At 72.5% G+C, this 55,936-nt stretch carries 54 protein-coding genes and 1 pseudogene (1 of these 55 cut by a window edge); 18 read left to right on the top strand and 37 right to left on the bottom strand.

Going from position 1 to position 55,936, the window contains the following annotated elements; translation table 11 throughout:
• The 3 genes in view from H958_RS0107215 to H958_RS0107205 are tightly spaced (at most 54 nt apart) and all read right to left on the bottom strand, a layout consistent with a single transcriptional unit that may run on beyond the window.
• Positions 1–65, bottom strand: partial view of a hypothetical protein gene (locus tag H958_RS0107215; RefSeq protein WP_156027763.1) — the start only. The gene continues 115 nt to the left of window position 1, outside the view; only the first 65 of its 180 coding nucleotides appear in the window; its start codon is at positions 63–65; its stop codon lies off the left edge, out of view.
• Positions 66–119: 54 nt separating this feature from the next.
• Positions 120–794, bottom strand: coding sequence for a hypothetical protein (locus tag H958_RS0107210; protein WP_028058160.1), 675 nt, complete (start codon positions 792–794; stop codon positions 120–122).
• A 5-nt stretch (positions 795–799) separates the two neighbouring features.
• On the bottom strand, positions 800–1,024 hold the full coding sequence (locus H958_RS0107205) for a hypothetical protein (RefSeq protein WP_156027762.1): 225 nt from the start codon (positions 1,022–1,024) through the stop codon (positions 800–802).
• A gap of 95 nt (positions 1,025–1,119) precedes the next feature.
• On the opposite strand from H958_RS0107205, the gene H958_RS42940 reads away from it, so the two are divergent.
• Positions 1,120–3,630: a putative bifunctional diguanylate cyclase/phosphodiesterase gene (locus H958_RS42940; protein WP_051323956.1), complete on the top strand. Its 2,511-nt coding sequence runs from the start codon at positions 1,120–1,122 to the stop codon at positions 3,628–3,630.
• 4 nt (positions 3,631–3,634) lie between these two features.
• Here H958_RS42940 and H958_RS0107195 read toward each other — a convergent pair whose 3' ends face one another.
• Positions 3,635–3,871 (bottom strand): hypothetical protein, encoded by a 237-nt coding sequence (locus H958_RS0107195; protein WP_028058158.1) that lies wholly within the window; start codon positions 3,869–3,871, stop codon positions 3,635–3,637.
• 96 nt (positions 3,872–3,967) lie between these two features.
• Here H958_RS0107195 and rpsD point away from each other — a divergent pair, with 96 nt between their 5' ends.
• Positions 3,968–4,600, top strand: coding sequence for a 30S ribosomal protein S4 (gene rpsD, locus H958_RS0107190; RefSeq protein WP_028058157.1), 633 nt, complete (start codon positions 3,968–3,970; stop codon positions 4,598–4,600).
• On the opposite strand, the gene gatB is transcribed toward rpsD, so the two are convergent.
• The 5 genes from gatB to folD are packed head-to-tail and all read right to left on the bottom strand — an operon-like array spanning position 4,601 to position 9,041.
• Positions 4,601–5,995 carry an Asp-tRNA(Asn)/Glu-tRNA(Gln) amidotransferase subunit GatB gene (gatB, locus tag H958_RS0107185; protein WP_028058156.1) on the bottom strand — a complete coding sequence of 465 codons (1,395 nt, stop codon included), beginning with the start codon at positions 5,993–5,995 and terminating at the stop codon, positions 4,601–4,603.
• The gene (gene gatA, locus H958_RS0107180; protein WP_028058155.1) at positions 5,992–7,398 is read right to left on the bottom strand and encodes an Asp-tRNA(Asn)/Glu-tRNA(Gln) amidotransferase subunit GatA; all 1,407 of its coding nucleotides are present in this window, start codon (positions 7,396–7,398) and stop codon (positions 5,992–5,994) included. The genes gatB and gatA overlap by 4 nt, the downstream gene beginning before the upstream one ends.
• Positions 7,395–7,685, bottom strand: coding sequence for an Asp-tRNA(Asn)/Glu-tRNA(Gln) amidotransferase subunit GatC (gene gatC / locus H958_RS0107175; RefSeq protein WP_028058154.1), 291 nt, complete (start codon positions 7,683–7,685; stop codon positions 7,395–7,397). The genes gatA and gatC overlap by 4 nt, the downstream gene beginning before the upstream one ends.
• A gap of 13 nt (positions 7,686–7,698) precedes the next feature.
• Positions 7,699–8,196 (bottom strand): hypothetical protein, encoded by a 498-nt coding sequence (locus H958_RS0107170; protein ID WP_028058153.1) that lies wholly within the window; start codon positions 8,194–8,196, stop codon positions 7,699–7,701.
• Positions 8,193–9,041: a bifunctional methylenetetrahydrofolate dehydrogenase/methenyltetrahydrofolate cyclohydrolase FolD gene (folD, locus tag H958_RS0107165; protein WP_028058152.1), complete on the bottom strand. Its 849-nt coding sequence runs from the start codon at positions 9,039–9,041 to the stop codon at positions 8,193–8,195. The genes H958_RS0107170 and folD overlap by 4 nt, the downstream gene beginning before the upstream one ends.
• A gap of 26 nt (positions 9,042–9,067) precedes the next feature.
• On the opposite strand from folD, the gene H958_RS0107160 reads away from it, so the two are divergent.
• On the top strand, positions 9,068–10,765 hold the full coding sequence (locus tag H958_RS0107160) for a gamma-glutamyltransferase family protein (RefSeq protein ID WP_028058151.1): 1,698 nt from the start codon (positions 9,068–9,070) through the stop codon (positions 10,763–10,765).
• On the opposite strand, the gene H958_RS0107155 is transcribed toward H958_RS0107160, so the two are convergent.
• The 3 genes from H958_RS0107155 to H958_RS0107145 all read right to left on the bottom strand — a co-directional run bounded on the left by H958_RS0107155 (position 10,747) and on the right by H958_RS0107145 (position 14,952).
• The gene (locus tag H958_RS0107155; protein WP_028058150.1) at positions 10,747–11,538 is read right to left on the bottom strand and encodes a class I SAM-dependent methyltransferase; all 792 of its coding nucleotides are present in this window, start codon (positions 11,536–11,538) and stop codon (positions 10,747–10,749) included. The two genes, H958_RS0107160 and H958_RS0107155, sit on opposite strands and share 19 nt — an antisense overlap.
• Positions 11,535–12,677 carry an MFS transporter gene (locus tag H958_RS0107150; RefSeq protein WP_028058149.1) on the bottom strand — a complete coding sequence of 381 codons (1,143 nt, stop codon included), beginning with the start codon at positions 12,675–12,677 and terminating at the stop codon, positions 11,535–11,537. Before H958_RS0107150 ends, H958_RS0107155 begins: the two co-directional genes overlap by 4 nt.
• Positions 12,678–12,753: 76 nt before the next feature.
• Positions 12,754–14,952 (bottom strand): ATP-dependent helicase, encoded by a 2,199-nt coding sequence (locus tag H958_RS0107145; RefSeq protein ID WP_028058148.1) that lies wholly within the window; start codon positions 14,950–14,952, stop codon positions 12,754–12,756.
• Between the two features lie 43 nt (positions 14,953–14,995).
• Here H958_RS0107145 and H958_RS0107140 point away from each other — a divergent pair, with 43 nt between their 5' ends.
• Positions 14,996–15,883: a queuosine salvage family protein gene (locus H958_RS0107140; RefSeq protein WP_196807262.1), complete on the top strand. Its 888-nt coding sequence runs from the start codon at positions 14,996–14,998 to the stop codon at positions 15,881–15,883.
• A gap of 181 nt (positions 15,884–16,064) precedes the next feature.
• On the opposite strand, the gene H958_RS0107135 is transcribed toward H958_RS0107140, so the two are convergent.
• The 3 genes from H958_RS0107135 to H958_RS0107125 all read right to left on the bottom strand — a co-directional run bounded on the left by H958_RS0107135 (position 16,065) and on the right by H958_RS0107125 (position 18,824).
• Entirely contained in the window at positions 16,065–16,643 is a 579-nt protein-coding gene (locus H958_RS0107135; RefSeq protein WP_028058146.1) for a LutC/YkgG family protein, read from the bottom strand.
• Entirely contained in the window at positions 16,640–18,076 is a 1,437-nt protein-coding gene (locus tag H958_RS35675) for a lactate utilization protein B (protein ID WP_081685690.1), read from the bottom strand. The genes H958_RS0107135 and H958_RS35675 overlap by 4 nt, the downstream gene beginning before the upstream one ends.
• Before the next feature lie 67 nt (positions 18,077–18,143).
• Positions 18,144–18,824, bottom strand: a complete 681-nt coding sequence (locus tag H958_RS0107125; RefSeq protein WP_028058145.1) for a (Fe-S)-binding protein — start codon at positions 18,822–18,824, stop codon at positions 18,144–18,146.
• 55 nt (positions 18,825–18,879) lie between these two features.
• On the opposite strand from H958_RS0107125, the gene H958_RS0107120 reads away from it, so the two are divergent.
• The 5 genes from H958_RS0107120 to aceB are packed head-to-tail and all read left to right on the top strand — an operon-like array spanning position 18,880 to position 25,913.
• The gene (locus H958_RS0107120) at positions 18,880–20,547 is read left to right on the top strand and encodes an L-lactate permease (RefSeq protein WP_028058144.1); all 1,668 of its coding nucleotides are present in this window, start codon (positions 18,880–18,882) and stop codon (positions 20,545–20,547) included.
• Positions 20,532–22,052, top strand: a complete 1,521-nt coding sequence (locus H958_RS0107115) for an FAD-linked oxidase C-terminal domain-containing protein (protein ID WP_081685689.1) — start codon at positions 20,532–20,534, stop codon at positions 22,050–22,052. Before H958_RS0107120 ends, H958_RS0107115 begins: the two co-directional genes overlap by 16 nt.
• Positions 22,049–23,125, top strand: coding sequence for an FAD-binding oxidoreductase (locus tag H958_RS35670; RefSeq protein WP_051323955.1), 1,077 nt, complete (start codon positions 22,049–22,051; stop codon positions 23,123–23,125). Before H958_RS0107115 ends, H958_RS35670 begins: the two co-directional genes overlap by 4 nt.
• Positions 23,125–24,369, top strand: a complete 1,245-nt coding sequence (locus H958_RS0107105) for a (Fe-S)-binding protein (RefSeq protein ID WP_028058142.1) — start codon at positions 23,125–23,127, stop codon at positions 24,367–24,369. The genes H958_RS35670 and H958_RS0107105 overlap by 1 nt, the downstream gene beginning before the upstream one ends.
• Positions 24,366–25,913: a malate synthase A gene (gene aceB / locus H958_RS46015; protein ID WP_051323954.1), complete on the top strand. Its 1,548-nt coding sequence runs from the start codon at positions 24,366–24,368 to the stop codon at positions 25,911–25,913. Before H958_RS0107105 ends, aceB begins: the two co-directional genes overlap by 4 nt.
• On the opposite strand, the gene H958_RS0107095 is transcribed toward aceB, so the two are convergent.
• Genes H958_RS0107095 through H958_RS44890 form a run of 5 tightly spaced genes read right to left on the bottom strand, consistent with a single transcriptional unit; the run spans position 25,910 to position 29,344 of the window.
• A complete protein-coding gene (locus H958_RS0107095) occupies positions 25,910–27,091 on the bottom strand; it encodes a hypothetical protein (RefSeq protein ID WP_051323953.1) in 1,182 nt (393 codons plus the stop codon). The two genes, aceB and H958_RS0107095, sit on opposite strands and share 4 nt — an antisense overlap.
• Before the next feature lie 9 nt (positions 27,092–27,100).
• A complete protein-coding gene (locus tag H958_RS0107090; RefSeq protein ID WP_028058139.1) occupies positions 27,101–27,532 on the bottom strand; it encodes an SRPBCC family protein in 432 nt (143 codons plus the stop codon).
• Between the two features lie 11 nt (positions 27,533–27,543).
• The gene (gene cysE, locus H958_RS0107085; protein WP_028058138.1) at positions 27,544–28,272 is read right to left on the bottom strand and encodes a serine O-acetyltransferase; all 729 of its coding nucleotides are present in this window, start codon (positions 28,270–28,272) and stop codon (positions 27,544–27,546) included.
• A gap of 14 nt (positions 28,273–28,286) precedes the next feature.
• Positions 28,287–29,141 carry a HesA/MoeB/ThiF family protein gene (locus tag H958_RS0107080; RefSeq protein ID WP_051323952.1) on the bottom strand — a complete coding sequence of 285 codons (855 nt, stop codon included), beginning with the start codon at positions 29,139–29,141 and terminating at the stop codon, positions 28,287–28,289.
• A complete protein-coding gene (locus H958_RS44890; protein ID WP_037409667.1) occupies positions 29,138–29,344 on the bottom strand; it encodes a sulfurtransferase TusA family protein in 207 nt (68 codons plus the stop codon). Before H958_RS44890 ends, H958_RS0107080 begins: the two co-directional genes overlap by 4 nt.
• Positions 29,345–29,365: 21 nt before the next feature.
• Here H958_RS44890 and H958_RS0107070 point away from each other — a divergent pair, with 21 nt between their 5' ends.
• Positions 29,366–29,935 (top strand): RBBP9/YdeN family alpha/beta hydrolase, encoded by a 570-nt coding sequence (locus tag H958_RS0107070; RefSeq protein ID WP_028058136.1) that lies wholly within the window; start codon positions 29,366–29,368, stop codon positions 29,933–29,935.
• Here H958_RS0107070 and H958_RS0107065 read toward each other — a convergent pair.
• The 7 genes from H958_RS0107065 to H958_RS0107035 form a co-directional block, all read right to left on the bottom strand.
• A complete protein-coding gene (locus tag H958_RS0107065; RefSeq protein WP_081685685.1) occupies positions 29,925–30,977 on the bottom strand; it encodes an alpha/beta hydrolase in 1,053 nt (350 codons plus the stop codon). The genes H958_RS0107070 and H958_RS0107065 overlap by 11 nt on opposite strands.
• A 40-nt stretch (positions 30,978–31,017) precedes the next feature.
• Positions 31,018–31,968 carry a cysteine synthase A gene (cysK, locus tag H958_RS0107060; protein WP_028058134.1) on the bottom strand — a complete coding sequence of 317 codons (951 nt, stop codon included), beginning with the start codon at positions 31,966–31,968 and terminating at the stop codon, positions 31,018–31,020.
• Between the two features lie 12 nt (positions 31,969–31,980).
• Positions 31,981–32,856 (bottom strand): GNAT family N-acetyltransferase, encoded by an 876-nt coding sequence (locus H958_RS0107055; RefSeq protein WP_028058133.1) that lies wholly within the window; start codon positions 32,854–32,856, stop codon positions 31,981–31,983.
• Positions 32,856–33,602, bottom strand: a complete 747-nt coding sequence (locus tag H958_RS42935) for an ABC transporter permease (protein ID WP_051323951.1) — start codon at positions 33,600–33,602, stop codon at positions 32,856–32,858. Before H958_RS42935 ends, H958_RS0107055 begins: the two co-directional genes overlap by 1 nt.
• The gene (locus tag H958_RS35655) at positions 33,599–34,495 is read right to left on the bottom strand and encodes an ABC transporter ATP-binding protein (RefSeq protein ID WP_037409665.1); all 897 of its coding nucleotides are present in this window, start codon (positions 34,493–34,495) and stop codon (positions 33,599–33,601) included. Before H958_RS35655 ends, H958_RS42935 begins: the two co-directional genes overlap by 4 nt.
• Before the next feature lie 43 nt (positions 34,496–34,538).
• A complete protein-coding gene (locus tag H958_RS0107040) occupies positions 34,539–35,480 on the bottom strand; it encodes a hypothetical protein (RefSeq protein ID WP_028058132.1) in 942 nt (313 codons plus the stop codon).
• A 61-nt stretch (positions 35,481–35,541) separates the two neighbouring features.
• On the bottom strand, positions 35,542–36,288 hold the full coding sequence (locus H958_RS0107035) for a dienelactone hydrolase family protein (RefSeq protein ID WP_028058131.1): 747 nt from the start codon (positions 36,286–36,288) through the stop codon (positions 35,542–35,544).
• 237 nt (positions 36,289–36,525) lie between these two features.
• On the opposite strand from H958_RS0107035, the gene H958_RS42930 reads away from it, so the two are divergent.
• Positions 36,526–37,338 (top strand): SCO family protein, encoded by an 813-nt coding sequence (locus H958_RS42930; protein WP_051323950.1) that lies wholly within the window; start codon positions 36,526–36,528, stop codon positions 37,336–37,338.
• 16 nt (positions 37,339–37,354) lie between these two features.
• On the opposite strand, the gene H958_RS0107025 is transcribed toward H958_RS42930, so the two are convergent.
• The 4 genes from H958_RS0107025 to gltX form a co-directional block, all read right to left on the bottom strand.
• Entirely contained in the window at positions 37,355–37,747 is a 393-nt protein-coding gene (locus tag H958_RS0107025) for an RrF2 family transcriptional regulator (RefSeq protein ID WP_028058130.1), read from the bottom strand.
• Between the two features lie 325 nt (positions 37,748–38,072).
• The gene (locus H958_RS47415) at positions 38,073–38,348 is read right to left on the bottom strand and encodes a hypothetical protein (RefSeq protein ID WP_051323949.1); all 276 of its coding nucleotides are present in this window, start codon (positions 38,346–38,348) and stop codon (positions 38,073–38,075) included.
• Between the two features lie 60 nt (positions 38,349–38,408).
• Complete coding sequence (locus H958_RS0107010) at positions 38,409–39,506, bottom strand: HDOD domain-containing protein (protein ID WP_081685683.1); 1,098 nt, start codon at positions 39,504–39,506, stop codon at positions 38,409–38,411.
• Positions 39,507–39,627: 121 nt separating this feature from the next.
• Positions 39,628–40,968 (bottom strand): glutamate--tRNA ligase, encoded by a 1,341-nt coding sequence (gltX, locus tag H958_RS0107005; RefSeq protein ID WP_037409763.1) that lies wholly within the window; start codon positions 40,966–40,968, stop codon positions 39,628–39,630.
• Between the two features lie 39 nt (positions 40,969–41,007).
• Here gltX and H958_RS0107000 point away from each other — a divergent pair, with 39 nt between their 5' ends.
• A complete protein-coding gene (locus tag H958_RS0107000; RefSeq protein ID WP_028058127.1) occupies positions 41,008–41,877 on the top strand; it encodes a deoxyribonuclease IV in 870 nt (289 codons plus the stop codon).
• A gap of 33 nt (positions 41,878–41,910) precedes the next feature.
• Here H958_RS0107000 and dnaE read toward each other — a convergent pair whose 3' ends face one another.
• Positions 41,911–45,432, bottom strand: a complete 3,522-nt coding sequence (gene dnaE, locus H958_RS35640; protein WP_037409664.1) for a DNA polymerase III subunit alpha — start codon at positions 45,430–45,432, stop codon at positions 41,911–41,913.
• A 156-nt stretch (positions 45,433–45,588) separates the two neighbouring features.
• Here dnaE and H958_RS47410 point away from each other — a divergent pair, with 156 nt between their 5' ends.
• The 4 genes from H958_RS47410 (at position 45,589) to H958_RS35630 (ending at position 49,139) form a co-directional block, all read left to right on the top strand.
• Positions 45,589–46,644, top strand: coding sequence for a hypothetical protein (locus H958_RS47410; RefSeq protein ID WP_028058126.1), 1,056 nt, complete (start codon positions 45,589–45,591; stop codon positions 46,642–46,644).
• Positions 46,645–46,652: 8 nt separating this feature from the next.
• The gene (locus tag H958_RS35635) at positions 46,653–47,291 is read left to right on the top strand and encodes a GntR family transcriptional regulator (protein WP_196807261.1); all 639 of its coding nucleotides are present in this window, start codon (positions 46,653–46,655) and stop codon (positions 47,289–47,291) included.
• Positions 47,288–48,232 carry an ornithine cyclodeaminase family protein gene (locus H958_RS0106980; protein WP_028058125.1) on the top strand — a complete coding sequence of 315 codons (945 nt, stop codon included), beginning with the start codon at positions 47,288–47,290 and terminating at the stop codon, positions 48,230–48,232. Before H958_RS35635 ends, H958_RS0106980 begins: the two co-directional genes overlap by 4 nt.
• Before the next feature lie 250 nt (positions 48,233–48,482).
• Positions 48,483–49,139, top strand: coding sequence for a GntR family transcriptional regulator (locus tag H958_RS35630; protein ID WP_051323947.1), 657 nt, complete (start codon positions 48,483–48,485; stop codon positions 49,137–49,139).
• 10 nt (positions 49,140–49,149) lie between these two features.
• On the opposite strand, the gene H958_RS0106970 is transcribed toward H958_RS35630, so the two are convergent.
• The 5 genes from H958_RS0106970 to H958_RS48665 all read right to left on the bottom strand — a co-directional run bounded on the left by H958_RS0106970 (position 49,150) and on the right by H958_RS48665 (position 54,986).
• Entirely contained in the window at positions 49,150–51,366 is a 2,217-nt protein-coding gene (locus H958_RS0106970; protein WP_156027760.1) for a hypothetical protein, read from the bottom strand.
• 48 nt (positions 51,367–51,414) lie between these two features.
• Positions 51,415–51,558: a hypothetical protein gene (locus H958_RS46005; RefSeq protein WP_156027759.1), complete on the bottom strand. Its 144-nt coding sequence runs from the start codon at positions 51,556–51,558 to the stop codon at positions 51,415–51,417.
• 187 nt (positions 51,559–51,745) lie between these two features.
• Positions 51,746–53,047: an argininosuccinate synthase gene (locus H958_RS0106960; RefSeq protein WP_081685681.1), complete on the bottom strand. Its 1,302-nt coding sequence runs from the start codon at positions 53,045–53,047 to the stop codon at positions 51,746–51,748.
• Positions 53,048–53,065: 18 nt separating this feature from the next.
• Positions 53,066–53,584, bottom strand: a complete 519-nt coding sequence (locus tag H958_RS35625; protein ID WP_037409663.1) for a hypothetical protein — start codon at positions 53,582–53,584, stop codon at positions 53,066–53,068.
• A 316-nt stretch (positions 53,585–53,900) separates the two neighbouring features.
• On the bottom strand, positions 53,901–54,986 hold the full coding sequence (locus H958_RS48665) for a sigma factor-like helix-turn-helix DNA-binding protein (RefSeq protein ID WP_156027758.1): 1,086 nt from the start codon (positions 54,984–54,986) through the stop codon (positions 53,901–53,903).
• A gap of 117 nt (positions 54,987–55,103) precedes the next feature.
• On the opposite strand from H958_RS48665, the gene H958_RS0106940 reads away from it, so the two are divergent.
• Both H958_RS0106940 and H958_RS35620 read left to right on the top strand, forming a co-directional pair.
• Positions 55,104–55,550, top strand: a complete 447-nt coding sequence (locus H958_RS0106940) for a hypothetical protein (protein WP_156027757.1) — start codon at positions 55,104–55,106, stop codon at positions 55,548–55,550.
• 141 nt (positions 55,551–55,691) lie between these two features.
• Positions 55,692–55,936 (top strand): annotated as a pseudogene (locus H958_RS35620) (ISNCY family transposase); the annotation flags it as partial.

Below are 55,936 nucleotides of genomic sequence, written 5' to 3'. Positions count from 1 at the left end.
GTGGGCACGAGCACGAGCCGCCGGATCGGCGCCTTCGTGCTGCGGGAAGCGGGGAGGGCGGTCATGACCATCATGGTCGGCCATCCGGGACGGCGTTCCCTTGGCCCGCGAGCCGAATTTCACACACCGGGTCTGTCCAGACGGTCGAGGGGCCGCCCGGCCGGGCGGCCGAGCCGGACCGCGGCCTCGAGCGCGGGCCGCTGCGCGCCCGGCAGCCTGCGCCGCACGCGCCAGCGCGCGCCCGAGAACGCGTGGTTGGCGACGGTCGCGAAGCCCTGCTCGTCCTCGCGGAGGGCGAGCAGGAGATGGGCGATGCGGTCGCTCGAGGGAAGGTCCGGATCCTGCACCCGCACGCACCAGCAGTGCACGCGCCGCGCTCCCGGCCGCACCAGCAGCGCGCCGGCCTCCCCCACGAGCCAGATCCCCAGCGCCCCACGCTCGGGCATGAGGCCGGTCCGCGCGTGGACCTCGCGCGCCTCGTGGCCGACGAGATCGCCCAGCAGGCCGAGCGCGGTCGCCTCCGCCTCGTCGCCGTGCCGGCGCCGCGGCTTGACGACCTTCGCGCCGCGATTGGCGTACAGCTCCGGAATCGCCCATGCGTGCGCGAGCAGGATCAGGCCGACCGGCGCGGTGAGCGGCTCGAGCGCGAACAGCCCGATCGCGGCGACCACGAGCGGGAGCGTGTGCGCCACCGTCGTCAGCGTCCACGCGCGCGCGTACACGCGCAGGCGCCGGGCGTCCATCGGCCGGCGCCAGTGGACCGACGCGCGCTCGGGAAGCGACGCGGCGGCCATGCGGCTCAGCCGCCGGCGATCGGCCGCCGCAGGATCACGAGGTCCGCGTCCACGGGCAGCGTCTGCACCTGCGAGGCGCGGCCCTCGCCTTCGCTGACCACCGCGTAGTAGCCGGCGTCGAGCTCCCGCCGCAGCGCCGCGACCGCGGCCTCGACCGACGCCGGATCGGCCTTCGTCCACTCCGCGAGCGTGGTGTGGCCGGTCTGATCCATGCGTATGAGGCGTGCCATACCCAAATGCTACGCCCTGTTCTTGGACGGAATTCGGTTAAGGAACTCATCAATTCGGCCGATGTCCCCTAGCGATGGCCGTCCCCTCCCGGCGTTTGCCCGTTCCGCCAGGCGAGATCATCGTCTGGGCATACGTCGCCGCCGTCGGCATCCTCGCGGGCGCCGCCTGGCTCTTGATGACCCACGGCACCCAGCCGCACAGCACGCCATGGCTGCCCTGGTGGGCGGTCGCCGTGGGCTTCGCGTGCGCCGAGATCTGCGTCGTGCACGTCCGCTTCCGGCGCAGCGCGCACTCCTTCTCGCTCGCCGACCTGCCGTTCGTCTTCGGGCTCGTGTTCGCCACCGGCGACGCGTTCGTGCTCGGCGCGCTGCTCGGCACGGGCGTCGTCTGGGGCATCGTCCGCCGGCTCGCGATCGTCAAGCTCGCCTTCAACCTCGCTCAGCTGGCGCTCGCCGCGAGCGTCGCGGCCGGCATCCTGCACCTCGTCGCCGGCGACGGCACCGCGCTGGAGCCGCGAACCTGGGTCGGCCTCTACGCCGCCACGCTGACCGGCGGCGCGCTCACGATCCTGCTGCTCGGCGGCGCGATCGCGATCGCCGAGGGGAGCCTGAAGCCGTCGATGCTGGTCCAGATGTTCGCCACCGACGCGCTGGTGACCCTGATCAACGCGAGCATCGCGATCGCCGCCGCGCTGATCGTCGCCACCGACCCCCGCGCCGTGCCGGTCCTGCTGGTTCCGGCGCTGACCGTCTTCGCCGTCTACCGCGCCTACATCTCCGAGCGCCAGCGCCATGAGCGGCTCGAGTTCCTCTACGACGCCAATCGCACCCTCTCGCGCTCGCCGGAGGTCGCCGAGGCGCTGGAGGCGCTGCTCGCCCGCTCGCTCGAGGCGTTCCGCGCCGACGTCGCCGAGGTCCTGCTGACCGCCGGCGACGGCGCGCCGCTGCGCACGACGCACGGCCCGGGCGACCTGCGCGTCACGATGGAGCCGGCCGACAGGGCGATCGCCGACGAGCTCGCCGCGCTGGTCGACTCCGAGACGCCCGTCGTCAGCCTCACGCCGCCGTTCGGCAGCCCGCACCTGCGCGCGCACCTGCAGCAGCGCGGGATCCGGCACGCGATGATCGCGATGCTGCCGGGCGAGGAGCGCACGATCGGCACGATCATGCTCGCCAACCGCGTCGGCCTCGAGCGCTCGTTCGGCGCCGACGACCTGCGCCTGCTGGAGGCGCTCGCCAACAACGCGTCGGTCGCGCTGCAGTACGACCGGCTCGAGCAGGCCGTCACCAAGCTGCGCACGCTGCAGGAGCAGCTGCACCATCAGGCCTACCACGACCCGCTCACCGACCTCCCGAACCGCACGCTGTTCATGGAGCGCGTGCGGGACGAGCTCGAGAACGGCGGCGCGCAGATCGCCGTCCTGTTCGTCGACGTCGACGACTTCAAGACCGTCAACGACTCGCTCGGTCACGCCGTCGGCGACGCGCTGCTCGTGAGCGTCGCCGAGCGCCTGCAGCGCTGCGTGCGGCCCGGCGACACCGTCGCGCGCCTCGGCGGCGACGAGTTCGCGGTCATGATCCCGGGCGTCGACGACCCTCTGCACGACGGCCGCGCCGTCGCGACGCGCATCCTGCGCGAGTTCGAGCTGCCCGTCCAGGCCGGCGCGGAGCTCGTCAGCGTCCACCTCAGCCTCGGCATCGCCGACAGCCGCCAGAGCGGCGACGACTCCGACGCGCTGATCCGCAACGCCGACGTGGCGATGTACCAGGCCAAGTCCAAGGGCAAGGCGCGCTTCGAGCTCTTCGAGCCGCAGATGGCGGCCGCGATCCTGCGCCGGCACGACTTCAAGGAGGAGCTGGCGAAGGCGATCGAGCGCGAGCAGATGATCGTCCAGTACCAGCCGATCGTCGCGCTCGACAGCGGCCGGATCGTCGCCGCCGAGGCGCTCGTGCGCTGGGAGCACCCCGCGCGCGGGCTCGTCCCGCCCGTCGAGTTCGTCCCGCTGGCCGAGGAGACCGGGCTGATCGTGCCCTTGGGCCGCCACGTGCTCCGCGAGGCCTGCCGCCAGGCGCGCCGCTGGCAGGACGCCGAGCTGGACGGCGAGCCGCTGCGCATGCACGTGAACCTGTCGGTGGCGGAGCTGCGCGACCCGGGCCTGGTCGACAACGTGCTGGGCGCGGTCCGCGACGCCGGCATCGATCCCGGCCAGCTCGTGATCGAGATCACCGAGTCCCAGCTGCTGGCCGCCGCGTCCGTCGACCGCTTCCACGAGCTGCGCCGGCTCGGCGTCAAGATCGCGCTCGACGACTTCGGCACCGGCTACTCGTCGCTGAGCTACCTCCATTCGCTCCCGCTCGACACGCTCAAGATCGCCAAGCCGTTCGTCGACGGGCTCACGTCAGGACGCCGCGAGAGCTCCTTCGTGGGCATGATCGTCGACCTCGCGCGCACGCTCGAGCTCGAGGTGATCGCCGAGGGGATCGAGACGAGCGAGCAGCTCGCCGCGCTGCGCGAGCTGCGCGCCGGCCTCGGCCAGGGGTACTTCCTCGGCCGGCCTTCGGCCGCTCCGCCGCGCTTGCGCGCCGGCAGCCGCGGCGGGCGTTAGTCGGTCAGAGCCGGGCGTAGGCGGCGCGCGTCGCCGCCCAGACCGCCGGCAACAGGCCGACGCAGACGAGCGCCGCGAGCGGCTGGGCCGTGAAGGCGAACCCGAAGCCGAACATGAGCAGCATCGGCCCGGCGATGAAGAAGCCGAGCACGTAGACGATCGCGCAGAAGGCGTTCAGCGCGGCGGCCAGGCGCTCCTGCGAGTGCCGCTGCGGCTTCGGGAACGAGATGACCTGGCCCATGTCACGATCATCCCACCGCGTCGCCGGCCCTGCACTGGACATGTGTCCAGACACCCTCGAGGCGCTAATCCCGACCGTCTCGGTAGGATAATGGCCGTGGGTCGATACACCGGACCAGTCGAGAAGCTCTCCCGCCGCGAAGGGGTCGAGCTGTACCTGAAGGGCGAGCGGGCCTTGAACGGCAAGTCGGCGCTGGAGCGCCGCGGCCCCGTACCGCCCGGCCAGCACGGCGCCGCGCGCCGCCGCCGGCCTTCCATCTACGCCGAGCAGCTACGGGCCAAGCAGCGCGCCAAGCGCTACTACGGCGTGCGCGAGAAGCAGTTCCGCAACTACGTGCGCGAAGCGGCCAGGAACCGCGAGCGCGTCACCGGCGAGGAGCTGCTGCGGCTGCTCGAGCGGCGGCTGGACAACGTCGTCTACCGCCTCGGCTTCGCCTCCACGCGCGCCCAGGCACGCCAGTTCGTCAACCACGGCCACGTGACGGTCGACGGCCGGCGCGTGGACATCGCGTCCTACGCCGTCAAGCCCGGGCAGGAGATCGCGATCGACTCGTCCTCGCCGGTGCGCGACGTCGCCTCGGCCATGACCGAGCTGACCGGCACGGTCGCCGGCTGGCTGCAGACCGACTTCGACGGGCTGTCGGGCAAGGTGCTGCGCATCCCCGAGCGCGCCGAGATCAGCGCGCCGGTCGACGAGCACCTGATCGTCGAGCTGTATTCGCGGCTCTAGCTAGACGCCGAGCTTCTCGCGCAGGAGGCGATTGACCTCGCCTCCGTCCGCGCGGCCCTTGGTCTCGCGCATGATCGGGCCGACGAGCGCGCCCATCGCCTTGGCGTTGCCGCCGCGGATGCGCTCGACGATGTCGGGGTTGTCGTCGATCACCTTCGCGACGATCGCCTCCAGCTCGCCGGAGTCCTCCATCGCCGCGAGTCCCTCGCGCTCGACGATCTCGCCTGGGTCGCCGCCTTCGGCGACGAGCTTGTCGAGCACGGTCCGTCCGGCGCCCGCGGTGACGGTCTTCGCGGTCACGAGCTCGATCAGCTTCGCGAGCGTCTCCGGCGCGACCTGCTCGGTCCCGTCGACGCGCGTGCGCAGCTCCTTCACCCATGTCGCGGCGGCCTTGGGCTCGCCGCCGACGGCCTCGAAGTAGGCGCCCCATTCGGGCTCGAACGAGAACAGCCGCGCATCGTCCTCGGCCAGGCCGAGACCGGCGTAGCGCTCGGCGCGCGCCGCCGGGAGCTCCGGGATCGCGGCGCGGGCGGCCTCGAACATCTCCGGCGTCGGGGCGATCGGGACGAGGTCGGGCTCCGGGAAGTAGCGGTAGTCGTGCGCCTCCTCCTTGGAGCGCAGCGAGCTGATCCGCCCGGAGACGGGATCGAAGTGCAGCGTCTCCTGCTCGATCTTCTCGCCGGCCTCCAGGAGCGCCTTCTGGCGCTCGACCTCCGCGTTGATGCCCTGCATCACGAAGCGGAAGGAGTTCATGTTCTTCAGCTCGGTCTTGGTGCCGAGCTCGGTGGAGCCCGTCGGGCGGATGGAGACGTTGGCGTCGCAGCGCAGCGAGCCCTCCTCCATGTTCACGTCGCTCACGCCGAGCTGGCGCAGCGTCTCGCGCAGCAGGATCAGCCAGTCGCGCGCCTGCTCGGCCGAGTGGATGTCCGGCTCGGTGACGATCTCCGCCAGCGGCGTGCCGCCGCGGTTGTAGTCGACGATCGACGCGTCGGAGCCGTGGATGCGGCCCGACTCGCCGACGTGCACGAGCTTGGCCGCGTCCTCCTCGAGGTGGATCCGGTGCAGCCGCACGTCGCCCAGCCGGCCCCCGCTGCAGAGCGGGATGTCGTACTGGGAGATCTGGTAGCCCTTGGCGAGGTCGGGATAGAAGTAGTTCTTGCGGTGGAAGATCGAGCGCGGCGCGATCTCGCAGCCGAGCGCGAGCCCCATCATCATCCCGTAGAGCACGGCCTGCGCATTCGATACGGGCAGCGTCCCGGGCAGGCCGAGGCAGACCGGGCACGTGCGCGTGTTGGGCTCCTCGCCGAAGCTCAGCTCGCAGCCGCAGAACATCTTCGTCCGGGTCTTGAGCTGGACGTGGATCTCCAGCCCGATGACGGGCTCGTACTCGGTCATGCCCGCGCTCCTGAGGCGTCGAAGCCGATCGCCTTCTCGAGCGCGTGCGCCGCGTCGAGGATGCGGTTCTCGCTGAACGCCGGCCCCGCGATCTGGAACCCGACCGGGAGACCCTCGGAGAGCCCGTTGGGGATCGAGATCGCCGGGATGCCGGCGAGCGACATCGGCACCGTGCAGAAGTCGTTGAGGTACATCGCCAGCGGGTCCGCCGTCTTGGCGCCGAGCTCGAACGCGACGCCCGGCGAGGTCGGCGTGACGATGAAGTCGAAGCTCCCCCAGGCGGTGTCGAAGTCGCGCGAGATCAGCGTGCGGACCTTCTGGGCCTTGCCGTAGTAGGCGTCGTAGTAGCCGGAGGACAGCGCGTAGGTACCGATCAGCACGCGGCGCTTGACCTCGGCGCCGAAGCCTGCCTCGCGCGTCGCCGTGTACATGCCGAGCAGTCCGCCGCCGTGATCGGCGCGCATCCCGTAGCGGACGCCGTCGTAGCGGGCGAGGTTGGAGCTGCACTCCGCCGGGGCGATCAGGTAGTAGGCGGCGAGCGCGTGCGCCGCGTGCGTGAGCGACGTCGTCTCGATCGTCGCGCCGAGCGCGCGCGCGAGGTCGAGCGTCTCGTTGAAGGCCTTCATCACCCCCGGCTCGATGCCCTCGCCGGTGAGCTCCTCGGGGACGCCGAGGCGGATGCCCTTGAGGTCGGTCGCCGTGGGCAGCGCGACCGGCTCCGGGAGGCCGATCGAGGTCGAGTCGCACGGGTCGGGGCCGGCCATCGCCTGCAGCAACAGCGCGGCGTCGGTGACGTCGCGCGTGAACGGCCCCGCCTGGTCGAGGGAGGAGGCGAACGCGATCATGCCGTAGCGCGAGATCGCGCCGTACGTCGGCTTGAGCCCCACGATGCCGCAGAGCGCGGCGGGCTGGCGGATCGAGCCGCCCGTGTCGGTGCCGATCGACCAGGGCGCGGTACCCGCGGCGACGGCGGCCGCGCTGCCTCCCGACGAGCCGCCGGGGACGCGCATGCGGTCCCACGGGTTCAGCGTCGGGCCGTAGGCGGAGTTCTCGGTGGAGGAGCCCATCGCGAACTCGTCCTGGTTGGTCTTGCCGAGCAGCGTCGCACCGGCCTCGGCGAGCTTGCGGACCGACGTCGCGGTGTACGGCGGCCGGTAGTCCTCGAGGATCTTCGAGCCGGCCTGGCTCGGGATGCCCTCGGTGCAGAAGAGGTCCTTGACCGCGATCGGGACGCCGGCGAGGGTCGCGGCGGTGTCGAGCTGCGGCGTCTCGCCTGCCACCCAGATGTACGAGTTCAGGTCGTCGCCGGCGGCGCGCCGCCGGTAGAAGTCAAAGTACTCGGCGGCGTCGAGCTCGCCGGTGCGGATCAGCTCGGCGGCCTGCGCGGCGGTGTATTCGATCATGCGGCCCCCGGACTGGGCACGCGGAACCCGCCCTGCGCGGCGTCCGGCGCGCTCTCCAGTGCCCTCTCGACGGGGATCGAGGGGCGCGGCTCGTCGGCGCGCAGCGCGTTCTCGACGTCGACGACGTGGGAGGTGGGCGGGACGTCGTCCAGCCCCCCGAGCTCCTCGATCGTCTCGACGTAGTCGAGCACCTTCGAGAGCTCGCCCGAGAAGCGCTCGATCTCCTCTTCGGACAGCTCGAGGCGGGCGAGGCGGGCGACGTGCAGGACCTGGTCTCGGCTCAGCATTCGGCCGGGGAGTTTAGGGCGCGGGGCGTCGTGGGACCTGCGGCGGCGCGGCGCCCGGGGTGCGGTCGTCGGCCATCGCGAGCCAGCAGCCCACGAGCGTCAGGACCGCCCCGGCCAGGCCGATCCAGGCCCCGGCCTTGACGGCCACGAGCGCATTCGAACCCGGCTGGTCGAGGAGCCGATAGAGCACCAGCAGGACGGCGAGGACGCCACCGACGCTGCCGAGCACGGTGAAGGCGACGGGCTTGGCGGGGCCGCGGGCGAGGGCCGACGTGAGCGGGACGCCGATGGCGAGCAGGGCGAAGAGCGCGAGCAGGACGTCGGTGACGGAGAACGCCTCCCAGGCCGTGAGAGCGGGCACGTGGCGATCGTTCGCGCCGAAGAGCACGGCGTCGCCTCCCGGCCCGATCAGCACCCCCGCGGCAAACCCGTACCACGTCAGCCACAGCGACCCGAGCAGGACGGTGCCGCCGACGCCGGCGAGCACGTCCGCGGGCCGCAGGCGGCTCATGCCGCCGCTTTCGCCGCCAGCACGGTGTTCTTGAGCAGCATCGCGATCGTCATCGGGCCGACGCCGCCTGGGACCGGCGTGATCAGCCGCGCGCGCTCGCTCGCGCCTGCGAAGTCCACGTCGCCGGTCAGGCCGGCCTCGGTGCGGTTCATCCCCACGTCGATCACGACGGAACCTTCCTTGACCCAGTCGCCGCGCACAAGGTTCGCGACGCCGACGGCGGCGACCAGCACGTCGGCGCGGCGGCACACCTCGGCCAGGTCGCGCGTGCGCGAGTGGCAGACGGTGACCGTCGCGTTAGCCTGCAGCAGCAGCGCGGACATCGGCTTGCCGACGAGGTCCGAGCGGCCGACGACGACCGCCTCGGCGCCCTGGAGGTCCACGCCGTGGCGGCGCAGCAGCTCCATCACGCCGCTCGGCGTGCAGGGGCGCAGGCCGGGGCGGGCCTTGTTGAGCAGGCCCACCGAGATCGGCGTCAGCCCGTCGACGTCCTTGCCCGGCGCGATCGTCTCCGACAGCGCGCCGCCGTCGACCTGTGGCGGCGTCGGGAGCTGGAGCAGGATGCCCGACACGGCCGGATCGGCGTTGAGCTCGTCGAGCACCCGCGCGACCTCGTCGTGCGGCGCGTCGGCGGGCAGGCGATGGTCGAAGCCGCGGATGCCGACCTCGGCGCTCGCCTTCTGCTTGCCGCCCACGTAGATCGCCGAAGCGGGATCGTCACCCACCAGGACGGTCGCCAGTCCGGGAGGTTCGTGGCCCGCGGCGACCCACGCCGCGACCTCTTCGCGCACCTCGTCCCGGACCTGCTGCGCGATCGCCTTGCCGTCAATCAGTTCTGCCATCAGCAGCGCGCCAGGCTAGCGTCTTACTTATGAGCTTCACGACCCGTCCCGAGCTGAGCGGGACGTTCGGAATGGTCGCCTCCACGCACTGGCTCGCCACGGCGGCCGGGATGGCCGTGCTCGAGCGGGGCGGGAACGCGTTCGACGCGGCGGTCGCGGCCGGGCTGTCGCTGCAGGTCCTCGAGCCGCACATGAACGGGCCGGGCGGCGATCTGCCGCTGCTGCTGTGGGACGGCTCGCAGGTCCGCGTGATCTGCGGCCAAGGCCCGGCGCCGGCCGGCGCGACGATCGGCGCCTACCGCGACCTCGGGCTGGAGCTGGTCCCTGGGACCGGGCACCTCGCCGCGTGCGTCCCCGGCGCGTTCGACGCCTGGATGCTGCTGCTGCGCGACCACGGGACGTTCGAGCTCGCCGACGTCGCCGCCTTCGCGATCGGCTACGCCCGCGACGGGTTTCCCGCGCTGCCCGCGATCCGCTCGACGATCGCGCGCGCCGAGCCACTGCTGCGCGAATGGGAGACCTCCGCGGCGCTGTGGCTGCAGCGCGGCGACCGGTTGCGCAACCCGGCGCTGGCCGATACGTACGAGCGGATCGTCCGCGAGGCCGTGGGACCGTCGCGCGAGGCACGGATCGACGCCGCGCGCGACGCGTGGTACCGCGGCTTCGTCGCCGAGGCGCTCGCCGCGGCCATGCGGCGGCCGGTGCTCGACAGCTCGGGCGAGCGGCACGCGGGCGTGCTGACGGCGGACGACCTCGCCGGCTTCGGCGCCGGCTACGAGGCGCCCGCCTCGCTCGGCTTCGGCGGCTGGCACGTGTCGAAGACCGGGCCGTGGGGCCAGGGCCCCGTCTTCCTCCAGCAGCTCGCGCTGCTCGACGGCGTCGACCTCGGCGACTTCCTCGGGCCCGACCACGTCCACACCGTGATCGAGGGCGCGAAGCTCGCGTTCGCCGACCGCGAGGCGTGGTACGGCGACTCGGCTCCCGTCCCGCTGGAGCTCCTGCTCTCGCGCGACTACGCCGACGAGCGGCGGGCGCTGATCTCCGGCACCGCGTCCGCCGAGCTGCGGCCGGGCGGACCCGATCCGCGGCTGCCCACGATCGCCGCGCCCGCCGGCGCCGCGGCCGGCGTCGGCGAGCCGACGCGCGGCGACACCTGCCACCTCGACGTCGCCGACCGCTGGGGCAATCTCGTCTCGGCGACGCCGAGCGGCGGCTGGCTGCAGAGCGCGCCCACGATCCCGGAGCTCGGGTTCTGCCTCGGCACGCGCGCGCAGATGTTCTGGCTCGAAGAGGGCCTTCCCGCCTCGCTCGAGCCCGGCCGCCGGCCGCGGACCACGCTCTCGCCCTCGATGGCGGTGCACGAGGACGGGACCGTGCTCGCGTTCGGCACCCCGGGCGGCGACCAGCAGGACCAGTGGTCGTTCGAGCTCTTCCTCGCGCACGTGGTGTTCGGGCGCGACCTGCAGGCGGCGATCGACGCGCCGATGTTCCACACGACCCACTTCCCGAGCTCGTTCTATCCGCGCGAGGCGGAGCCGCTGCGGGTGGAGATCGAGGCGCGCGCGCCGGAGGCCACGATCGAGGAGCTGCGGCGGCGCGGGCATCACGTCGAAGTTGGCGGGCCATGGTCGCTCGGGCGGCTCAGCGCGATCTCGCGCGCCCCGGACGGCCTGCTGCGCGCGGGCGCGAACCCGCGCGGGATGCAGGGCTACGCCGCCGGGCGGTAGCCGACGCCCTTGAAGAACGTGTAACAGAACACGGTGGTGCGCAGGAGCGCCTCGACGCCCTCGTCGAAGCGCTCCGGCGCGATCAAGCCGGCGGCAAGCGCCGGCTCGCGCACGCCCTCGATCATCGCCGTGAAGGTGCGGCGGGTGAAGCCGTCGGCGAGATCGGGCCGGCTCGGATCGACGTAGACCAGCCGCGGCGAGACGCTCGCGCGCTCCAGCCCGGCGGCGACGAGCAGCGGCTGCACCTGCCGGCCGATCTCGGAGTCGCCGCCGGCGCGCCGCTGCAGCTCGACCTGGCAGCGGATCGCCTCGTGGGCGGCCGAGCTGTCGGGATGGAAGTAGGCCGAGCCGTGGTCCCCCTCGATCACCGTCACGCTTCCGCCGGGCTTGACCAGCCGCATGAGCGTCCGGAGCGCCTCGGCCGGACGGGCGAGATGCTCGAGCACGAAGCAGACGAAGAGGTGGTCGAAGGACGCAGGCTCGTATTCGAGCGCGAGGATGTCGCCTTGGCGCACCTCGACGTTGGGGTACGCCGCGGTGCGGCGGCGGGCCTCCTCGACGGACTCGGCGGAGATGTCGACCGACGTGAAGCGCGCCTGCGGGCTCCGCTGCGCCAGCGTCACGGTCTGGGCGCCGACGCCGCAGCCGGCCTCGAGCACTCGCGCGCCGGTGGGATATGCCGTGTCTCCGTGCAGCAACTCGACGAGCGTGCCGGCCTGGTCGCTCAGACGCTCGGTCTCGCGCGGCTCGTAGCCGTGGACGTAGGCGCTCATGCGGTCGCCAGGCGCGGCGCGCGCGAGCGCAGGGTCGCGAAGAGGAGCAGGCAGACGCCGGACAGCACCAGGTAGGCGACCTTGTCGCCCGCGGCTTCGCCGAGGCTGGAGCCGCCGACGTCGCCGAGCGTCTGCCCCGTCGCCCACGTGAGGTTCATCAGGCCGAAGGCGAGGCCCTGCTCGAGGCCGACCGCTTCGGCGCCGTCGGACAGCATCGCCATCGACGGCGCCCACAGCAGCCCGACCACCGGCGTCCCGACCACGACGAGCACCGCGAACAGGGCGGCGGTCTGAGGCCACGGCAGCAGGGCGAAGGCGACGGCGCCTCCCGCAAGCCCGCCGAGCATCGGCGCCAGCCGGCCGCGGCGATCGGAGAAGCGGCCGGCGAGCGGGCTCACGATCGCCTCCAGGCCGGCGGCGAGCAGCCACGTCGCGCCGATCGCGGCGGCGCCGGCGCCGAGCTCGTCCAGCCGCAGCGGCCCGAGCACGCTGAGCGTTCCGAACATCAGCCCCGGGATCGTGATGAGCGCGAGCGAGACGCGGATGCGGCCGTCGGAGAGCGAGCGCAGCAGGCCGCGGAGCGAGCTGTCGCCCTCGAGCTGGGCGGCGGGCATGCTCACGGTCCACGCCATCAGGGCGATGCCGACGACGCCGACCGAGCAGAACACCAGCTCGAAGCCCACGAGGTCGGCGGCGACGCCGATCACGGGGCCGAGCAGCGCGCCCGCGATCGCCGCGCCCATCGCGGAGCCGATCATCTGCCCACGCTGCTCGCGCGGCGCCGCGCCGGCGATCCACGCCATCGCGCCGGCCCACGAGGCGGCGCCGCCGACGCCCTGGACGAACCGCGCGAGATCGAGCATCAGGATGCTGTCGGCGAACGCGAAGCCGATGCTCGAGATCGTCATCAGCGCGAGCCCGACCAGCACGGTCGGCTTCACGCCGACGCGCGCGGCGAGCCAGCCGCCGGGCAGGCCGCCGGCGAACGTGCCGGCGGGATAGGCGGCGGCGAGGATGCCCGCGCCGGTCTTCGACAGCCCGTACTTGTCGGTCAGGTCAGGCAGCAGCGGCGTGATCGCCGCATAGAACGACGTGTCCACGAGGACGACGAGCGAGGCGAAGAGCAGGAGGCGGCGCACGGACCACTTCAGCCTATGCAGGCGTCGCGCGCGCCACTGTGTGGCTATCCGCCCCTTACGGGGTTCGAGCCCGGGCTCAGCGCCTGCGGATCGGGGCGTAGTCGGCCATCAGCTTGCGCTCCGAGCCGTCGTCCGCGAAGCGCACGACGACGATGCCGCCGGGCTCGGTCGCCGTCACGACGCCGTCCCCGAACGCGGCGTGGACGACGTCGTCGCCCATCCGGAACAGCTGGCCGCCGCCGTCGCCGGCGCCGGACGCCTCTGCCGATGCCGCGGCGGCGCCGGACCAGGACGCGATCCGGCCGGGCGACGGCAGGCCCGCGGCGGCGCGCTGCGGCTGGTCGGTCAGGTCGCGCGGGATCTCGTCCAGGAAGCGGGAGCGCATGCCGAGCGACTGCGCGCCGCCGAACGACATCCGCCGCCGGGCGTATGTGAGAGTGAGGTCGCGCATCGCGCGGGTGAGGCCGACGTAGGCGAGCCGGCGCTCTTCCTCGACGTTGCCCTCCTCGACCGCGCGCGAGTGCGGGAACACGCCGTCCTCGAGGCCGATGATGAAGACGATCGGGAACTCGAGCCCCTTGGCGTTGTGGAGCGTCATCAGGGTCACGAGGCCCTCGTCGTCGCGGATCGTGTCCGCGTCGGCGAGCAGCGCGATCTGCTGCAGGAACTCGTCGAGCGAGCCCTCGGGATTGCCCGCGTCGTACTCGCGCGCCACGCGCACGAGCTCCTCCAGGTTCTCCAGCCGCCCCTGCGCCTCGATCGTGCGCTCGGCGCGCAGCGCATCCACGTAGCCGGTCTCGCTCAGCAGCTCCTCGAGCAGCTCGCCGACCGGCGCGTCGCCCTCCAGGCGCTCCTTGAGGCGCTGCATCGTGCTCATGAAGCGGCCGATCGCCTTCTTGGCGGCCGTGCCCAGGGCGGGGATCCGGTCGCCCTGCTCCGCCGCGTCCCACACCGGGATGCCCTCGGCGTCCGCGTAGGCGAGCACGCGCGAGAGCGACGTCTGCCCCAGCCCGCGGCGCGGCGAGTTCGCGATCCGCGTGAACGCGTTCTGGTCCTGCGGGTTGACGAGGAACGTCAAATAGCCGATCGCGTCACGGATCTCGGCCCGCTCGTAGAACTTCGTGCCGCCGATCACCTGATAGCCGATCTGCGCGCGGACCAGCATGTCCTCCAGCACCCGCGACTGCGCGTTGGTGCGGTAGAAGACGGCGATCTCGGACCGCGAGACGCCCTCGTCGACCATCCGCTGGATCTCCGCGCCGACGAACCGGGCCTCCGCGTGCTCGTCGCTCATCTCGCGCACCCGGACGGGGTCGCCCTCCCCCACGTCGGTCCAGAGGTGCTTGGACATCTGCCCGCGGTTGTTCGCGATCACCGCGTTCGCGGCGTCGAGGATGTATTGCGTCGAGCGGTAGTTCTGCTCGAGCTTCACGACGGCCGCGTCGGGATAGTCGTCCTGAAAGCTCAAGATGTTCTGGATATCCGCTCCGCGGAAGCCATAGATCGACTGGGAGTCGTCGCCGACCACCGCGAGGTTGCGGTGCTCGGACGAGAGCAGCTGGAGCCAGCGGTACTGGGCGTGGTTGGTGTCCTGGTACTCGTCGACCATGATCCAGCGGAACGCGCGGGCGTAGCGGTCGCGGACCTCCTGGAACATCTCGAGCAGGTTCACCGAGCGGAACAGCAGGTCATCGAAGTCCATCGCGTTCATGCGCACGAGCTCGCGCTCGTAGTGCTGGTAGACGTCGGCCGCGGTCTGCTCGAAGTAGGAGCCGACGAGCTGGCGGTAGTCCTCGGCGGAGCGGAGCTTGTTCTTCGCGTCGGAGATCTGGGACTGCATCGCGCGCGGGGTGAAGCGCTTGACGTCGATGTCCAGATCGTCCAGGCATTTTTTGATCAGCCGGCGCGAGTCGGCGGCGTCGTAGATCGTGAACTGGCGCGTGTAGCCGAGCTTGTCGGCGTCGCTGCGGAGCATCCGGGCGCTGGCGGCGTGGAAGGTCATCACCCACATCGCGCGCGTGGCGCGGCCGACGAGCAGCTCGACGCGGTCGCGCATCTCCTGCGCGGCCTTGTTGGTGAACGTGATCGCCAGGATCTCCGACGCGCGCGCCTGGCCGGTACGGAGCAGATACGCGATCCGGTGCGTGAGCACGCGCGTCTTGCCCGAGCCGGCGCCCGCGAGGATCAGCAGCGGCCCTTCGCCGTGCAGCACAGCCTCCCGCTGCGGCGGGTTGAGACCCTCCAGCAGGGCGTCGATCGCGGCATCGGCGGGCACTTATGTCCACGATAGACGCCGGTCCAGATAGCCTCGCGCACCCGTGACCCTGACGGAGGACATCCGCGCCGCGGCGGCGCGCGTGGCCGCGCGGGCACGCTCCGTCCGCATCGACGAGGACGCGATCGAGCCGTACGCGAGGACCCTCTCGGCGCAGTCCCCGCCGGCGCCGGACATCGACGGCGACGAGGAGACGCGCGCGGCGTTCAGCCTGCAGCTGAACGCGATCAACTTCGGCTCCGGGTGGTTCCCGACGCTGCGCAAGCGCGAGGGCATGTCCGGCTTCCGCACGATCGAGGCCGGGCTCAAGGCCCGCGGTCCGTGGAGCGCGGCGGAGCTTGCGAGCATCACGCGCGAGGAGATCGCGCCGGCGATGGGCCAGGATCGCGAGCACGTGCTGATGGGCCACTTCGAGCGCCACCTGCGCGAGCTCGGGACGAACGCGCTCGGGTACGGATCGTTCCTCGCGCTCGCGCGCGCCGGGCACGGGTCGGCCGAGGCGCTGGCGACGATCCTCGCGGGCTGGGAGACCTGGCGCGACGTCTCGCCCTACGACGGCTTCGAGGTGCCGCTGTTCAAGCGCGCTCAGATCGCCGCGGCCGACCTCGCGCTCGCGGGCATCGCCCCCGCCGGCGACCTCGACCGCCTCACGCTCTTCGCCGACAACCTCGTCCCGCACGTGCTCCGCGTCGACGGCGTGCTGGAGCTCGACGCCGCGCTCGTCGCGCGGATCGAAGCCGGCGAGCTGCTCGAGCACGACTCGCCGGAGGAGGTCGAGATCCGCGCGTGCGCACTGCACGCCGTCGAGCTGCTCGTCGCCGCCCACGGAGCCACCACGGCGACCGCGGTCGACAACGTGCTCTGGAACCGCGGCGGCGAGCCGCGCTACAAGGCCCGTCCGCGCCACCGCGCGCCGTGTACCCAGTACTAAATGTAATTCCTAGGCGGCCGCGCGACGCCCGCACGCGGCTGCCGGCCCGGGCGAACGTCAAGCGCGGCGGGTAAGGGAAGCGCGGCGCGAGCCGCGCGCCGATCTCGGCTCGCGTCCTCGCAATGGCGCCTCGGACGCTCAGGCCGCAGGAAACCCGACGCCGTCGTCATCGTGCGAGCCGTCAGGCCACGACGACCACGTCGAGGTCGCGGGGGCCGTGGACGCCTTCGACGCGGTCGAGCTCGATGTCGGACGTGGCCGAAGGGCCGGAGACGAAGGTGATCGGGCCGGCGGGGTCGAGCGCGGCGATCGCGTCGGGGACGGACGCGACGACCTGGCCGGCGCGGACGATGCAGACGTGGTGGTCGGGGATCAGCGTGAGCGCGCGGCGGCCGGAGCGCTCGCCGCCGTCGAGGACGATCGTGCCGGTGTCGGCGATCGCGAGCGCGCAGCCGGTGATGACGGTGGCGAGCGCGTCGAGCTCGTGGACGGTGAGGCCGTGGTCCTCGATCGCGCCGTCGTAGGGGAAGCCGGGCGGGATCCCGGTGCGGCCGCGGGCGAGTCCGGCCAGCGTGGCGGGGAGATCGTCCTCGGATACGCGGTGGACGGTCGCGCGGTACTCGGCGACGCGCTCGCAGAACAGCTCCACATCGGGCGTGAGCGAGCCGGCACGGCGGTACGCGCGCGGGATCTCGGGCGCGTGCGGCGACGGGCCGAGCGCGGCGCGGACGGCGGCGAGGACGTCGGCCTTGGCCGTCACGACGGTCTCTCCTCGACCGGGAGAACGAGCCCTCCAGGCGAGGCTCTCCCTGCGACGTGGCCCCCTGGCTCATGTCGCGACCGCCACCAATCGCGGAAGGTCTCCTTCGGCGGGTCGGGGAGGTCGCGCATCGCCGTCCACCCCGGCACCGCGGCGTTCGCCAGCGGGCCGCGGCCGAGACGCGCGAGCCGCTGCGCGCCCTCGTAGCGGCGGCGGGTCGCGAACGCCGCCGCGATGGCCTTCATCAGCAGCGCCTCGGGCGAGCGAGAGGATTTCTCCTCGCGCACGACGCGCCCACGTAGGTGCACCAGCACCGACGGGATGTCGATCTTGACCGGGCAGACCTCGTAGCACGCGCCGCACAGCGACGACGCCCACGGCAGCGACGGCGCCTCCCCCAGCCCGCGCAGCTGCGGCGTGAGGATCGCGCCGATCGGCCCCGGATACACCGACTCGTACGCCTGCCCGCCGACCCGCTCGTACACCGGGCACGAGTTCAGGCACGCCGAGCAGCGGATGCAGTACAACGCCTGGCGCCCGACCTCGTCGGCCAGCACGCGCGAGCGGCCGGCGTCGAGCAGGACCAGATGGAACTCCTGCGGACCGTCCCCCGGCCGCACGCCCGTCCACAGCGACGTGTACGGGTTCATCCGCTCCGCCGTCGAGGAGCGCGGCAGCAACTGCAGCATCACCTCCAGGTCGCGGAACTCCGGGACCACCTTCTCGATCCCCATGATCGTGACGAGCACCCGCGGCAGCGTCACGCACATCCGCCCGTTGCCCTCGGACTCCACCACCGCGACCGTCCCGGTCTCCGCGACGCCGAAGTTCGCGCCCGACACCGCCACCGGCACCGACAGGAACTTCGCCCGCAGATGCGCCCGCGCGGCCTCCGCGATCGCACCCGCCTCGTTCCCGAGCGACTGCCCGCGCGCGATCGTGCGCTCGAACAGCTCCCGGATCTCGACCCGGTTGCGATGGATCGCCGGCACCAGGATGTGCGACTGCTTGTCGTGTCCCAGCTGGATGATCAGCTCCGCCAGATCGGTCTCGATCGCGCTGACCCCCTCCGCCGCCAGCGCCTCGTTGAGCCCGATCTCGTCGGTCGCCATCGACTTGACCTTGAGCACCTCGCCGGACCCCTGCGAGCGCGCGATCCCCGCCACGATCGCGTTCGCCTCCGCCGCGTCGCGCGCCCAGTGCACCACCCCGCCCGCACGCGTGACGGCCTCCTCCAGGCGCTCCAGCTGCTCCGGCAGCGTGGCCATCGCGCGCGCCTTGATCGCCGCGCCCGCGTCGCGCAGCGCCTGCCAGTCCGGCAGCTCGGCCACGACGCGCTCGCGCTTGCCGCGGATCAGCGCCGTCGCCTTGCCGACGTTGCGGCGCAGCTGGGAATCGCCCAGCGTGACCCGTGCGGCGTCGGGAAAGCTCATTGGCGACGACCGCCACTCGCGGCGAGGGTCGCGATCGCGGTCGCTTTGAGCATCGCTTCGCAGATGCTCATTCCTGCGCCGCCAGGATCTCCGCGATGTGCATCGTGCGCACGCCGGTCCGCCCCCGCCCCAACGCGCCGCCGATGTGCATCAGGCAGGACGTGTCCGCCGCCGTGCAGACCTCCGCCCGCGTGTCGAGCACATGCCGCAGCTTGTCCGACAGCATCGCCATCGACGTATCCGCGTTCTTGACCGCGAACGTCCCGCCGAAGCCGCAGCACTCGGCCGCGGCGTCGAGCTCCACCAGCTCGATCCCGCGCACCGCCTCCAGCAACCGCCGCGGCCGGTCGCCCACCCGCAGCATCCGCAGCGAATGACACGTCGGATGCAGCGTCACCCGATGCGGGAACGACGCCCCGACGTCGACCACGCCTAACCGATCCACCAGGAACTCGGTCAATTCGAAGACCCGGTCCGCCACGGCCGGGATCCGCTCGCGCACGAGCCCCACGCACGACGCCGACGGCGAGACGATCGCCTCCGCCCCCTCGAACACCCGCGGGAAGCGCTCCAGCAGCCGCCGGGCATCGTCCTCATACCCGGAGTTGACGTGCATCTGCCCGCAGCAGGTCTGCTCGAGCGGGAAGTCGACCTCGCAGCCGAGCCGCTCCAGCAACTCGACCACCGCGCGTCCGGTCTGGGGGAACAGCGTGTCGTTGAAGCAGGTGATGAAGAGCGCCACGCGCATCCCTCCCGGACTCTAGGGGTATGCGCCTCTCAGGACTTCCCGGGAGGAGATGTCGATGTACAAGCAGGTGCTCGATCCGGTTGGCAACTCGCTGTTCGTCAGCGCGCTGTTCGCGCTGATCCCGCTCGCCACGCTGTTCGTCCTGCTCGGGGGCCTGAAGCTCAAGGCCCACGTCGCCGCGCTGATCTCGCTGGCCGTCTCGATCCTGGTCGCGATCATCGTCTACTCGATGCCCGCCGGGCAGGCGCTCGATGCGGCTCTTGAAGGCATGGCGTTCGGGCTGTTCCCGATCATGTGGATCGTCTGGAACGCCATCTGGATCTACAAGATGACCGAGGACACCGGGCACTTCGCCGTGCTCCGGCGCTCGATCTCGGCGATCTCCGACGACCAGCGCATCCAGGCCGTGATCATCGCGTTCGCGTTCGGCGCGCTGCTGGAGGCGCTCGCCGGCTTCGGCACGCCGGTCGCGATCACCGCCGTGATGCTCGTCGCCGTCGGCTTCCAGCCGATCAAGGCCGCGTCGGTCGCGCTCGTGGCCAACACGGCGCCGGTCGCGTTCGGCGCGATCGCGATCCCGATCGTCACGCTCGCCGGGCTGACTGAGATCCCGAAGGACGACCTCGGCGCGATGGTCGGCCGCCAGACGCCGTTCCTCGCGCTCTTCGTCCCGCTCATCCTCGTCGGCATGGTCGACGGAATGCGCGGTATCCGCGCCGTCTGGCCGGCCGCGATGGTCGGCGGCATCAGCTTCGCGATCGGCCAGTTCGCCTGCTCGAACTACGTCTCGGTCGAGCTCACCGACATCGTCGCCTCGCTGCTCTCGATCGGCTCCATGGTGGCGTTCCTGCGCATCTGGAGCCCGGAGGAGCCGCTCGCCGGCGAAGAAGGCCGCTTCGGCCGCCCGGCGATCGCCGGCGCGTCGGTGCACGACGTGGCGCACGAGGATGCGGTGCGCCGGCGCGAGGGCACCGGGCGCGACTCCCGCGGCGACATCTTCGCCGCGTACGCGCCGTACCTGATCATCATCGTCGTCTTCGCGATCGCGCAGTGGGGACCGGTGAAGGACTTCCTCGCCAAGGGGGAGTCGGACTTCTCCTGGCCTGGCCTGAACATCCTCAACGCCAAGGGCGAAGCGCCGACGGCGGCCACGTACAAGTTCAACTGGCTCCCCGCGGCAGGCACGCTGCTGCTGATCTGCGGCTTGTTGACGATGGCGGTCCTGCGCGTCTCGCCCGCCCGCGCGCTGAACGCCTACGGGCGGATGATCAGCCAGCTCAAGTGGGCGACCGTCACCGTCGCCGCCGTGCTCGGCCTCGCCTATGTCATGAATCTGAGCGCCCAGACGCTCACGATCGGGAGCTGGATCGCCGGTGTGGGCGGCGTGCTGGCGTTCTTCTCGCCGATCATCGGCTGGCTCGGCACCGCCGTGACCGGCTCCGACACGTCCTCGAACTCGCTGTTCGGCGTCCTGCAGGCGTCCGCCGCCAAGAAGGCGGGGCTTGATCCGACGCTTCTGGCCGCCGCGAACTCGTCCGGCGGCGTGCTAGGCAAGATGATCTCGCCGCAGAACCTGGCGATCGGCGCCGCCGCCGTAGGGCTGGGCGGAAAGGAGGGCGATCTCTTCCGCAAGGTGGTCGGATGGAGCATCCTTCTCCTCCTGATCATGTGCGTGCTCGTCTACCTGCAATCGACGGCGGTGTTGTCATGGATGGTCCCGTAGACGCGGCTCCCGAGGGCCCCGCGGTCGTCGAGGACGCGCCGCAGGCGCCGGCGCGCGACATCGGGCCGCTCGTCGCCGAGCTGCGAGCGATCGTCGGCGACAAGTGGGTCTACACGGCCGAGCACGAGCTGCGGACCTACGAGTCCGACGGGCTGCTGCAGTACCGCGCGACGCCGGCCGCGGCCGTGCTCCCGAACACCGCCGAGGAGGTCCACGCGGTCGTGAAGGCGTGCGCCGCGGCGGAGGTTCCGTGGGTCGCGCGCGGCGCCGGCTCCGGCCTCTCGGGCGGCGCCCTGCCGGTCGAGGACGGCGTCCTGCTCGTGCTCGCGCGGATGAAGCGCGTGCTCGAGATCGACCTCGACAACGGGCGCGTGTGCGTCGAGCCCGGCGTCACGAACGCGAACGTCAGCGCCGCGGTCGGGCCCGGCTTCTTCTACCCGCCCGATCCGAGCTCGCAGATCGTCTGCTCGATCGGCGGCAACGTGGCCGAGAACTCCGGCGGCGCGCACTGCTTCAAGTACGGCTTCACGACCAACTACGTGACCGGGCTCGAGCTCGTGCTCGGCGACGGCGAGATGATCCAGCTCGGCGGGATGGAGCCCGACGCGCCCGGCTACGACCTGCTCGGCGCGTTCGTCGGCTCGGAGGGCACGCTCGGCGTCGCGACCAAGATCTGGCTGCGCGTCGTTCCGTCGCCCGAGACGGTCAAGACGCTCGTGGCGTTCTTCGACACCACGCACGAGGCGGGCGAGGCGGTGTCGGAGATCGTCCAGGGCGGCGTCGTGCCGGGCGCGATCGAGATGATGGACGCCAAGGCGGTCGAGGCCTCCGAGCAGTCGGCCAAGGCCGGCTTCCCGATCGACCGCGGAGCCGCGCTGCTGGTCGAGCTCGACGGCTCGGCGCGCGAGTGCGAGGCACGCTTCGACGAGATCGTGGCGATCTGCGAGCGCAACGGCTCAGACGACGTCCGCGTCGCCCGCGACGAGGCCGAGCGCCAGCGCTTCTGGAGGGCGCGCAAGGCCGCGTTTGCCGCGATGGGCCGGATCTCGCCGAACTACTTCGTCCAGGACGGTGTGATCCCGCGCACCAAGCTGCCGGAGGTGCTCGGGCGCATCGAGGCGCTCGGCGAGGAATACGGGATGATCGTCGCCAACGTCTTCCACGCCGGCGACGGCAACCTGCACCCGCTGGTCTGCTACGACGGCGCCGTCGAGGGCGAGGCGGAACGCGCGGAGGAGCTGTCGGCGCTGATCCTCGACGCGTGCCTGGATGCGGGCGGCTCGATCACCGGGGAGCACGGCGTCGGCGTCGACAAGAAGAAGCACATGCCGAAGATGTTCGCCGAGGAGGACCTCGACGCGTTCCAGCGGCTGCGCTGCGCGTTCGATCCCGCCGGCCTCGCGAACCCGGGCAAGCTGATGCCGACCCCGCGGCTGTGCGGCGAAGTCCCCGGGCCGTATCGCATCCACCCGCTGGAGGCGGCCGGGCTGGCCGAGCGGTTTTGAGGCCGGACAGCGTCCAGGAGGCGGCGGCGCTGCTGCGCGGGCTCGAGCGCCCGGTCCGGCCTGTCGGCGGCGGCACGAAGCCGTGGCTTCCGGATCGCGGCGAGGAGCCGCTCGAGACCGGCGGGCTGGACCGCATCCTCGAGCACAACGTCGGCGACTTCACCGCGGTGCTGGAGGCCGGGGTGCCGTTCGCCGACGCGCAGGCGGCGTTCGCCGAGAACGGGCAGATGATCGCCTGGGACCCGCCGTCGGAGCGCTCGACGCTCGGCGGGATCATGGCCACCGCGGACTCGGGGCCGCTGCGGCACCGCTTCGGCGGCGTGCGCGACCTCGTGGTGGGCGTCTCGGTCGTTCTCAGCGACGGCACGATCGCGAAAGCCGGCGGCAAGGTGATCAAGAACGTCGCCGGCTATGACCTGGCGAAGCTGTTCGCCGGCTCGTTCGGGACGCTGGGCCTGATTGCGACGATCTCGGTGCGACTGCACCCGCTGCCGGCCCGGACGGCCACCGTGACGGGAGCCGCCGACGACCCGGAGCGGCTCGCGGCCGCGGTCATCGCGCTCGCCCGCCTGCCGCTGGAGGCCGACTGCCTCGACGTCGCGTGGGCGAACGGCGCGGGGCGGGTGCTGGTGCGCTACTCGGGCAACACCGCCGCACAGCGGGCGCAGGGCACGAAGATCGAGCTCGACGGCGTCGAGACGATCGAGGATGACGACGAGCTGTGGGAGCGCCAGCGCTCGCGGCAGCGGGCGGCCGTCGTGCTCAAGGTCTCCGGCCGCCCGACGGACCTTCCCGCCGTGATCCGGGCGGCCGACGGGGTCGGCGCGTCGGTCGTCTCGCGCGCCGGACTGGGGCTCTCCTGGCTGGCGTTCTCCGCCGACGATCCCGCCGAGCGCGTGCAGACCGTCAGGTCCGCGCTCTCCCCGCGCGCCTGCACGGTGCTCGACGGCGCCGACCGGGTAGGGGATCCGTGGCCGGACGCCGGCGGCGCGCAGGTCGTCATGGAACGGCTGAAGGCGCGTTTCGATCCCGCGCGGATCTTCCGTCCCGGGACCTTCGTTGGAGGCATCTGATGACCGCCTGGGATACGACCCATCCGCCCGACCTCGACCTGATCAAGGACTGCGTGCACTGCGGGTTCTGCCTGCCCACGTGTCCCAGCTACGTGGTCTTCGAGGACGAGGCCGACTCGCCGCGCGGGCGCATCCTGCTGATGCGCGTCGGCCACGAGGAGGGCGCGACGATCTCCGAGGAGATGGTCGAGCACTTCGACCGCTGCCTCGGCTGCATGGCCTGCGTGACGGCCTGCCCGTCCGGCGTCCAGTACGACAAGCTGATCGAGCGCACGCGCCCGCAGCTCGAGCGCAGCGAGGCGCGCTCATGGCAGGAGCGGGCGTACCGGCACGCGATCTTCGAGCTGTTCACGCACCCGGCGCGGCTGCGCGCGCTCGTGCCGGGCTCCAAGCTGGCGCCGAAGCTCGCGCCGCTGATGCCGCATCCGCGGCTGAAGGCGATCCTGTCGCTGGCGCCGCCGGTCTCCCCCGCCGCCATGTTCCGCCGGCTGCCCAAGCGCAAAGGGACCAAGGCGCCGGTCAAGCGCGGCCGCGTCGCGCTGATGCAGGGCTGCATCCAGCGGGTGTTCTTCGGCGACGTCAACGCCGCCACGATGCGCGTGCTCTCGGCCGAGGGCTGGGAGGTCGATGCGCCGCGCTCGCCGCGCTGCTGCGGCGCGCTGCAGCTGCACTCCGGCGTGGAGGACGAGGCGCTCGGGCTGGCGCGCGAGACGATCGCGGCGTACGAGGGGTACGAAGCGATCGTCGCCAACGTGGCCGGCTGCGGCAGCGCGATGAAGGACTACGGCCATCTGCTGTCCGACGACCCCGAGTGGGCCGAGCGCGCCGCCGCGTTCTCCGCCAAGGTCGTCGACGTCCACGAGCTGCTGGCCGCGCACGAGCCGCAGGCCGTCCGCCACGAGCTGCCGCTGCGCGCCGCCTACCACGACGCCTGCCACCTCGCCCACGCCCAGGGCGTGCGCTCCGAGCCGCGCGAGCTGCTGCGCGCGATCCCAGGGCTGGAGCTGCTCGAGCCCGCCGAGTGGGAGCTCTGCTGCGGCTCGGCCGGGATCTACAACCTGCTGCAGCCCGAGGCCGCCGAGCAGCTCGGCGCGCGCAAGGCGGAGAACCTGCGCGCGACCGGGGCCGAGGCGATCGCCGCGGCCAACCCGGGCTGCGCGCTGCAGATCGGGCGCCACCTCGATCTCCCGATCTACCACCCCATGACCCTGCTGGACCTCTCGTTGCGAGGAGCACGACCGTGAGCAGCCTGGACATTGCGCCCGCCCCCGACGAGCGGGCGAGCGAGATCCTGTCCGACGACGCGCTGGCGTTCATCGCCGAGCTGCATGGTCGCTTCGGCGAGCGGCGTAAGGAGCTCCTGCGCGCGAGAGCCGAGCGCAAGCCGCCGAGCGGCTTCCTGCCGGAGACCGAGGAGATCCGCAAGGGCGACTGGCAGGTCCCGCCGCCGCGGCCCGACTACGAGGACCGCCGCGTGGAGATCACCGGCCCGACCGACCGCAAGCTCGTCATCAACGCCCTGAACTCCGGCGCCAAGGGCTTCATGGCCGACTTCGAGGACGCGAACTCGCCCACCTGGCGCAACCAGGTCGAGGGGCACGTGAACCTGATCGACGCGATCGAGCGCACGATCACCTACGACGGCGCCGACGGCCGCCATTACGAGCTCGACGACGAGGTCGCGACGCTGCTCGTGCGCCCGCGCGGCTGGCATCTGCCGGAGAAGCACCTGCAGATCGACGGCGAGCCGGTCGGCGGCGGGCTGATGGACTTCGGGCTGTACGCGTTCCACTCCGGCCCGCGGCTGGCCGAGCGCAACCTCGGCCTGTACCTGTACCTGCCCAAGCTGGAGCACCACCAGGAGGCGGCGCTCTGGAACGACGTCTTCGAGTTCACCCGCGAGGCGCTCGGGCTCCCGCCCGGGTTGATCCGCGCGACCGTGCTGATCGAGACGCTTCCGGCCGCGTTCCAGATGGCGGAGATCATCCACGCGCTCGGCGAGCACTCCTACGGGCTCAACGCGGGCCGCTGGGATTACATCTTCTCGATGATCAAGGTCTTCCGCGACGACCCGGACTTCGTGCTGCCGGATCGCAACGACGTGAAGATGACGGTCCCGTTCATGAAGGCCTACACGGAGCTGCTGGTGAAGACCTGCCACGCCCACGGCGCGTTCGCGATGGGCGGCATGGCGGCGCTGATCCCGTCGCGCAAGGACGCCGAGGCCAATCAGCGCGCGATCGACGCCGTGCGCGAGGACAAGGAGCGCGAGGCGAAGGCCGGCTTCGACGGCACGTGGGTCGCGCACCCGGACGTCGTGGACGCCGCCAAGGCGGCGTTCGACGAGGTGCTGGGCTCGCGCCCGAACCAGATCGACAAGCAGCGCTACGACGTCGAGGTGACGCCCGAGCAGCTGCTCGACGCCGCCTCCACCCCGGGCGAGATCACCGAGGAGGGGCTGCGCAACGACGTCAGCGTGGGCTTCCAGTACATCTCGTTCTGGCTCGGCGGGCGCGGCGCGGCCGGCATCAACAACCTGATGGAGGACGCCGCCACCGCCGAGATCTCGCGCTCGCAGATCTGGCAGTGGGTTCGCCACGGCAAGGTCAGCCGCGAGCGCGTGCTCGAGGTGCTCGACGAGGAGATGGGGAAGATCCACGCCGAGGTGGGCGACGAGGTGTGGGAGAAGGGCCGCCCCGAGGAGACGCGCCGGATCTTCGAGCAGGTCGCGCTCGGCGAGGACTTCCCCGAGTTCCTCACGCTCCCCGCCTACGAGCTGATCGACTAGAAGTCGCCGCCGCCGAAGTCGCCGCCACCGCCGAAGTCGCCGCCACCGCCGAAGTCGCCGCCACCGCCGAAGTCGCCGCCGCCCCAGTCGCCGCCCGTGTCGAACCAGCCCGGCGAGTCCCAGCCGCCGAGCATCTCGCCGACCAGCAGGCCGGGGAGGAAGCCGCCGCCGAAGAAGCCGCCGTAGAACGGCGCGTACGCGGGGCCGGCGTCCCAGTAGGGCACCCCGCCGACCTGCCGCGTCCGCGGCTCGTCGCCCCGCTCGACGCGCTGCGCGTCGGCCTCGCAGGCCGGCACCGGCCGCGGCGTGCCGCCCGGGGGCGCCCATTCGACGTCGCGCGTGGACGGTCCATGGCGCGGGTCGAAGAAGCACGGCGGGCGGCGCTCGGGCGGCCTGCGGCCCTCCAGCCGCGCGCGTGCGGAGGTCATCGCCCAGCGCCCCTCCTCCAGCGCGGCGGACGCGGGCGCGAGGTCCGCGGGCCGCCGGGCGGTCTCGAACACGCGGTTGGCCCGGTCGTAGGCGTCGACGGCGCGCGCGTAGTCCTCGCGGGCGGCGCGATCGGCGCCCGGCATCTGGACGTCGAGGTCGAGCGCCCGGATGTCCTCGCCGAGCGCGACGAGGTCGTCGCGCGCGGTCTCCCGCACCTCGGCCAGCTCATCGGCCTCCTGCAGGCGCCGGCGGCGGCGCGAGAGCAGCAGCAGGCCGCCGCCCGCGGCGATCAGCACGAGCAGGAAGACCGCGCCGGCGCCGATGCCGCCAGAGCCCGGCGGCCTGCCCTCGACGCGGTCGACGAAGTCGTCGAGGGCCGCCTGGAGATCGCCGGGGTGGTCGCGCGCGGCCGCGTCGGCGGCCTGCGCGACGTCCGAGCCCGGACCGGCGCGGAAGTGGGTGCCGACGACGACCGCGTACGCGCCGGGGCGGCCGACCTCGGCGCGCAGCTCGCGCGCGAAGCTCACCGGCTCTCCGGCGCGCGCGGGGACGACCGCGAGCCGGATGGCGTGGTCGCCGATCCGCCGCCGCAGCTCGGCGGCGTCGACCTGGCGCGCCAGCTCAGCCGACGGGTCGACGTAGACCGAATCCGTGCGCAGCGCCCGCGCGGCGGCGGACACGACGTCCTGCGCAGCGGCCGCGGCAGGCCACAGCGCGAGGGCGAGGACGGCGAGCAGAACGGCGCGCACCCGGGGGATCTACCCCCCGAGCACCTCGCGCAGCCGCTCGAGGTCTTCGGTGACCTTCTTCTCGAGCCGCCCTTGGAGCACGGGGATCAGCATCCGCGCGGCGATCGACGACGGCTTGGCGTCCAGGCCCTGGGTCACGCGGCTCCCGCCGCCGCCGTTGGCCTCGACGGTGTACGTGTTGGTGATGTCGACGCCGTTGGTCGAGAAGCCGACCACGGCGCTCGTCGGCGGGTCGTAGGCCTCCACCTTCATGTCCAGCGTGATGTGGTTGCCGCCGATGGCGATGACCTGGCGGATCGGGGTGCCGCTGGCGAGCGGGCCTTGCGCCTCATAGGAGGAGACGTCGCTCGTCCACTGCGGGACCTTGTCCTGTTCCAGCAGCCACGGGAAGACTTCGGCGGGCGGCTTCGGAACGTCGATCGTATGCGAGAAGGAGGCCATTGAGCCGGAGGCTACCCACCGGCGGGGGAGGGACCGCGCGCAGGCCTCAGAGGAACGACCTGTGCGGGCGGCCCGGGCTCGAGACCGCGCGCCTCCGCGAGCTCGCGCTCGAGCGTCGCGACGCGCGCCGACATCACCTTCAGGGCGTCGGCGATCGGATCGGGCAGATGGACCCAGTCGGCGTCGGGTCCCTCGGGCCTGCGGCCCTCGACGCGGACGGGATGCCCCGGGTTGCCGACGACGGTCGAGTTCGGCGGCACCTCGTGGATGACGACCGCGTTGGCGCCGATCTTCGCGCCGTGCCCGATCGTGATCGGGCCGAGCAGCTTCGCGCCGGAGCCGATCGTCACGTTGTCCTGCACGGTCGGATGGCGCTTGCCGGTGGCGAAGCCGGTGCCGCCGAGCGTGACGCCCTGGTACAGCGTGACGTTGGCGCCGATCTGCGCGGTCTCGCCGATCACGACGCCCATGCCGTGGTCGATGAACAGGCCGTCGCCGATCCGCGCGGCGGGATGGATCTCGATCCCCGTCAGCGAGCGCGAGAGATAGGCGATCGCGCGCGGCAGGCCCGGGACGCCGCGCTCGCGCAGCGCGTGCGCGACGCGGTGCGCGATCAGCGCGTGCAAGCCTGGCCAGCCGCTGAGGATGCCGAGCGCCGAGACGCCCGCGGCGGCGGGATCGCGCTCGCGTACGGCGGTGACGTCGCCTGTGAGCCGCCGGACGGTCGCTGCGCCGAACATGGACCTACGAGAGGTTACCCGGGGCCGCAGTCCGGGCAGTCGGCGCGCCGCGTCACGGCCACGCGCAGGACCTCCAGGGAAGCCAGATCCACCTGCAGGAACGCATCCGTCAGCGGCGGTGCGGTGCCGGAGAGCAGCTTGAGCGCCTCGAGCGCCTGCAGCGAGCCGATCACGCCCGCCGCCGGGCCGAGCACGCCGGCCTCCGCGCACGACGGCGCGTGCTCGGGCTCGACGGGGAACGCGCAGCGGTAGCACGCCGTCTCCCCCGGCCGGATGCTCATCACGAGGCCGCTCCAGCCGACCACGCCGGCCTCTACGAGCGGCACGCCGGCCGCGCAGCAGGCGGCGTTGACCAGGTGGCGGGTGGCGAACGAGTCCGAGCAGTCGACGATCAGGTCCTGGTGCGCGATGAGCCCGCGCACGTTGTCCTCCTCGACGTACACGGGATAGGCCTCGACGAGGATGTCGGGGTTGAGGAAGCGCAGCTTGGCCGCGGCCGACTCGGCCTTTTGCGCGCCGGCGTCGGGCGTGAAGTGCAGCGGCTGCCGGTGGAGGTTGCTGATCTCGACGACGTCCGAGTCCGCGATGCCGAGCCGGCCGACGCCGGCGCCCGCGAGATACGCGGCGACCGGCGAGCCGAGCGCGCCCGCCCCGATCACCAGCACGCTCGCGTCGCGCAGCGCCAGCTGGGCGAGCTCGGTCCACTCGGGCAGCAGCAGCTGGCGCGAGTAGCGCTCCATCTCGCTGTCGTTGAGCAGCGGCTGCGAGGACTCGGTGACGAACTCCACCGGCGTCGGATCCGGCAGCGCGCGGGCCGCGGCGGCCGCGAGGTCGCGGAAGAAGCTGCGGCGCGAGCTCGACTCGCTCACCGGCGCACGATCCTCGCCGTCGTCCCGGCCAGCTCGACGTCATGGCCCGCCTCGCGGGCCGAGCGCGGCACGCTCTCGACCGCCTCGCCGGGCGGGAGCCGCACCTCCAGCGTGTCGCCGGCCGCGAGGCGCTCCAGCTCGAGCTTCGTCCGCACCCACGTCATCGGACAGCGCAGACCGGTGACATCGAGGACGTGGACCATTGGGGTACCGTAGCGGCCGGCATGGGGCGGCTTTCATATCTCATCCTCCACGGCTACCAGGGCTCAGGGCCCGGTCACTGGCAGACCTGGCTCGCGGGGCGGCTGCGCGCCACCGACGCCCAGGTCGCCTATCCCGATCTGCCGGACGCCGATCAGCCCCAGCTTCGCTCGTGGCTGGACGCGCTGGCTCGCGAGCTGGACGCGCTGCCGTCGGCGCCGGTGGTGCTCTGCCACTCGCTGGCGTGCCTGTTGTGGCTGCACCACAGCGCCGGCGGCGGGAGTCCGGCCGCGCGCGTGCTGATGGTCGCGCCGCCCTCGCGGACGGGCGCGCCCGAGGAGCTGGACTCGTTCTTCCCGGCGCCGCTGGACGCCGGCGCGCTGCGCGCGTCCACGCCCGAGGGCGCGCGGCTCGTGTGCTCAGACGACGATCCGTACTGCCCGGAGGGCGCCCAGCGGCTCTACGGGCGGCCGCTGCAGCTGGCGACCGACCTCATCCCCGGCCGCGGGCACCTGAACCCGGACGCCGGGCTCGGGCCGTGGCCGGAGGTCGAGCTGTGGGCGCGCGAGGGCGTCGCGCCGATCACGGCGTAAGGGCCAGGGCCAGCTCGCGGATCGCTCCCGGATAGCGGTACGTGAGGCCGCCGTGCTTGCCGTCGAAGAGCTCGAGCGTGTGCTGCACGCCGAGCTTCTCCAGCTCGGCGGCGAACGCCTGCGCGCCGAGGTCGAGGTAGTACTCGTCGCGCCGCCCGGCGTCGAGGTGGATCCGCTTCATGTCGCGCAGCGCGCCGGCCCGCTGCGGCGCCATCCGGACCGGATCCTTGGCGAGCCACTGCTCCCACACGTCGTCGATCAGCCGGCCGTGCGCGTCGAACGGGATCAGCGCGCGGCCGGGCTTGGCCGGATCCGGAGAGTAGGCGGCGGCGTAGCCGTAGGTCTCGAAGGGCCGGAAGCGCTCGAACGCGCCGTGGTCGGCCTCGCGCAGGCGGTCGAACAGGATCTCCCACGAGCCGTCGAACTCGTCGCGCAGGATCCGCGCGTGGTGCGGGAACTCGGGCAGGTAACAGGCCTCGAACAGCGCGTCGCCCGCGTGGCTCGCGAGCGCGCCGAAGACGTCGGGCCGGAGCATCGGCACGACCATCGCGCCGTAGCCGCCCGAGGACTTGCCGGTCAGCCCGCGATGGTCGCGGCTCGCGATCGCCGGGTAGCGCTCGTCGACGAAGGAGACGACGTCGTCCGCGAGATAGTCGAGGTAGTTGCCGGTACCGCTGGAGTTCAGGAACTGCGAGCCGCCGTAGCTCGTCCAGGCGTCGACGAACACGATCAGGACGTCCGGGCAGTCACCGGCGGCGAACATCGCGTCCAGGCGCTCGACCATCGTGCGCTCGAACGGCGTGCGGTTGAACCACATGTCGAGCTGGCCGGTGAAGCCCTGGATGACGTAGATGCTCGGCAGCGCCCTCGGGTGGTCGAGCTCGACGCCCGGTGGGCGGTAGACGTAGAGCGGGCGGCGCTCCGGGTCGCCGAGCGGGTTGCCGGCGAGCGCGTCGGATTCGATCACCAGGCGGTCCAGCGTGCCGTGCAGCGGCGGCTCCCACGGCGCGCCGGCGGGGCCCTCGACCTCGCGCGCGCTCACTGTCCCGCTCCGCGTGGCCTTGCCGGGCTCAACGGGCCGATCATGCGACCTGGGCTTGCGTTTCGGGCTCGGGCGCGAAGAACGGCGTGGACACGTAGCGCTCGCCGGAGTCCGGCAGCACGACCGCGATCCGCTTGCCCCGCGCCTCCGGGCGGCGCGCGATCTGGAGCGCCGCGTACAGCGCCGCGCCGCAGCTGATGCCGCACAGCACGCCTTCGCGGCGGGCGGCCAGGCGCGCCGTCTCGATCGCGTCCTCGTCGTCGATGGGGACCACCTCGTCGAGCAGTCTGCGGTCCAGCACCGGCGGGACGAAGCCCGCGCCGATGCCCTGGATCTTGTGCGGACCTGGACGACCGCCGGACAGCACCGCCGACGTCGCGGGCTCGACGGCGATCACCTTCAGATCCTCGTTGCGCTCCTTCAGGAACGAGCCCGCGCCCGTGATCGTCCCGCCGGTGCCGACGCCGGCGACCAGGTAGTCGATCCTCCCGTCCAGCGCCTCCCACAGCTCGGGCCCCGTCGTGCGCCGGTGCGCCTCGGGGTTGGCCGGGTTGGAGAACTGGTCGGGCAGGAAGACGTCGCGGTCCTGCGCCATCGCCTGCGCCGCCGCCACGGCCTCGTTCATCCCGCCGAGCGACTCGGTGATGTGCACCTGCGCGCCGTAGAGGCGCAGCAGGCCCTCGCGCTCCCGGCTCATCCCCTGCGGCAGCGTGAGCACGAGGTCGTAGCCCTTGGCCGCGCACACGAACGCGAGCGCGATGCCGGTGTTGCCGCTGGTCGCCTCGACGATCGTCGTGCGGCCGGGCTCGATCCGGCCCTCGCGCTCGGCGGCCTCGATCATCGAGACGCCGATGCGGTCCTTGACCGAGCCTCCCGGGTTCTGCATCTCGAGCTTGCCGAAGACCTGCGCGCCGTCCGGAGCCAGGCGCCCGAACTGCACCATCGGCGTCCGGCCGACGTGGTCGGCAATGTTGATCGGAATGTCGCCCATTTAGGGAGAAGCCTAGAGATGAAGGGCGTAGGAATCGACGCGCCACCGCTGCGTCATCCCGGTCCGTGCGTAGAGGCGGATCGCGTTCGGGTTGTCGGAGGCGACGCCCAGGCGCCCGGAGCGAAAGCCGGCGCGGGCGGCGCCGGCGAAGGCGCCGCGCAGCAGCGCGCTGCCGAGGCCGCGGCCGGCGTGGTCGGGATGGACGGCGAGCAGGTCGACGTAGGCGACGCGGTTGCCGTGGTCGCGCACGACGGCGAACCCGGCGATCCGGTGCTCGCGGGTCGCCACGATGCTGAGCTCGGGCCGCAGGTTGTGGCCGCGCAGGTGCTCGTCGCCGAAGTGCGCCTTCGACTCGGGCTCGTAGTCCGCATTGCCGGAGAACGCGGCCTCGTTGACGATGTAGAGGTCGCCGGCGTCGGCCTGCAGGTCGACCGGGCGGAGCGCGTAGCCCTTGGGCGGTGGCGGCGGCGTCTCGTCGCCTTCGAGCTCGAGCTCCATGCGCCAGTAGCTGCGCTCGCGCTCGTAGCCCGCCGCGGTCAGGTGCTCGCGCGCCGCGGTGTTGCGGTCTCCGGCGTACTGGTGCAGCGTCGTGAGCCCCTTCTCGCGGGCGCGGCTCTCGGCCCACCCGCGCAGGGCGGTGCCGATCCCCTCGCCCCGGCGCTCCTCGTCGACCGCGATGAGCGCCTCGTGGCCGCGCAACGCCGCGTAGCCGCGGATGCGACTGTGCTCCTCGACCACGACGGCATCGGTGGCGAGGTCGAACTCCGCGGCCGTCCATTCGTCCCTGAGGTCGGCGAGCGTGTAGTCCGGCTCGCCGATGTCGGCGATGTCGCGCGCGATCACCAGCTTCGCTATGGCCTCGGCGTCCGCCTCGGCCGGCGGGCGCATCACGCGGTGATGTCGCGCTTCTTGAGCAGCGCGATCCCGGCGATCAGGAAGATCGCGCAGTAGGCGGCGAGCAGGATCCCGGCGGGGACCTGGTCGAGCGGCGGATGATCGGCGCCGGGGTCGCCGGTGCCGGTGAGCCCGTTGCCGACGCCGCCGAAGCCGTACTTCGCGACCGGGTCGCGCAGCGGCTTGGCGATCGTCAGCAGGTTCTCGAGCACGAAGAGGTAGACGAGCGAGCCGACGATCGCGCCCACCTGGTTGCGGACGAGCGCGCCGACGCCGACGCCGAGCGCGGCGTAGAGGCCGCACGCGACGATCCCGCCGATCACCATCTTCGTCACCTGCGAGCCGGCGAGCCCGGTCTCGATGTCGCGGGCGCCGAGGATCAGGGCCCCGATCAGCGCAGCCAGGCCCGTGGCGACGATCCCGAGGACGAGGCCGGCCGAGACGCTCGCGCCGAGCTTGGCGAGCGTGAGCCTGACGCGGTCGGGCACCACGAGCAGGCTCGGCGTGATCGTCCCGTGCCGGAACTCGCTCGTCATGGCGATGATCCCGAGCAGCAGCGCGAAGACCTGCGCGAAGCCCGCGATCGAGATGACGTCGCGAAGCGAGATGTCGTTCGCGCCCGCCGTCGCGGAGGCGAGGATCACGATCACCAGCACCAGCGCGAGCGCGCCGCCGACGAGGCCGTAGAACGTCCGCGTCGTGCGCAGCTTGAAGATCTCCGCCGCCATCAGCCGGGTCATGACGGTCCTCCGGTCGCCTCGGTGAGCTCGAAGAAGATGTCCTCCAGCGAGGATCCCACGGGCGCGAGCTCGGACACGACGAGCTGGTGCTCGGCGATCACGCGCCCGATGTCCTCGCCGCTGCGGTTGCGCACGATCAGGTCGCCGTCGCCGCTGACCTCGGCGCCCCCGATGACGAGGATGTCGCGCAGCCTCGCGGTGTCGGGACCGGAGACCTTCATCCCGCCGCCGGAGCGGGCGATGATCTCGGTCAGCGTCGCCTGCGCGACCGAGCGGCCCTTGTTGATCACCACGACGTCGTCGGCGGTCTGGGCGACCTCGGCGAGCACGTGGCTCGAGACCAGCACGGCGCGCCCCTCGCGGGCGAGCGAGCGCAGGAAGTCCCGCAGCCAGCGGATGCCTTGGGGATCCAGGCCGTTCGCCGGCTCGTCGAGCACGAGGATCTTCGGGTCGCCGAGCAGCGCGCTCGCGAGCCCGAGCCGCTGGCGCATGCCGAGCGAGTAGCCGCCCGCGCGCCGGTCGCGGGCCTCGGTCAGCGCGACCAGCTCCAGCAGCTCGTCGACGCGGCTGTCGGACACGCCCGCCTCGCGCGCCAGCGCGCGCAGATGGTTGCGCCCGGTACGCCCGGGGTGGAGCATCCCGCCGTCGAGCACGGCCCCGACCGTATGGACCGGGTCCTCCAGCGCGCCGTACGGCGTGCCGAAGATCGTCGCGATTCCCTCCGTCGGGTTGATCAACCCGAGCAGCATCCGCAACGTGGTGGTCTTGCCCGCTCCGTTCGGCCCGAGGAACCCGACGATCCGCCCCTCGTCGACGGTGAACGAGAGGTCGTTCACCGCCAGCACCTCCCCGAAGCGCTTCGTCAGTCCGGAGACCTCGATTGCTTGCGCCATCCCCCACACAACTACCAGCGAAAGCGGCGAGATGACGTGCGCGTCATCCGCATGCGCCGGCGTAGCGGCAGGCGACGGTCGCCGGCCGCTCGACCGGGCGGCCGGCGTCGAGCGACCACGCCAGGCGGATCAGCTGCGCGTGCGTCCAGCCGAGCGGCGTCGCGGAGCCCGTGCCGGTTCCGGGTTCGAACCCGGTCCGGCCCGCCGGCGGGCGGTCGTCCCAGACCTGCTCGGGCAGCATGCCGAACCCGGTCCGCAGCGAGGCGGCCGCGGTGGTGGCGGCGGTGGCCGGGCTCGCGCCGAAGGCGAGCGCCAGCGTCAGATGCCGGCTCCCCTTCAGCCCGGTCCGGTGGTCGGTCTCCAGATCCGTCCAGCCGTCGCTCGCGCCCATGTAGCTGCTGGAGGCGCGGCTGAACGGCGGGTCGGCGGCGATCGCGCTCGCGCCCTTCGCATCCCACGCCGTCATGCCCGCGCCGCGGTCGTCGTCGCCGGTGTTCGAGAGCGCGGGATCCGCGAGCGCGTACAGCCGGTACGGCCGGCCGGTCAGCGACTCGAACGTCACGTCGACGAGCACCGTCGAGCGGTCGGGATCGGTCACGTATGTCTCCGTGATGCGCCAGCGGCCGGAGCGCGCCGTGTCGACCTGCCGGTAGGTGAGGCTGCGCGGGTCGGCGAGCTCGGTCCGCTGCACGGCGTCGCCGGTCTCGCGCTCGGTGAACGTCGCGCCGTCGGAGACGACGAACTGCAGGTCGCGCAGGCTCGGCGTCCCGAGGTCGGGCGCGTAGACCTCGCTCAGCTCGCCGCCGGCGAGCGTGAACCACGTCTTCCCGGCCGTCGTCGTGGAGGTGCCGAAGCCCTCCTTGTCGCCGCGCGTCCAGTTCGCCACCGCCCCCGGCGCGCCCGGAGCGCCCGGAGCCGCGCTCGCGGCCGCCGGCGGCATGGCGGCGCCGAGCGCGGCAACTGCCACAACCCACTTCGCGTGCATGTGCTCGCCTCCAGGGAGGCCCGGTACCTCGGGGGCGAGACGGTCGAACGTGCGGCGAGGCCTACGCGGCCGCGACGGTGCGGTCCAGCAGCGAGTACAGCGCCGAGTAGTGCCGCTCGGCGGCCGCCTCGTCGTACGCGGCCGTGTCGGCCATCGTGTAGCCGTGGGCGGCGCCCTCGTAGACCTCGGCGCGGTAGCGGGCGCCGGCCTCGTCGAGCGCGTGGTTGAGCGCGGCGATGTTGTCCGGGGTCATGCTGCGGTCGTTGTCGGCGTGGCCGAAGTAGAGCTCGGCGCCGATCTCGCCGGCGCGCAGGTGCGGGCTGTCGTCGCCGTCGGTCACGAGGCCTCCCGTGTGGAAGCAGCCGACCGCGGCGACGCGCTCGGGATGCGCGGCGGCGATCGCCCACCCGAGGCGCCCGCCCATGCAATACCCGGTCAGCGCGGCCGGCCCCTCGCTCTCCTGCGCGAGCCCGTCCAGGTACGCCTCGGCGTCGCGCGCGATCAGCTCGGGCGTCAACCCCCGCACGAGCGGCATCACCTTCTCCATCGTCGGTCCGCGCTGCTCGGGGTCCTTGAGGTCGACGCCGGCGAGCAGCTCGCCACGGCCGTTCCGGTAGAAGACGTTCGGCGCCAGCACGACATAGCCATGCTCCGCGATCCGGTCGGCCATCTGCTCGATCTGCGGTCGCAGCCCGAACGCGTCGACGAGCAGCAGCACGCCGGGATGGCGCCCATCATCGTCGGGCCGCGCAAGGTATGCGTCCGCCACGCCGTCGTGCGTCGTGATCTCAACGGTGGTCCCGGTCATGCCGTCTCCTCGTCCGGTTGTTGCACCCGCAAGTATGGCGGGCGGGAGATGAGCGCCGGCTGGGGCTCGCTGCAGTACATGCGGACCGCTCGGCCAACGACCATCGCCGCGGTCAGAAAACTGTGTAACGGTCGGGTGGATGACCGCGGATCGCGAATCCCGCGCCGAGCCCGGTATAGGCTCGCGCCGCGGCGCCGCGGCGATCCGCGCGCCACGGAAAAGAGAGCCAGGCAGACCGTGAAGCGCTCCAGCGGCAGCGAACCCGTCCCCCATGCCGATGGGCGACTGCGCCGCCTCGCGCCGGCGATCCTGATGTGCCTCATCCTCGGAGCCCTCGGCGGGCTGCTGGCGGCGACGGTCTATCACCCCTCGACCGTGCGGGCGTCGTTCACGCCGCCGCGCGAGCCGGCGCGCGACTTCAGGCTGCACGACCAGGACGGCCGCTCGATCACGGTCGGGCAGGCACGCGGCCACGTCGTCATCCTCACGTTCCTCTACTCGACCTGCCGCGACCTCTGCCCGGCGCAGGCGGCCGACATCGTCCAGGCGGTCGGCAAGCTCGGCCCGCTCGCCGGCCGCGTGCTCGTCTACGGCGTCAGCGTCGACCCGGTCGGCGACACCCCGGCTCGGGCGCGCGCGTTCCTGAAGAAGTACGGCGTCTACGGCGGCCCGGTGCACTTCCTGGTCGGCTCGCGCGCCGCGCTGCGGCCGGTCTGGCGTGCCTACGGGATCGTCCCGATCAACGCGACGCCGCAGGAGGCGCGCGACGCCGCGGTCGCCTACGACCGCCTCCAGAGCGGCGGCGTAAAGAGCCGCCCGTACCTGCCGCCCGAGCGGTCCGCGCCGCCGGCGGCGCAGGAGCCGTTCCCCGACGCGACCGACCTGCGCTACCGCGGACGCGCCCGCCATCACGCCGGGGTCGACTTCGAGCACTCGGCCTACGTGATGCTGATCGACAAGCGCGGTATCCAGCGCGTCGGCATCCCGTTCGAGCAGCTCACGCCGGACTCGCTCGCCGCCGACCTGAAGCGGCTGCTCACCCAGCGCTAGCTCGCGGGTGCGGGGCTCAGATGTAGTACATCGTCGCGCCCGCCGCCTGGTTCTCGCGCTCGACCACGTCGGCGATCGTGGACTTGGCGAGGACGGCGCGGGCGGCGTCCGCGGCCTCGGCGAAGATGCCCTCGGCGTCGGCGCCGAGCCGGCCGTCGAGCAGCTCGACGACCTCTAGGACGGTGACCTCGCCCGGCTCGCGGGCGAAGGCGTAACCGCCCTTCACGCCGCGCTGGGAGCGCAGGACGCCCGCGCGGCGCAGGACGGCGAAGAGCTGCTCGAGGAACTGGACTGGGACGTCGCGGCGGCGCGCGAGCTCGCCGATCGGGACGGGGCCTGCGCCGCCGCAGCGGGCGAGCTCGGCCAGTGCCCGGATCGCGTACGGCGACTTGGTGGTGATCGAGAGCACGCACGCATCCTGACAGGCCTATCGGCTCGCTGGGACGGGGAACGCGACCGGGCTGCGATGGCCGTCGCGGTCGATCGCGCGCACGCCGAAGAAGAAGTCGTCCTTCGACATGCCGTTGGCCGTGTAGTCGGTCACGTTGCCGGCCGGGATCGTGTGCGTCCGAGCGCGGCTCGTCGGTGTTGCGCCAGACGATCTCGTAGCCGGCGGCGTCCGGCTCCGGGCTCGCGTTCCAGCGCAGCGTGGTGTCGTTGGTCAGGTTCGCCGTGATGGTGCGGGCGTTCTTGGGCGCGGCGGGCGCGCGCGCCGGCGACGCGAGCGCCCGCGTTCACGCGCGCGACGCGGGCGATGTAGTCGAAGTCGACGTACTGCGGCAGATCGCCGTGCTGCAGCCGTCCTGGACCCGCACGTCCTGGTGCTGGTGCTCGTTGGTCGCATCGGGCTGCGTGAAGCGCGCCGCCGCGTAGCCGCGCTCGAGGAACGGGATGTGGTCGCCGCCGCGCAGGTAGCGGTCGCGACGGTGGATCACCTGCACGTCCATGCCGATCGTCGCGTCGAAGTGACGCGTGGCCATCACCCGCGCCATCTCGACCACCGCGATCACGCCCGAGGCGTCGTCGTCGGCGCCCCCGTTCGTGGACGGGACGGAGACTACTCCGGGTAGTTAGAGCCAGCCGCGCTCGGTCGCGTGCAGGACCGCCTGCGCGCGATCGACGGCGCCGAGCTTGCCGTAGATGTTGTGCAGGTGCGTGCGCACCGTGCTCGTGGAGAGCGACAGCTCGAGCGCGATCTGCTTGTAGACCATGCCCTGTGCGAGGCGCTTGAGGACGTCCACCTCGCGCGCCGAGAGCGGGCACGGCTCGACCGCCCGCGGGCGGTCGTTGCTCGGGTACGGAAGATCGTAGAGCACGGCGCGCAGCTCGCTCGGCCCGAAGCCGACGTTGCGCGCGGCGCGCAGGAGCTCCGTCGAGGAGACCGGCGAGCCCTGCGAGTAGTGCGCGAGCATGTCCGCCAGGCGGACGAACGCGGCGTCGCCCTGGGCGTCGTCGGAATGGTGACGCTCGATCGCCGACGCGACGGCCTTCGGCAGGTTCCAGCGGCGGGCGAGCACGCCGCCGACCAGCGCGTGATCGACGCCCAGCTCGCGGCGCTCGTAATGCAGCCGTTCCTCCGGCGTGCGCGCCGGTCCGTGGACCTGCTTCGGATAGCCGGGGTAGGCGTGCATCAGCACGAGCTTGCCGACGTCGTGCAGCAGCGCCGTGACGAGCAGCCGGTCGCGGTGGCCGTAGCCGGCGGAGGCGGCGAGGCGGTCCGCCGCGCGCTGGACGGCGACGGCGTGCAGGCGGAAGCGCTCGGGAGCGGCGTCCCACGTCTTCCCCCGCTCGAAGAACTCGAACGTCTCGGCGTTCGCCGCCAGCCGCTGGACGGCCTCCGGCGAGAGCACCTCGACCGACCCGACGACGGACTCGACCTGCCCGCGGCGCGGGGACTCCAGGCCGTTGGCGAGCCGCATGACCGAGATCACCAGCGCGACGTCGGACTCGATCGCGCGCACCACGTCGGCGATCGACGGGCGCTCCTCGGAGATCAGGGCGAGCAGCCGGTTGCGCGACTCGGCGAGCGCCGGGAACACCTCGAGCGCCTCGAAGGCGGCCGTGAGGCGCTTGCCGTGGCCTTCGTTGCGCGGGCGACCCACGACCGCGTACGGCGCTTCCTCGCGGACGCGAGCCTTTACGGCGGCCGGTGCGGGTGCGGTGCTCATGAGCTGATGATCGGCTGGATCGTCTTGATCTGGAGTGTTGGCAGGGGTCATGGATATGCCGCCTTGACCCGCTATCGGCATCTGCGGACCGATGGTTGAGGCGCCCGCCATCTTCCCCTCCCTATCCCGCCTGCTCTGCGTCGAGCGCATCTCCCACCCTTGCCAGGCCCTCGGAGCGTCCGAGGAGCGCGACCGTCTCGAAGATACCTGGTGAAACGGTCGTTCCGGTAAGAGCTACGCGCAACGGCTGGAAAAGTTGCTTGGGTTTGCGCTCCGTGCGATCGACGACCGCGCGCAGCGCCTCCTCGACGTTCTCCGGCGTCCAGGGTTCCGGGAGCGCCTCCAGCGCGCCCTTGGCGTCCTGCAGCGCGTCCCGGTGGTCCGGCGTGGAGAGGAACTTCTGGCGTGCCGCGGGGTCGTCGAACGGGCCGTCGAAGAAGGAACCGGCGAGCGGCCAGAACTCGTCGAGCGTCGACATCTTGTCCTGCGTGATCGCGACGGCGTCACGCAGCCCCGTGCGGCCCGTGAACTCCTCCAGGCGAGCCGTCAGGTCGTCGAGCGGCAGCCCGCGCAGGTAGCGGCCGTTGACCCAGCGCAGCTTCTGCTCGTCGAAGACCGCCGGGGCCTTGGAGACGCGCTCGAGGCTGAAGAGCTCTTGGAGTTCGGGGATCGTGAAGAACGTGGTCGACTCGTCGTAGCCCCAACCGAGGAGCGCGAGGTAGTTGATGACTGCCTCACGCAAATACCCGGAATCTCGTAGATCTTGCACCGACGCGGCACCGTGGCGCTTCGACAACTTCTTGCCGTCGGGCCCATGGAGCAGGGGCAGGTGGGCGTAGACCGGGACCTCGGCGCCCAGCGCCTCGTATATGCGGACGTGCTTGGGCGTGTTGGAGTAGTGGTCGGCGCCGCGGACGACGTGCGTGATGCCTTCGTCCATGTCGTCCACCACGACGGCGAGGTGGTAGATGGGCGTGCCGTCGGCGCGGGCGATCACCAGGTCGTCGAGCAGGGCGTTCTCGAACGCCGTCTCGCCGCGGATGACGTCGCAGACGACCGTGGTGCCCTCGTCGGGCATCCGCAGGCGTACCGCGCCCTCGCCCTCGTCGGCGCCGCGGAAGCCGCGATTGTCGTTGGCGTCCTTGTAGGCGCGGACCTCTTCGGCGCCGGCCGTCGTGCGATACGCCTTGCCCTCGTCGAGCAGCTGCTGGACCACCTGCGCGTGCCGCTCGGCGTTCTGCGTCTGGAAGATCGGGCCCTCGTCCCAGTCGATCCCGAGCCACTCGAGCGACTCGAAGATCTTGTCCACGTTCTCCTTCGTGGAGCGCTCGCGGTCGGTGTCCTCGATCCGCAGCACCAGCTGTCCGCCCGAGCCTCGTGCCAGAAGCCAGTTGTACAGTGCCGTCCTCGCGTTGCCGATGTGCAGCGCCCCAGTGGGCGACGGAGGAAAGCGGACTTTCATGGGCACAAGCATGGCACCCGAGGGCGACGCCCCGCCGGCATGCTGATCGGCGCACACGTCTCCCCCGCCGGCGGCCCCGCCAACGCCGTCGCGCGGGGCGACGAGCGGCACTGCACCGCGATCCAGATCTTCAATCAGAGCCCGCGCCAGTGGAAGGGCCGCCTCTACAAGGAGGAGGAAGTCGCAGCGTTCCGGGAGGCGCTCGACGGCTCGCCGATCGAGACGGTGATCATCCATGCGATCTACCTGCTCAATCCCGCTTCCGAGAAGGCGGAGTTCCGCGAGAAGTCGCTCGAGGCGCTGACGCTCGCGCTCAACGCGGGAGCGCAGCTCGGGGCGCTCGGCGTGGTCCTGCACCCCGGTTCAGCATTGAAGAGTGAAGACGTCAATGCGGCGATCAAGCGCGCCGGTGAGGTGATCAAGGAGGCGCTGGACGCCTCCGAGGGCTGCGACCTGCACCTGGAGGACACGGCCGGCGCGGGCGGGACGCTCGGGCGCTCGTTCGAGGAGCTGGCGGCGCTGATCGAGGCGTCTGGAGGCGGCAAGCGGCTCGGCGTCTGCCTTGACACGTGTCACCTGCACGCGTCCGGCTACGACATGCGCACGGAGGACAGCGTCGCCTCGGTCGTGGACGACTTCGACCGCATCGTCGGGCTCGACCGCCTGCATTCCCTGCACGTCAACGACTCGGTCAACGCTCTCGGCTCCAACCGCGACCGGCACGTGAACCTCGGCGACGGCGAGATCGGCGCGGCGGGCATCGCTGCGTTCCTGTCCGAGCCGCGCTTCGACGGGCTGCCGGCGATCTTCGAGGGCCCCGGGCACAAGGGCAAGAACGTCGAGCCCGAGGACATCGAGAACATGCTCGCCCTGCGCGAGCGGGGGCTGAAGGCGCGCAGGAAGGGCTAGGGCGCGCGTGGCGCCACGCGCGCGAGGCCCCGCTCAGGCGGCGACGGCGGTCGCGGGGCCCAGCAGGGCCTCGAGCTCGGCCTTGAAGCCCGCGTCGCGGGCCTTGACCTTGTAATCGGCGCCGAACTTCAGGCGCCGGAGGCCGGTCCGCGTGTGCATCTCGAGCACGAACTCCATGTCGCCCGGGTAGCGCTCGAACAGCTCGCGCAGGTCGGCCACGACGGACGCGGGCAGCTGCGCGGCGTCGACGCGGCGCTTGAAGGCGGTCGGCTGCGTCGCGGCGATCTTCGCGATCTGCGCCTTGGCCTTCGCGATCTCCGCGTCGGTCGGTTCGAACGCCTCGACGTCCTGCACGATCACGCAGACCTTGCCGGCCTCCTTGTGATCCACGCGGCCGCGGACGAGCACGATCGCGTCGTTGGCCACGACGCCCTCGGCGGCGGCCAGCGACTTCTCGAAGACCACGATCTCGACCGAGCCGTCGAGGTCGTCGAGCGTCGCGAACATCATCTGCGAGCCCGAGCGGGTGCGGATCTTCTTGGACTCGGTGATCATGCCGCCGACCTTCACCCAGTCGCCGTCGCGCTGGTCGATCACCTTGTCGCACGAGCAGTCGGCCTTCATCTTCAGCGCCTCGCGCACGCGCTTGAGCGGGTGCTCGGAGATGAAGATGCCGATCGACTCCTTCTCCTTGGCGAGGAGCTCTGTGCGGTCGTACTCGTGCGTCGGGATCGGCCGGTGGCTCGGCGCCGCGAACGGCGTCGAGGCGTCGGTGGCCGGCTTGGCGTCGATCAGGTCGAAGATCGAGCCCTGGCCCGTCTGTGCGTCCTGCTGCGCGCGCTGGCCGGAGGCCTGCGCGTCGTCGAGCACCTCGATCATTCCGCGGCGCGTCGCGCCGGTGGAGCCGAATGCGCCGCAGTTGATCAGCGCCTCGATCGAGCGCTTGTTGACCGTGCGCGCGTCCACGCGTTCGCAGAAGTCCCACAGCGACGTGAACGGCCCCTTGTCCTCGCGGGCCTTCTTGATCGCCTCCACCGCCGCGTAGCCGACGCCCTTGACCGCGTCCAGGCCGAAGCGGATGTTGCCCTCCACGACCATGAACTCGTGGTCTGACTCGTTGACGTCCGGCGGCAGGATCTCGATCCCCATCGCCTCCGTCTGGTTGACGAAGAACGGGACCTTGTCCTTGGTGTCCATCACCGAGGAGATCAGCGCCGCCATGTACTCGGCCGGGTAGTTGGCCTTCAGCCACGCGGTGCGGTAGGAGATCAGCGCGTAGCAGGCGGCGTGGGACTTGTTGAACGAGTAGTCGGCCGACTTCTCGTTGGTCGCCCACAGGGTCTCGATCACGTCCGGGGCGGTGCCCGACGCCCGGCAGCCCTCGACGAACAGCGGCTGCAACTCCGCCATCGCCGCGCGGTTCTTCTTGCCGATCGCCTTGCGGAGGTCGTCCGCCTTGGCGCCGCTGAACCCGGCCAGGGACTTGGCGATCTGCATCGCCTGCTCCTGGTAGAGGATCACGCCCTTGGTCGACTCGGTGATCGGGCGCAGACGGTCGTCGATGAAGGTGATCGTGTCCGGGTTGCGCTTCCCGCGCGCGTACGCCGGGATCTGGTCCATGGCGCCCGGGCGGTAGAGCGCCACGAGCGCGACGAGGTCCTCGAACTCGGTCGGCCCGACCTTCTTGAGGGCCTCGCGCATGCCCTCGGATTCAAACTGGAACACGCCGATCGAGTCGCCCCGGGCCATCATCTCGTACGTCTTCGCGTCGTCCAGCGGCAGCGTGGCCATGTCCGGCCGCTCGCCCGCCGAGCGCTCGATGATGTCCAGCGCGTCCTCGATCACGTCCAGGTTGCGCAGGCCCAGGAAGTCCATCTTGAGCAGCCCGAGCTCCTCGACGGGCTTCATCGAGAACTGCGTGACCGTGCGGTAGACCTTCCCACCGTCCTCGCCCGTGCCGGCGTCGGCCAGCTGCAGCGGCACGATGTCGGTCAGCGGCCGGTCGGAGATCACGACGGCGGCCGCGTGGATCGACGCGTTGCGCACGATGCCCTCGAGGCCCTGCGCGACGTCGACGATCTGCTTGGCGACCGGGTCGCGAGCGACCTCGTTGGCCAGGTCGGCTCCCGGCTGCAGGCACTCGTCGAAGCTCGGCGGGCGGCCCATGATCGGATCCGGGATGAGCTTCGCCAGGCGGTCGCCGACCCCGTAGTCGTGTCCGAGCACGCGCGCCGCGTCGCGCGTCGCCGCGCGCGGGAACATCTTGCCGAACGTGATGATCTGCGCGACCCGGTCGGCACCGTACTTCTCGGTCACGTACCGGATCACGCGTTCCCGCCCTCGCACCGAGAAATCGATGTCGATATCCGGCATCGACACGCGCTCGGGGTTGAGAAAGCGCTCGAACAGCAGGTCGTAGCGCAGCGGATCGACGTCCGTGATCTGCAGGCAGTACGCCACGATCGAGCCGGCCGCCGAGCCACGGCCCGGGCCGACCGCGATGCCGTTGGACTTGGCGTAGTTGACGAAGTCCCAGACGATCAGGAAGTAGGCGTTGAAGCCCATCCGGTCGATGACCCCGAGCTCCATCTCCATGCGCTCGACGGCGGCCGCGGGCGGCGGGTCGCCATAGCGCTCGCGCAGCCCCTCCAGCACGAGCTCGCGCAGGTACGTCTTCTCGTCCACCCCGCCGGGGCAGTCGTAGCGCGGGATCAGCTGGCCGTCGAGGGCGATCGAGACGTCGCAGCGCTCGGCGATCTCCAGCGTCGCCTCCAGCGCGCCCGGGAAGTCCCTGAACGACTCGGCCATCTCCTCCGAGCTCTTCAAATAGAACTCGTTGGTGGAGAACGACATCTTCGGCGCCGCGAGCGTCGACTTCGTCTGCACGCACAGCAGCGCGGCGTGGTGGTGGAAGTCCTCCCGGCGCAGGTAGTGCACGTCCGCCGTGGCGACCAGCGGGCGGCCCATCTCGGCGGCGAAGCGCTTCATCGCCGCGTTGACCTGCTCCTGCTCGTCCAGGCCGTTCTTCTGGACCTCGAAGTAGACGTCCTCCGGCCCGAACACCTGCACCAGCTCGTCCAGGTGCGCGCGCGCCTCGCCGAGGTTGTCGGCGACGATGCGCTGGCTGGAGCGCGACGCGAGGCACCCCGTCAGGCAGATCACGCCCTCGGCGTGCTGCGCGAGCAGTTCCATGTCCACGCCCGGCTTGCCGCGGTGCAGGCCCTCGAGGAAGCCCTTGCTGGAGAGCGTCGTGAGGTTCCTGAACCCCTCGTCGTTGCGCGCGAGCAGCGTGAGGTGGTTGCGCTCCACCTTGCGATCGCGCACACGGCGATCGTCCACGTAGTAGGCCTCGAGCCCGAGCAGCGGCTTGATGCCGTGCTTCTTGGCGGCCTTGTAGAGCTCGACCGACCCGTTCATCACGCCGTGGTCGGTGAGGCCGATGGCCGGCTGGTCGTACGCTGCGGCGCGCTCGGCCAGCGCGTCGATCTTGCAGGCGCCGTCGAGCAGCGAGTACTCGGAGTGGACGTGCAGGTGGGCGACTGAGGGGCTGCTCACGGGCCGGAAACGATAGGCGGGTTGCCGGACGCGATCCCGGGCATCGCCCGCATCTTGCGCCGAAGTTCGCGGCCGCGCGTTGTGGACCGGCGGCTGGTCCAGGTGTGGTCGAGGGAACCTTGACAGCGGTTGTCGGATCGTCGGACAATCCGACGCATGGAGGGGGTCTACAGCGCGTTGGGGGTCAGACGCGTGATCAATGCGTGCGGTATCTACACCGACCTGGGCGGCTCATGCCTGAGCCCCGCGGTGTGGGCGGCGGCGGCCGAGGCGAACAGGACGTGGGCGTCCGTGCCGGATCTGCTGGAGGGAGCCGGCGCGCGGATCGCGGGACTGGTGTCCGCCGAGGCGGCCCGGGTGGTTCCGGGTGCCTCGGCGGGCATCGCGCTGTCGGTGGCCGCGTGCATCGCGCGCGGGGACGGCGCGGTCGGCGAGGCGCTGCCCGCGACCGACGCCGTCGTGCTCATTCAGCGCGCGCACGCGGCGTACAGGTACGCGCGGTGCGCCGCGCTCTCCGGGGCGCGGGTCGTCGCGGTCGACTCGCTCGCCGAGGGCCTGGAGCTCTCCCCCGTCGCGATCCTCCATCCGGCCCACCTGGACGATGCCGGGGAGCCGCTGGCCTCGGTGCGCGAGCTCGGCGTGCCGGTGGTCGTCGACGCCGCATATCTGAGCCATCCGCCCTCCGAGCTCGGGCGCTGGGCGTCCGGCGCCGACTTCTCCTGCTTCTCGGCCAAGTACTTCTGGGGGCCGAACGCCGGCGGGTTCGTGGCCGGCCGGCGGGAGCGGATCGCCGACCTCGCCGCGCTGGACTTCACCGGCTACGAATCCGGCCCGTGGCGGACATTCGGGCGCGCGTTCAAGCTCGACCGGGCGACGATCGCCGCGACGGTGGCGGCGCTGGAGGAATGGTTCGCGCTCGACCATGCCGCGCGCTGGGAGGGATACGCGCGCCTCGCGCGCGAGCTGGCCGGCGCCTTCCCGGGCGCGGTCCTGAAGCACTTCACGCTCGACGAGCGGATCGTGGACGGGCCGGTCAACGCGGTCGTCGTGCCGGGCGGCGCGCGGCTCGCGGACGCGCTCGCCGCGGGCGATCCGAGCGTACGCACGATCGTCGACGGCGACGACCTCGTGCTGTGCACCGAGACCTTGACCACCACCGAGGTGGCCGAGATCGCGGCGATCCGGCGCGCCGCGACGACGGTGGCGGGATGATGTCGGGCGTGACGTTGCGGGTGGCTCGGGCGTCGACGAGCTCGATGCTCGCGAACCTGCTGAGGGACGAACTCCTGTCTGGGGCGCTGCCTCCGGGCTCGCCGTTGCGCGACACCGAGCTGGCGGCGCGCGCGAACGTGTCGCGCGGGACGGCGCGCGAGGCGCTGGCCGAGTTGGCCCGCGACGGGCTGGTGGTGCAGACGCTCCACCGCGGGGTGCGGGTGGCGAGCCCGACCGAGCGCGACATCCAGGACGTCTACGGCGCGCGCCGGGTGCTGGAGGGCGCGGGGCTCGACGCGCTGCTCCGCACCGGGTCGCTGGGCGGGCTGGAGGACGCGCTCGACGCGCTCGCGGCGGCGCGCAGCGTGCCCGAGGGCGTCGAGGCGGACGCCTCGTTCCATCTCGCGATCGTCGCAGCGACCGGCGTCGACCGGCTCGTCGCGGCGGCGGAGCGGGCGATGCGCGAGGTGCGGCTGGTCCTGTGCGCGGCGGACCGCGCGACGGCGGACCTCGACGTGGCGGTGGCGGGGCACCGCTCGCTCCTGGACGCGATCGCCGGCGGCGACGCCGCGGTCGCGCGCCGGGCGCTGCTCGATCACCTGGCGCACGGCGAGGGGCGCGCCCGCTCGGTGGTGGCGCGGCGGTGACGCTGCTGCTGGGCGCGGACGACGTCCGGGCCCTGATCGCCCCTGCCGACGCGCTGGAGGCGGTGCGCGGCGCGTTCGTGCGACTCGCGCGGGGCGAGGCGACGGTGCCGGAGATCATGGACTTCGAGTTCCCGGGCGGCGGCGAGGGGCACGTGAAGGGCGCGTGGCTGCACGGGGACGCGTTCTGGTCGGTCAAGGCGGCGACCGGATTCCCGGCTGCCGGCGCCTCGGGCATCTCGCTCGTGCTGTCGGCCCTGGACGGGCGGGCGGCCGCGGTCGTGATGGACGGCGGGCTGCTGACCGAGCTGCGGACCGCGGCGGCGGGCGCGCTGGCCGCGTCGCTGCTCGCGCGTGCCGATCTGGAGCAGGTCTGCGTCGTCGGCGCGGGCGGGCAGGCGCGGTTCCAGGTCGAGGCGCTGCTCGGGGTCCGGTCGCCGCGGCGGATCGTCGTGTGGGCGAGACGGGTGGCGCAGGCGCGCGAGTGCGCGCTGGAGCTGCGGGCACGGTTCGGGGTCGAGGCGGACGGGGTGTCCGAGCTCGAACCCGCGGTGCGGGGGTCCGACCTCGTCGTCACCGTGACGGCTTCCCGCGCGCCGCTGATCCGCTCCGGCTGGCTGCGTCCGGGCGCGCACCTGACGGCGGTGGGCTCCGACATGCCCGGCAAGCAGGAGGTCGAGGCGGCGGTGCTGGGAGAGGCGGACCTGGTGGTGGCCGATCACCCGCCGGTGGCCGCGGTCAACGGGGAGCTGCAGCACGCTCTGGCTGCGCACGCGGTGGCGCTCGAGGACGTCGCGGCGCTCGGGACGCTGCCCTCGCGGACGCGCGAGTCCGACGTCACGGTGTGCGACCTGGTGGGAATCGGCGTGCAGGACGCGGCCATCGGCACGCTGCTCGTCACCCGGGCGCTCGAGGCCGGCGCCGCCGGGATGCCTGTTCGCTGACAGACCGGTCATTCGGGCAGGTACCGGCGCGCGGACCGTTGACACTGTGTTACTTGACAGTGGACTGCGATCCTCAGAGCATCGTTGAAGTGGTCACGCACGCCGGCCCCATGGCGTCCCGTGCCGCCCGCAGGGCGTTGCGGCCGTCGCGAACCCCTCGCCGCCCCGGATACGGGCGCGTTGTCCGTGCGCGGACCAGAGCGCGCTCGGGCGTGTCCGCGCGGCGACGCACCGTTTTGAGGAGTGGCAGATGACGCTGCTGCCACTCGAGCGCACCTCCCCCGCCGACGACGTCGTCGAGGCGTTGCGCGACATCGTGCTCGGCGGCGAGTACCCGCCTGGGACGGCGCTGCCGGACACCGAGGTCATGCGGCGGCTCGGCGTCGCGCGCGACCTCGCGCGGGCGGCGCTGGGGCAGCTGGAGCGCGAGGGCCTCGTGGTGCACTCGCTGCACCGCGGCCCCGAGATCGCGCGGCTGTCCGTCGAGGACGTGCGCGATCTGTACGCGGCGCGGCGGACGCTGGAGCTCGCGGGGCTCGAGGCGCTCGTCCGGCGGCGGCCGGCGGACGACGTGTGGCTGCGGGCCGCGGTCTTGAGCATGACCGAGGCGGCGAAGGCGGGCGACGGCCGCGCCGCGGTCGCCGCGGACGCCGCGTTCCACCTCGCGCTCGTGGCCTCGACGTCCTCGCGCCGCCTGCGCGTGGCGGCCGAGGCGGCGCTGCGCGAGCTCCGCGTCGTGCTCGCGATCGCCGACCGCGTCGCGTCCGATCTCGACGAGCTCGCGGCCGACCACGCGGCACTGCTCGAGGTCATCGTCCACGCACCGGGCCCCTCAGCGCGAGCGGCGCTGCTCGACCACCTGCGGCGGGGCGAGTCCCGCGCGCTGGCGGTCACCCACGGGGCCTGAGGGCCGGCGCTCAGGCCGCGCCGCGGGCGCGGTCGGTCCACTCCTTGAGCAGCGAGACGGCCGCGCGATCGCCGCGGACGAGCGGGCGGTCGCCGGCCGCCGACGGCTCGTCGCGGAGCAGGCGGTCAAAGGCGGCGCGGGTCATCGTCACGGTCGCGTCGGCGGGACGCTCGGACTCGCCGACGGTCACGCCGGCGCCGTCGTCGACGGTGATGTACCACGTGCGCGGCTCGGGCTCGGTGACCTGCTGCGCGACGGTGAACGCGTGGCCGGAGGTCCACGAGGGATCGATCGCGAACGGCAGCGCGGCGAAGACGTGCGCGGGGTCCAGGCGAGCGCCGGCCCGCACGGCCTCCGCGAGGCTCATCTGCGCGGCGGGGAGTGCGCGCAGCACGCGCGCCTTGCGCCGGCGCCGCGTGACGCGGGCGCGTCCCGTGAACCGCCCGATCCGCCGCTCCCCGCCGGCGAGCAGCTCCGCCAGGGTCAGCGCGTCCGACCGAAGCTCGAACCGGGCCGCTCGCCGCGATCGCGCCTTGTGGAGGGGCTCCACGGTCGCGACGCCGTCCTGCACCGTCACGGCGAACGTGCCGATGCCGTCGATGGTGAGGTCGTACGCGAGCGGCTCGTCGAGCAGCGGTCCCTGCGCGGGAAGCAGCCCTACGAGGATCTCGCCGGCGATCACGGGGTCGTGCTCGGCGAGCGCCACGAGGACGCGGCGAAGCGGCCGCGCCTCGGCGATCGCGGAGCTGTCCACGGCGCCGGCCTCGGACTCGCCGCTCGGCGCTCCGGCAGCGACGCGATCGCCGGCCGCGTCGAAGCCGGCACTCGTGGGCGACTGGTCGACCGGACGAGACGCCCGGAGCGTGGCGGCGGCCGCGGCGAGGTTCGCGAGGAGCTCGCCGGTCTCCTGGTCGGGGCGGCGGGCGGCGGCGGCCGCGGACTCCGTCTGCTCGCGCGCGCGGCGGGCGAACGCGTCGGCGTCGCTCGCCGCGGCGCGGTTGAGCTCGGCGATGCGCTGCATCAGGGCGGAGCCCTCCTCGCGCGACTCCCGCAGCGTCTCCTCGACGTGGGCGCGGGCGCTGCGCTCGGCTTCGAGTGCCGTCCGCAGCCCTTCGGCTTCGCCGCGCGCGACGTCGGCGTCGCGCTGCGCTCCCGCGAGCTGGGCCTCGGCGGCCTCGTTCTTGGCGCGCTCGCGCCGCGCCTGCGCGAGCGCCATGCGGAGATCCGCGGCGGTGCGGCGGGCGACCGCGTGAGTGATGCGCTCGGCCTCGAGCTCCGCCGTGAGCGCGGCGAGCGCGCTCTGGTCCGCCGCGCGAGCCGCGCGCGCGGCGCGGAGATCGGCGCGCACGCCGGCGAGGGCGGCCAGCACCGCGTCCCGCGCGGCCCGCTCGCCTTCCGCTGCACGAGCGATCGCCTCCGCCGCGCGGCCGAGCTCGCGCTCCAGCTCGGCGCGCTTCGCGGTCCATACGGCCTCCGCCTCGAACACCGAGCCCGCGAAGATGTCCGGTGGGTCTGCCCATGAGCGGGCCGCCGATCCCAGAGACGCCCGCTGGAACGGCTCGATATGGCCTGCGGGAGCCGCGGAGGTATCGGACAGCGGGGCGTCGGGCGCGGGAACGGCGGGAGCGCCGTCGATGGCCGGAGATGGTGCGGCAGGCGCGACCGGAGAGGGCGCGGCGGCCTCGGGCGCCGCGCCGGCGGCGGGAGACGGCGCCTCGAGCGCCGCATCGCCGGGCAGAGACGGCGCCGGGGCGGTGGCGCGCGGTGCGGGAGCCTCGGGGACGGCCGAGGCCGTGTCGTGCGAGGTCGGGGGCGCCGCCGGAGCCGGGGACTCCGTTGGGCGTGGGAAGCGGAGGGCTCGGAGGCTCGCGAGCACGGAGGGGTCTATGACCTCCGCGCGCGGCTCGACGGGTGGGTCCGGCAGGGCGAGGCGGATGCCGTCCGGCCACTCGAGGGTCGTCTCGGACCACCCGGCCGTCACGAGCTCGGGCGCGATGAGGTAGGACGCTCGCCACTCTTGGGCGCGCGTGAAGCGCGACGTGGCGCGCGGCGCGATCCGCTGCTCGCCCGTGGGCGTGTTGAGGACCAGCGTGGGTGCCGTGCTGGTGGGCGCTTCGCCGTGGACCCGCAAGAGCCGGCTCCCGCCCAGCGCAGGGAGCCACTCGGCGAACTCGACCGCAGGCCCGGCCGGCCGGCCGGGCAGCGTTGAAGGCGTCGGGTCTGCCATGTGGCCCGCCATCCTGCCAGGCGGACCGGCGGCAACCCGGCGGGCGCGCTAGTTGAGACGCCCGCGGAGGGCGACGAGCGCGGCGGCGAGCGCGAGCGTGCCGCCGGCGAGCACCGGCTTCGGGCCGGAGCGGCGGCGCAGGAACCGCTTGGCGACGAACCAGGCGACCCGGCCGAGCAACGAGTAGAACATGCTCCCGGGGTACCCGCCAGGGCCTGCCGGCAGACGTGCCCGGCTCGTGGCGGTATCCGCGAGATACGCGCGGCCGGGCGGAGACGCCCACGGCGCGCGTGGGTCGCCGAGATGCGCCCGGCGCGGGACCCCGAAGGGCACCGTGTCAGGGCGCGGCGGTGGGCCGCCGCGCCCGGACGAGTTCGCGCTACTGGTCCCCGCGCGCGCGGCGCGCCATCCTGGACTGCAGCGACCAGATCTCGATGAAGCCCGGCGACGCCGACTGGGAGAACAGGCCTCCCGAATCGGCGAACGTGGCGAGCTGGGCGTCGTAGACCGCGTTCGGCGACTCACGCGTCACGACCCGCACCGAGCCCTTGTAGAGCTTCAGCCCGATGGTTCCCGTCACGCGCGTGTTGACGTGCTCGACGTACGCCTGGATGTCCTCGCGCAGCGGCTCCCACCACAGGCCCGCATAGACCAGGTACGCCCACTTGCGGTCGAGCTCGGGCTTGAACTGGTTCTGGTGGATGGTGCCGACCAGCCGCTCCAGCTCGCGGTGCGCCTTCAGTAGGATCGCGGCCGCCGGCACCTCGTAGATGTCGCGGACCTTCAGGCCCACGATCCGGTCCTCGATGTGGTCGACGATCCCGACACCGTGCTTCATGCCGATCGAAGCCGCGCGCTCGAGCAGATCCACCAACTTCAGCCGCTCACCGTTGAGGGACACCGGGACGCCGGCCTCGAACCCGACGGTCACGATCTCGGGCTCGTCGGGCGCGAGCTCGGGGCGCGTCACGAGCTGGAAGACGTCGTCGTCCGGCGCGTGCGCGAGGTCCTCGATCCACTTGCCCTCGGACGACCGGCCCCAGAGGTTGTCGTCGATCGAGTACGGCGCGGTCTCGGTCCCGCCCTTGACGGGGATCCCGTGCTTGCGCGCGTAGGCGATCTCCTCGTCGCGCCCCATCTGCCACGAGCGCACGGGCGCGATCACCTTCAGCTCCGGCGCCAGCGTGGCGATCGTCGCCTCGATGCGGACCTGGTCGTTGCCCTTGCCGGTGCAGCCGTGGGCGATCGTGTCGCAGCCGGTCCGCCGCGCGTACTCGACCGCGAGCTTGGCGATCAGCGGGCGCCCGAGGGCGGTGAAGAGCGGATAGCCGTCGCCGTAGTCGGCGTTGGCCCGGATCGCCGGCGCCACGTACTCCGACGCGAACTCCTCGCGCGCGTCGACGACGTGGCAGTCGAGCGCGCCGAGCTGCATAGCCTTGCCGCGAACGACGTCGTAGTCCTCCCCCGGCTGCCCGAGGTTGACGGTCAAGGCGACGACCTCCGCCTCGTACTCGTCCTGGATCCACTTGAGCATGACGCTCGTGTCCAGACCGCCGGAGTACAGCAGCAGGACTCGCCCGACCTCGCCGGGCTGGGCCAGATAGCTCGCTACGCGGGTCGCGTCGGGATCGGCGACGCGGTGGACCTCGGTGTGGGGATCGCGGGGCTGCTCGTCGTTCACGGCGAGACAGCCTACGAACTACCAGCGGCGCTGCCGTGCGACGACGCGCTCGTAGCGGAAGCCCTCGCCGTCGTCGGCCTCCTCGTAGCCGACGTCCTCGGGGCTGTCCTCGGCGTCGCGCACGTCCGCGAGCCAGCGCGCGCCCGACAGATCGGTGCGGCCCGCGGCCTCGTCGAAGATGCGCCCGCCGTCGATCCCGAGCCGCTCCGCGCTGCGGCGGTGCAGCGCCGGCACGGCCAGCGCCTCGCGCGGGTCGCCCTCCTGCGCCAGCGACGCGGCGACGAGCCCCTGCACGAGCGGCTCGGAGCTTTCGAGCCGCACGGCGAGCGCCGCGACGCGCTCGGAGAAGACGAGCAGCAATCCGGCGCGCACGCCGTCGATCGCTTCGCGGAAGACGGCCTGGCGTCCGGGGGACGCCTCGCTGAACGCGCGCACGACGCGCGCCAGCTGCTCGTCCTCGCGACAGGGGATGCGCGCCCGGTAGTAGTGGTCGCCGGGCGGGAGATCGAGCTGTGCCAGGAGGTCGCGCAGGTCCATGGTTCGAAGTCAGTCAAGCATGCCGCGGCATGACACGTTAGTCACGGGGCGTGCGGAAGCATCCACGCTTCGACGATCGGCGCCGGGGACGCGTTCGCGAACGTCGCCCTTCCGGGCGGCGCTCGCGTCGACGGCCGGCGACCTCGCGGGGCGCTGCTGGTCGCCGCGCTCGCGGACACGTCCGGCCCCTGGTCGTCGAGCCGCGTAGCGCCGCCGGATGTGGACCCGTAGTCGCGCGCGTGCGCGTGCAGTGGGGATCGCGGCGACGTGCCCCGGTCGCCGCGTTCTGCTCCACCACGTCGCCGCGGCGTCGGCTCTACGGCCAGTCGGTCCAGGACGACCTGGGCGGAGGAGGATCGGGCGGCGGCTCTTCGGGTGGCGCGGCGGCAGGAGCCGGTGCGCGGCGCAGGAGGCGGCCGACGACGAAGCCGGCGAGGCCGAGCAGGACGAGGAGCAGCGGGACGAGCAGGTCGACGCGGTCCACGGGCGGAGGCACGTTCGTCGCCGTGTTCCCCTCCACGCCGCCCGCCGCCGGCGGCTTGACGGTCGAGGGGACACGATCCGGCGCGCCCGCTGCGGGCTTGCGCCGTGTGCGGGACGGGTCGCCGGCGGCCGCCGCGCTGACGGGCGCCGACACCTCGCGCGCCGCCACCGTCGTGGCAGGCGCTCCGCCGGCGGCGCGGGTCCCGCCGCACAGCGCGCGCAGGCGCCGGAGCCCGCGGCGCTCGAGCTTGGCGACGCGGCGCACGCTCGTCTTCAGCCGCCGCGCGACGGCTGCGCGCGAGCGGCTCTCGCCCGCGCCCACGCCGGCGCGCAGCACGAGCACGCGGCGCTGGGGCTTCGAGAGGCCGCCGAGGCAGGCCTGGCGTGCGAGGACCGTTAAGCGCAGGCGGCGGTCGCGCAGCTCAGTGCACGCGCCGCCGGCGCACGAGCCGCCGGCCGGCTGCGCTCGCCGTCCTCCCGAGCCGCCGGAGCCCTTCGGCCTCCCGCCGGAGGACTCCCTTCGCGCCGTTCTCGAACCGCCGGGCGAAGCGGACGAGCCGGACGGTCCGGCGGAGCCCGAGGACCCGCTTGAGCCGGAAGAACCACCGGAGCCTGAGCCGGACCCCGTGCCAGACCCCGGCGAGCTGCCTGAACGGGTAGGCGCAGCCGCGCCCGACGGCGCTCCCGAGCCGCCCGATCCCCCGCCCGAGCCAGACGATGAGGGCGGCGACGCTCCGCCGGTGCCGGGCACGGTCGGGATCGGGATGGGACCCACCGACGGGACCGCCGTCGGAACCGCGGTCGGGAGCGGGACGACCGTTGGGACCGAGGTCGGCACCGGCAGCGGCACGGTGGGCACCGGCCGCGGCTGCACGCTGGGCACGGGCGGCAGTTGCGCCGAGGCCGGCGCCGCGGCCATCACGGCCAGACCGCAGATTACGAGGGGCCATTTGCGCACTCCGCTCTCCACCATCCATCCTTCCCTGGACGCGATGCGCTTCAAACCGGAGCGATTCGCGACACTGGATCGATGATGATGCGCAGGGGAATCGGGCTCGGTGCCCTGCTGGCGGCGCTCCTCTCGGCCGCGCCGGCCGCCGGAGCGCCGTCAGGCGTCGTCTACGGCGGCGAGACGTCGCAGCGCTGGCCCGTCGTCGTGCAGGAGGCGCGTGACGGGAAGTCGATCGCCAAGCTCGTCGTCGCGCTTTCCTTCAAGTGCGGACACGGCGCGCCGATCGTCAACCGCGACCGCTTCGCGAACCTCAGGCTCGCCGGCGGCGGGCGCTTCGAGAGCCGCTACGGGCCGGTCAAGACCGACAACGGCGACGGCACGAAGACCGACTACCGCGGCTCGGTCAGTGGCAGGCTCACGAGCCGGAAGGTGACCGCCGTGTCGCGCCTCAGCGGCGACTTCCATGACGCGAGCGGCAAGCGGGTGGACACGTGCGACAGCGGCAAGGTCAGCTGGACCGCGCGGCCGTGACGAGGGGTGCACGCCGGACGGCCGGCGCCTCGTGCGGATCTCTAGCTACTTGCCCCGGAAATAGTCGCGGTCGTTGACGCGGTTCCGTCCGACGCGGTAGGGATCATTTGCCTGCAAATCGGGCGATTTTGGAGGTTGGCTGTGCTGCGCTTGTCGGGCGGACAGGTGGAGTCGTTGTTTGATCTCGGGCTGCCGGTGCAAGTGGCCGAGTTGCCCGCGGATCTCGCGGCGCTGGACGAGTTGCTGGCCGAGCCGGGGGTGTTGGCGCCGATCGAGGCGTCGTGGGCCGAGGACGCCGTGTGGTTCGGGCGCCCGACGGTGGCGATGGACAGGTTCGTGCGGTTGATGATCGTCAAGGCGCGGTCGGGCTGGGGCTATGAGACGCT

The sequence above is a fragment of the Candidatus Solirubrobacter pratensis genome (assembly GCF_000425945.1).
Classification (GTDB): domain Bacteria; phylum Actinomycetota; class Thermoleophilia; order Solirubrobacterales; family Solirubrobacteraceae; genus Solirubrobacter; species Solirubrobacter pratensis.
This window is presented reverse-complemented; position numbering and strand designations above follow the sequence as displayed.

Bases quoted from the DNA above. Each gene is read 5' to 3' on its own strand.
- H958_RS0107210 (WP_028058160.1), bottom strand. From the start codon at position 794: ATGGCCGCCGCGTCGCTTCCCGAGCGCGCGTCGGTCCACTGGCGCCGG.
- H958_RS0107205 (WP_156027762.1), bottom strand. From the start codon at position 1,024: ATGGCACGCCTCATACGCATGGATCAGACCGGCCACACCACGCTCGCG.
- H958_RS0107195 (WP_028058158.1), bottom strand. From the start codon at position 3,871: ATGGGCCAGGTCATCTCGTTCCCGAAGCCGCAGCGGCACTCGCAGGAG.
- gatB (WP_028058156.1), bottom strand. From the start codon at position 5,995: ATGACCGAGTACGAGCCCGTCATCGGGCTGGAGATCCACGTCCAGCTC.
- gatA (WP_028058155.1), bottom strand. From the start codon at position 7,398: ATGATCGAATACACCGCCGCGCAGGCCGCCGAGCTGATCCGCACCGGC.
- gatC (WP_028058154.1), bottom strand. From the start codon at position 7,685: ATGCTGAGCCGAGACCAGGTCCTGCACGTCGCCCGCCTCGCCCGCCTC.
- H958_RS0107170 (WP_028058153.1), bottom strand. From the start codon at position 8,196: ATGAGCCGCCTGCGGCCCGCGGACGTGCTCGCCGGCGTCGGCGGCACC.
- H958_RS0107160 (WP_028058151.1), top strand. From the start codon at position 9,068: ATGAGCTTCACGACCCGTCCCGAGCTGAGCGGGACGTTCGGAATGGTC.
- H958_RS0107155 (WP_028058150.1), bottom strand. From the start codon at position 11,538: ATGAGCGCCTACGTCCACGGCTACGAGCCGCGCGAGACCGAGCGTCTG.
- H958_RS35675 (WP_081685690.1), bottom strand. From the start codon at position 18,076: ATGAGCTTTCCCGACGCCGCACGGGTCACGCTGGGCGATTCCCAGCTG.
- H958_RS0107125 (WP_028058145.1), bottom strand. From the start codon at position 18,824: ATGCGCGTGGCGCTCTTCATCACCTGCTTCAACGACACGCTGTTCCCC.
- H958_RS0107120 (WP_028058144.1), top strand. From the start codon at position 18,880: ATGTACAAGCAGGTGCTCGATCCGGTTGGCAACTCGCTGTTCGTCAGC.
- H958_RS0107115 (WP_081685689.1), top strand. From the start codon at position 20,532: ATGGATGGTCCCGTAGACGCGGCTCCCGAGGGCCCCGCGGTCGTCGAG.
- H958_RS0107105 (WP_028058142.1), top strand. From the start codon at position 23,125: ATGACCGCCTGGGATACGACCCATCCGCCCGACCTCGACCTGATCAAG.
- H958_RS0107090 (WP_028058139.1), bottom strand. From the start codon at position 27,532: ATGGCCTCCTTCTCGCATACGATCGACGTTCCGAAGCCGCCCGCCGAA.
- cysE (WP_028058138.1), bottom strand. From the start codon at position 28,272: ATGTTCGGCGCAGCGACCGTCCGGCGGCTCACAGGCGACGTCACCGCC.
- H958_RS44890 (WP_037409667.1), bottom strand. From the start codon at position 29,344: ATGGTCCACGTCCTCGATGTCACCGGTCTGCGCTGTCCGATGACGTGG.
- H958_RS0107070 (WP_028058136.1), top strand. From the start codon at position 29,366: ATGGGGCGGCTTTCATATCTCATCCTCCACGGCTACCAGGGCTCAGGG.
- cysK (WP_028058134.1), bottom strand. From the start codon at position 31,968: ATGGGCGACATTCCGATCAACATTGCCGACCACGTCGGCCGGACGCCG.
- H958_RS0107055 (WP_028058133.1), bottom strand. From the start codon at position 32,856: ATGCGCCCGCCGGCCGAGGCGGACGCCGAGGCCATAGCGAAGCTGGTG.
- H958_RS42935 (WP_051323951.1), bottom strand. From the start codon at position 33,602: ATGACCCGGCTGATGGCGGCGGAGATCTTCAAGCTGCGCACGACGCGG.
- H958_RS35655 (WP_037409665.1), bottom strand. From the start codon at position 34,495: ATGGCGCAAGCAATCGAGGTCTCCGGACTGACGAAGCGCTTCGGGGAG.
- H958_RS0107040 (WP_028058132.1), bottom strand. From the start codon at position 35,480: ATGCACGCGAAGTGGGTTGTGGCAGTTGCCGCGCTCGGCGCCGCCATG.
- H958_RS0107035 (WP_028058131.1), bottom strand. From the start codon at position 36,288: ATGACCGGGACCACCGTTGAGATCACGACGCACGACGGCGTGGCGGAC.
- H958_RS0107010 (WP_081685683.1), bottom strand. From the start codon at position 39,506: ATGAGCACCGCACCCGCACCGGCCGCCGTAAAGGCTCGCGTCCGCGAG.
- gltX (WP_037409763.1), bottom strand. From the start codon at position 40,968: ATGAAAGTCCGCTTTCCTCCGTCGCCCACTGGGGCGCTGCACATCGGC.
- H958_RS0107000 (WP_028058127.1), top strand. From the start codon at position 41,008: ATGCTGATCGGCGCACACGTCTCCCCCGCCGGCGGCCCCGCCAACGCC.
- H958_RS47410 (WP_028058126.1), top strand. From the start codon at position 45,589: ATGGAGGGGGTCTACAGCGCGTTGGGGGTCAGACGCGTGATCAATGCG.
- H958_RS35630 (WP_051323947.1), top strand. From the start codon at position 48,483: ATGACGCTGCTGCCACTCGAGCGCACCTCCCCCGCCGACGACGTCGTC.
- H958_RS0106970 (WP_156027760.1), bottom strand. From the start codon at position 51,366: ATGGCAGACCCGACGCCTTCAACGCTGCCCGGCCGGCCGGCCGGGCCT.
- H958_RS46005 (WP_156027759.1), bottom strand. From the start codon at position 51,558: ATGTTCTACTCGTTGCTCGGCCGGGTCGCCTGGTTCGTCGCCAAGCGG.
- H958_RS35625 (WP_037409663.1), bottom strand. From the start codon at position 53,584: ATGGACCTGCGCGACCTCCTGGCACAGCTCGATCTCCCGCCCGGCGAC.
- H958_RS48665 (WP_156027758.1), bottom strand. From the start codon at position 54,986: ATGGCCGCGGCGCCGGCCTCGGCGCAACTGCCGCCCGTGCCCAGCGTG.
- H958_RS0106940 (WP_156027757.1), top strand. From the start codon at position 55,104: ATGCGCAGGGGAATCGGGCTCGGTGCCCTGCTGGCGGCGCTCCTCTCG.